General features: G+C 37.4%; 65 protein-coding genes, 1 pseudogene and 1 riboswitch. Of the genes and pseudogenes, 20 read left to right on the forward strand and 46 right to left on the reverse strand.

Annotation, left to right across the window (positions count from 1 at the left end):
• Nucleotides 1-168 precede the first annotated feature (168 nt).
• Nucleotides 169-1,014: a YitT family protein gene (locus ACFFHF_RS18340; RefSeq protein WP_340903900.1), complete on the reverse strand. Its 846-nt coding sequence runs from the start codon at nt 1,012-1,014 to the stop codon at nt 169-171.
• A complete protein-coding gene (locus tag ACFFHF_RS18345; protein WP_160546766.1) occupies nt 1,011-2,015 on the reverse strand; it encodes an asparaginase in 1,005 nt (334 codons plus the stop codon). Before ACFFHF_RS18345 ends, ACFFHF_RS18340 begins: the two co-directional genes overlap by 4 nt.
• A 176-nt stretch (nt 2,016-2,191) precedes the next feature.
• Between ACFFHF_RS18345 and ACFFHF_RS18350 the strand changes: the two genes are divergently transcribed.
• Nucleotides 2,192-2,533 (forward strand): helix-turn-helix domain-containing protein, encoded by a 342-nt coding sequence (locus ACFFHF_RS18350; protein WP_340903901.1) that lies wholly within the window; start codon nt 2,192-2,194, stop codon nt 2,531-2,533.
• A gap of 66 nt (nt 2,534-2,599) precedes the next feature.
• On the opposite strand, the gene ACFFHF_RS18355 is transcribed toward ACFFHF_RS18350, so the two are convergent.
• Nucleotides 2,600-3,514 (reverse strand): proline dehydrogenase family protein, encoded by a 915-nt coding sequence (locus ACFFHF_RS18355; RefSeq protein WP_160546767.1) that lies wholly within the window; start codon nt 3,512-3,514, stop codon nt 2,600-2,602.
• Between the two features lie 63 nt (nt 3,515-3,577).
• Nucleotides 3,578-5,122 (reverse strand): L-glutamate gamma-semialdehyde dehydrogenase, encoded by a 1,545-nt coding sequence (gene pruA, locus ACFFHF_RS18360; RefSeq protein WP_160546769.1) that lies wholly within the window; start codon nt 5,120-5,122, stop codon nt 3,578-3,580.
• A gap of 169 nt (nt 5,123-5,291) precedes the next feature.
• On the opposite strand from pruA (ACFFHF_RS18360), the gene ACFFHF_RS18365 reads away from it, so the two are divergent.
• The gene (locus ACFFHF_RS18365; RefSeq protein ID WP_160546770.1) at nt 5,292-6,839 is read left to right on the forward strand and encodes a sigma 54-interacting transcriptional regulator; all 1,548 of its coding nucleotides are present in this window, start codon (nt 5,292-5,294) and stop codon (nt 6,837-6,839) included.
• 166 nt (nt 6,840-7,005) lie between these two features.
• On the opposite strand, the gene ACFFHF_RS18370 is transcribed toward ACFFHF_RS18365, so the two are convergent.
• Nucleotides 7,006-7,407 (reverse strand): VOC family protein, encoded by a 402-nt coding sequence (locus tag ACFFHF_RS18370; protein ID WP_160546771.1) that lies wholly within the window; start codon nt 7,405-7,407, stop codon nt 7,006-7,008.
• Nucleotides 7,408-7,708: 301 nt separating this feature from the next.
• Between ACFFHF_RS18370 and ACFFHF_RS18375 the strand changes: the two genes are divergently transcribed.
• A complete protein-coding gene (locus tag ACFFHF_RS18375; protein ID WP_160546772.1) occupies nt 7,709-8,107 on the forward strand; it encodes a MarR family transcriptional regulator in 399 nt (132 codons plus the stop codon).
• 102 nt (nt 8,108-8,209) lie between these two features.
• Here the strand turns inward: ACFFHF_RS18375 and ACFFHF_RS18380 are convergent, their stop codons facing one another.
• A complete protein-coding gene (locus ACFFHF_RS18380) occupies nt 8,210-8,755 on the reverse strand; it encodes an aminoglycoside 6-adenylyltransferase (RefSeq protein ID WP_377058784.1) in 546 nt (181 codons plus the stop codon).
• 153 nt (nt 8,756-8,908) lie between these two features.
• On the opposite strand from ACFFHF_RS18380, the gene ACFFHF_RS18385 reads away from it, so the two are divergent.
• A complete protein-coding gene (locus ACFFHF_RS18385) occupies nt 8,909-9,367 on the forward strand; it encodes a DinB family protein (protein ID WP_377058785.1) in 459 nt (152 codons plus the stop codon).
• 73 nt (nt 9,368-9,440) lie between these two features.
• On the opposite strand, the gene ACFFHF_RS18390 is transcribed toward ACFFHF_RS18385, so the two are convergent.
• From ACFFHF_RS18390 to ACFFHF_RS18415, 6 genes are all read right to left on the reverse strand, one after another.
• Entirely contained in the window at nt 9,441-9,704 is a 264-nt protein-coding gene (locus ACFFHF_RS18390; protein ID WP_377058786.1) for a hypothetical protein, read from the reverse strand.
• Nucleotides 9,705-9,761: 57 nt separating this feature from the next.
• Entirely contained in the window at nt 9,762-10,364 is a 603-nt protein-coding gene (locus tag ACFFHF_RS18395) for an alpha/beta hydrolase (RefSeq protein WP_160546781.1), read from the reverse strand.
• Nucleotides 10,361-11,308 (reverse strand): ring-cleaving dioxygenase, encoded by a 948-nt coding sequence (locus ACFFHF_RS18400; protein WP_377058787.1) that lies wholly within the window; start codon nt 11,306-11,308, stop codon nt 10,361-10,363. The genes ACFFHF_RS18395 and ACFFHF_RS18400 overlap by 4 nt, the downstream gene beginning before the upstream one ends.
• 17 nt (nt 11,309-11,325) lie before the next feature.
• The gene (locus ACFFHF_RS18405) at nt 11,326-11,934 is read right to left on the reverse strand and encodes a flavin reductase family protein (RefSeq protein ID WP_377058788.1); all 609 of its coding nucleotides are present in this window, start codon (nt 11,932-11,934) and stop codon (nt 11,326-11,328) included.
• 18 nt (nt 11,935-11,952) lie between these two features.
• The gene (locus ACFFHF_RS18410) at nt 11,953-12,891 is read right to left on the reverse strand and encodes a ring-cleaving dioxygenase (protein WP_377058789.1); all 939 of its coding nucleotides are present in this window, start codon (nt 12,889-12,891) and stop codon (nt 11,953-11,955) included.
• Between the two features lie 186 nt (nt 12,892-13,077).
• Nucleotides 13,078-13,584 carry a CBO0543 family protein gene (locus ACFFHF_RS18415; protein ID WP_160546787.1) on the reverse strand — a complete coding sequence of 169 codons (507 nt, stop codon included), beginning with the start codon at nt 13,582-13,584 and terminating at the stop codon, nt 13,078-13,080.
• 147 nt (nt 13,585-13,731) lie between these two features.
• Between ACFFHF_RS18415 and ACFFHF_RS18420 the strand changes: the two genes are divergently transcribed.
• Nucleotides 13,732-13,878: a hypothetical protein gene (locus ACFFHF_RS18420; RefSeq protein WP_160546788.1), complete on the forward strand. Its 147-nt coding sequence runs from the start codon at nt 13,732-13,734 to the stop codon at nt 13,876-13,878.
• Nucleotides 13,879-13,965: 87 nt separating this feature from the next.
• Here ACFFHF_RS18420 and ACFFHF_RS18425 read toward each other — a convergent pair whose 3' ends face one another.
• Both ACFFHF_RS18425 and ACFFHF_RS18430 read right to left on the reverse strand, forming a co-directional pair.
• Complete coding sequence (locus tag ACFFHF_RS18425; protein ID WP_160546790.1) at nt 13,966-15,255, reverse strand: NCS2 family permease; 1,290 nt, start codon at nt 15,253-15,255, stop codon at nt 13,966-13,968.
• 41 nt (nt 15,256-15,296) lie between these two features.
• Nucleotides 15,297-15,396, reverse strand: a riboswitch (purine riboswitch).
• 114 nt (nt 15,397-15,510) lie between these two features.
• Complete coding sequence (locus ACFFHF_RS18430) at nt 15,511-16,176, reverse strand: serine/threonine protein kinase (RefSeq protein WP_160546791.1); 666 nt, start codon at nt 16,174-16,176, stop codon at nt 15,511-15,513.
• Nucleotides 16,177-16,307: 131 nt separating this feature from the next.
• On the opposite strand from ACFFHF_RS18430, the gene ACFFHF_RS18435 reads away from it, so the two are divergent.
• The 4 genes from ACFFHF_RS18435 (at nt 16,308) to ACFFHF_RS18450 (ending at nt 19,404) form a co-directional block, all read left to right on the forward strand.
• Nucleotides 16,308-16,514, forward strand: a complete 207-nt coding sequence (locus ACFFHF_RS18435) for a hypothetical protein (protein ID WP_160546793.1) — start codon at nt 16,308-16,310, stop codon at nt 16,512-16,514.
• Nucleotides 16,515-16,837: 323 nt separating this feature from the next.
• Nucleotides 16,838-17,269, forward strand: coding sequence for a DUF2383 domain-containing protein (locus ACFFHF_RS18440; protein WP_160546794.1), 432 nt, complete (start codon nt 16,838-16,840; stop codon nt 17,267-17,269).
• A gap of 291 nt (nt 17,270-17,560) precedes the next feature.
• Nucleotides 17,561-18,499: a sporulation protein gene (locus tag ACFFHF_RS18445; protein WP_377058790.1), complete on the forward strand. Its 939-nt coding sequence runs from the start codon at nt 17,561-17,563 to the stop codon at nt 18,497-18,499.
• A 506-nt stretch (nt 18,500-19,005) separates the two neighbouring features.
• Nucleotides 19,006-19,404: a sporulation protein gene (locus tag ACFFHF_RS18450; protein ID WP_160546796.1), complete on the forward strand. Its 399-nt coding sequence runs from the start codon at nt 19,006-19,008 to the stop codon at nt 19,402-19,404.
• Nucleotides 19,405-19,430: 26 nt separating this feature from the next.
• Here the strand turns inward: ACFFHF_RS18450 and yoyE are convergent, their stop codons facing one another.
• Nucleotides 19,431-19,559 (reverse strand): protein YoyE, encoded by a 129-nt coding sequence (gene yoyE / locus ACFFHF_RS18455; protein ID WP_276131208.1) that lies wholly within the window; start codon nt 19,557-19,559, stop codon nt 19,431-19,433.
• Between the two features lie 123 nt (nt 19,560-19,682).
• Complete coding sequence (locus ACFFHF_RS18460) at nt 19,683-20,666, reverse strand: ketoacyl-ACP synthase III (RefSeq protein ID WP_377058791.1); 984 nt, start codon at nt 20,664-20,666, stop codon at nt 19,683-19,685.
• Between the two features lie 182 nt (nt 20,667-20,848).
• On the opposite strand from ACFFHF_RS18460, the gene map reads away from it, so the two are divergent.
• A complete protein-coding gene (gene map / locus ACFFHF_RS18465; RefSeq protein WP_377058792.1) occupies nt 20,849-21,592 on the forward strand; it encodes a type I methionyl aminopeptidase in 744 nt (247 codons plus the stop codon).
• 62 nt (nt 21,593-21,654) lie between these two features.
• On the opposite strand, the gene ACFFHF_RS18470 is transcribed toward map, so the two are convergent.
• From ACFFHF_RS18470 to ACFFHF_RS18495, 6 genes are all read right to left on the reverse strand, one after another.
• Nucleotides 21,655-22,623 (reverse strand): carbohydrate kinase family protein, encoded by a 969-nt coding sequence (locus ACFFHF_RS18470; protein ID WP_160546801.1) that lies wholly within the window; start codon nt 22,621-22,623, stop codon nt 21,655-21,657.
• A gap of 14 nt (nt 22,624-22,637) precedes the next feature.
• Complete coding sequence (locus ACFFHF_RS18475) at nt 22,638-24,116, reverse strand: glycoside hydrolase family 32 protein (protein ID WP_160546802.1); 1,479 nt, start codon at nt 24,114-24,116, stop codon at nt 22,638-22,640.
• Nucleotides 24,117-24,183: 67 nt separating this feature from the next.
• Nucleotides 24,184-25,632, reverse strand: coding sequence for a sucrose-specific PTS transporter subunit IIBC (locus ACFFHF_RS18480; RefSeq protein ID WP_160546804.1), 1,449 nt, complete (start codon nt 25,630-25,632; stop codon nt 24,184-24,186).
• A 144-nt stretch (nt 25,633-25,776) separates the two neighbouring features.
• Entirely contained in the window at nt 25,777-26,772 is a 996-nt protein-coding gene (locus tag ACFFHF_RS18485) for a substrate-binding domain-containing protein (protein WP_160546805.1), read from the reverse strand.
• A 106-nt stretch (nt 26,773-26,878) separates the two neighbouring features.
• Nucleotides 26,879-27,655: a CPBP family intramembrane glutamic endopeptidase gene (locus ACFFHF_RS18490; RefSeq protein ID WP_340903925.1), complete on the reverse strand. Its 777-nt coding sequence runs from the start codon at nt 27,653-27,655 to the stop codon at nt 26,879-26,881.
• Between the two features lie 185 nt (nt 27,656-27,840).
• The gene (locus ACFFHF_RS18495) at nt 27,841-29,295 is read right to left on the reverse strand and encodes a glycoside hydrolase family 1 protein (RefSeq protein ID WP_377058793.1); all 1,455 of its coding nucleotides are present in this window, start codon (nt 29,293-29,295) and stop codon (nt 27,841-27,843) included.
• 203 nt (nt 29,296-29,498) lie between these two features.
• Here ACFFHF_RS18495 and ACFFHF_RS18500 point away from each other — a divergent pair, with 203 nt between their 5' ends.
• The gene (locus ACFFHF_RS18500) at nt 29,499-30,221 is read left to right on the forward strand and encodes a MurR/RpiR family transcriptional regulator (protein WP_160546809.1); all 723 of its coding nucleotides are present in this window, start codon (nt 29,499-29,501) and stop codon (nt 30,219-30,221) included.
• Nucleotides 30,222-30,328: 107 nt separating this feature from the next.
• Complete coding sequence (locus tag ACFFHF_RS18505) at nt 30,329-30,934, forward strand: LysE family translocator (protein ID WP_160546811.1); 606 nt, start codon at nt 30,329-30,331, stop codon at nt 30,932-30,934.
• An 18-nt stretch (nt 30,935-30,952) separates the two neighbouring features.
• On the opposite strand, the gene ACFFHF_RS18510 is transcribed toward ACFFHF_RS18505, so the two are convergent.
• From ACFFHF_RS18510 to ACFFHF_RS18530, 5 genes are all read right to left on the reverse strand, one after another.
• Nucleotides 30,953-31,555, reverse strand: coding sequence for a DUF6944 family repetitive protein (locus ACFFHF_RS18510; protein WP_160546812.1), 603 nt, complete (start codon nt 31,553-31,555; stop codon nt 30,953-30,955).
• 120 nt (nt 31,556-31,675) lie between these two features.
• On the reverse strand, nt 31,676-31,840 hold the full coding sequence (locus tag ACFFHF_RS18515; RefSeq protein ID WP_160546814.1) for a Fur-regulated basic protein FbpA: 165 nt from the start codon (nt 31,838-31,840) through the stop codon (nt 31,676-31,678).
• Nucleotides 31,841-32,023: 183 nt separating this feature from the next.
• Nucleotides 32,024-32,209 carry a DUF2292 domain-containing protein gene (locus ACFFHF_RS18520; protein ID WP_160546815.1) on the reverse strand — a complete coding sequence of 62 codons (186 nt, stop codon included), beginning with the start codon at nt 32,207-32,209 and terminating at the stop codon, nt 32,024-32,026.
• Nucleotides 32,187-32,642, reverse strand: coding sequence for an Rrf2 family transcriptional regulator (locus tag ACFFHF_RS18525; protein ID WP_160546817.1), 456 nt, complete (start codon nt 32,640-32,642; stop codon nt 32,187-32,189). Before ACFFHF_RS18525 ends, ACFFHF_RS18520 begins: the two co-directional genes overlap by 23 nt.
• Nucleotides 32,643-32,791: 149 nt before the next feature.
• The gene (locus ACFFHF_RS18530) at nt 32,792-33,679 is read right to left on the reverse strand and encodes a sulfite exporter TauE/SafE family protein (protein ID WP_377058794.1); all 888 of its coding nucleotides are present in this window, start codon (nt 33,677-33,679) and stop codon (nt 32,792-32,794) included.
• 216 nt (nt 33,680-33,895) lie between these two features.
• Here ACFFHF_RS18530 and ACFFHF_RS18535 point away from each other — a divergent pair, with 216 nt between their 5' ends.
• The 4 genes from ACFFHF_RS18535 to ACFFHF_RS18550 all read left to right on the forward strand — a co-directional run bounded on the left by ACFFHF_RS18535 (nt 33,896) and on the right by ACFFHF_RS18550 (nt 37,537).
• Entirely contained in the window at nt 33,896-34,864 is a 969-nt protein-coding gene (locus ACFFHF_RS18535) for a zinc-binding dehydrogenase (RefSeq protein ID WP_160546820.1), read from the forward strand.
• 171 nt (nt 34,865-35,035) lie between these two features.
• On the forward strand, nt 35,036-35,938 hold the full coding sequence (locus tag ACFFHF_RS18540; protein ID WP_160546822.1) for an EamA family transporter: 903 nt from the start codon (nt 35,036-35,038) through the stop codon (nt 35,936-35,938).
• Nucleotides 35,939-36,036: 98 nt separating this feature from the next.
• A complete protein-coding gene (locus ACFFHF_RS18545; protein ID WP_377058795.1) occupies nt 36,037-36,345 on the forward strand; it encodes a PadR family transcriptional regulator in 309 nt (102 codons plus the stop codon).
• A 13-nt stretch (nt 36,346-36,358) separates the two neighbouring features.
• The gene (locus ACFFHF_RS18550) at nt 36,359-37,537 is read left to right on the forward strand and encodes a chromate transporter (protein WP_377058796.1); all 1,179 of its coding nucleotides are present in this window, start codon (nt 36,359-36,361) and stop codon (nt 37,535-37,537) included.
• 72 nt (nt 37,538-37,609) lie between these two features.
• Here ACFFHF_RS18550 and ACFFHF_RS18555 read toward each other — a convergent pair whose 3' ends face one another.
• On the reverse strand, nt 37,610-38,617 hold the full coding sequence (locus ACFFHF_RS18555) for a DUF3231 family protein (RefSeq protein WP_160546826.1): 1,008 nt from the start codon (nt 38,615-38,617) through the stop codon (nt 37,610-37,612).
• Nucleotides 38,618-38,784: 167 nt separating this feature from the next.
• On the opposite strand from ACFFHF_RS18555, the gene ACFFHF_RS18560 reads away from it, so the two are divergent.
• On the forward strand, nt 38,785-39,090 hold the full coding sequence (locus tag ACFFHF_RS18560; protein ID WP_160546827.1) for a DUF5634 family protein: 306 nt from the start codon (nt 38,785-38,787) through the stop codon (nt 39,088-39,090).
• A gap of 56 nt (nt 39,091-39,146) precedes the next feature.
• On the opposite strand, the gene ACFFHF_RS18565 is transcribed toward ACFFHF_RS18560, so the two are convergent.
• The 9 genes and pseudogenes from ACFFHF_RS18565 to pruA (ACFFHF_RS18605) all read right to left on the reverse strand — a co-directional run bounded on the left by ACFFHF_RS18565 (nt 39,147) and on the right by pruA (ACFFHF_RS18605) (nt 48,343).
• On the reverse strand, nt 39,147-39,887 hold the full coding sequence (locus ACFFHF_RS18565) for a MeeY/MeeF family manganese export membrane protein (RefSeq protein WP_160546829.1): 741 nt from the start codon (nt 39,885-39,887) through the stop codon (nt 39,147-39,149).
• 179 nt (nt 39,888-40,066) lie between these two features.
• Nucleotides 40,067-40,651 carry a CBO0543 family protein gene (locus tag ACFFHF_RS18570; protein WP_160546830.1) on the reverse strand — a complete coding sequence of 195 codons (585 nt, stop codon included), beginning with the start codon at nt 40,649-40,651 and terminating at the stop codon, nt 40,067-40,069.
• Between the two features lie 98 nt (nt 40,652-40,749).
• The gene (locus ACFFHF_RS18575; protein ID WP_160546831.1) at nt 40,750-41,283 is read right to left on the reverse strand and encodes a DinB family protein; all 534 of its coding nucleotides are present in this window, start codon (nt 41,281-41,283) and stop codon (nt 40,750-40,752) included.
• A gap of 30 nt (nt 41,284-41,313) precedes the next feature.
• On the reverse strand, nt 41,314-42,591 hold the full coding sequence (locus ACFFHF_RS18580; protein ID WP_160546832.1) for an ATP-binding protein: 1,278 nt from the start codon (nt 42,589-42,591) through the stop codon (nt 41,314-41,316).
• Between the two features lie 63 nt (nt 42,592-42,654).
• On the reverse strand, nt 42,655-42,978 hold the full coding sequence (locus tag ACFFHF_RS18585; RefSeq protein ID WP_160546833.1) for an MEDS domain-containing protein: 324 nt from the start codon (nt 42,976-42,978) through the stop codon (nt 42,655-42,657).
• Between the two features lie 138 nt (nt 42,979-43,116).
• Nucleotides 43,117-43,908 (reverse strand): annotated as a pseudogene (locus ACFFHF_RS18590) (amino acid permease); the annotation flags it as partial.
• 325 nt (nt 43,909-44,233) lie between these two features.
• Nucleotides 44,234-45,526, reverse strand: a complete 1,293-nt coding sequence (locus ACFFHF_RS18595; RefSeq protein ID WP_377058803.1) for a Glu/Leu/Phe/Val family dehydrogenase — start codon at nt 45,524-45,526, stop codon at nt 44,234-44,236.
• Nucleotides 45,527-45,575: 49 nt separating this feature from the next.
• Nucleotides 45,576-46,781: an ornithine--oxo-acid transaminase gene (locus ACFFHF_RS18600; RefSeq protein WP_377058797.1), complete on the reverse strand. Its 1,206-nt coding sequence runs from the start codon at nt 46,779-46,781 to the stop codon at nt 45,576-45,578.
• 17 nt (nt 46,782-46,798) lie between these two features.
• Nucleotides 46,799-48,343, reverse strand: coding sequence for an L-glutamate gamma-semialdehyde dehydrogenase (pruA, locus tag ACFFHF_RS18605; protein ID WP_377058798.1), 1,545 nt, complete (start codon nt 48,341-48,343; stop codon nt 46,799-46,801).
• A gap of 212 nt (nt 48,344-48,555) precedes the next feature.
• Between pruA (ACFFHF_RS18605) and ACFFHF_RS18610 the strand changes: the two genes are divergently transcribed.
• On the forward strand, nt 48,556-49,977 hold the full coding sequence (locus ACFFHF_RS18610; RefSeq protein WP_377058799.1) for a sigma-54 interaction domain-containing protein: 1,422 nt from the start codon (nt 48,556-48,558) through the stop codon (nt 49,975-49,977).
• Nucleotides 49,978-50,084: 107 nt separating this feature from the next.
• On the forward strand, nt 50,085-50,345 hold the full coding sequence (locus ACFFHF_RS18615; protein ID WP_340903939.1) for a hypothetical protein: 261 nt from the start codon (nt 50,085-50,087) through the stop codon (nt 50,343-50,345).
• A gap of 42 nt (nt 50,346-50,387) precedes the next feature.
• Here ACFFHF_RS18615 and ACFFHF_RS18620 read toward each other — a convergent pair whose 3' ends face one another.
• A complete protein-coding gene (locus ACFFHF_RS18620; protein ID WP_160546842.1) occupies nt 50,388-50,993 on the reverse strand; it encodes a dienelactone hydrolase family protein in 606 nt (201 codons plus the stop codon).
• A 125-nt stretch (nt 50,994-51,118) separates the two neighbouring features.
• Entirely contained in the window at nt 51,119-51,268 is a 150-nt protein-coding gene (locus ACFFHF_RS18625; protein ID WP_340903943.1) for a hypothetical protein, read from the reverse strand.
• A 139-nt stretch (nt 51,269-51,407) separates the two neighbouring features.
• Between ACFFHF_RS18625 and ACFFHF_RS18630 the strand changes: the two genes are divergently transcribed.
• Nucleotides 51,408-51,698, forward strand: coding sequence for a transposase (locus ACFFHF_RS18630; RefSeq protein ID WP_160546844.1), 291 nt, complete (start codon nt 51,408-51,410; stop codon nt 51,696-51,698).
• Nucleotides 51,699-51,732: 34 nt separating this feature from the next.
• Here the strand turns inward: ACFFHF_RS18630 and ACFFHF_RS18635 are convergent, their stop codons facing one another.
• The 7 genes from ACFFHF_RS18635 to ACFFHF_RS18665 all read right to left on the reverse strand — a co-directional run bounded on the left by ACFFHF_RS18635 (nt 51,733) and on the right by ACFFHF_RS18665 (nt 56,893).
• Nucleotides 51,733-52,422: a hypothetical protein gene (locus ACFFHF_RS18635; RefSeq protein WP_160546845.1), complete on the reverse strand. Its 690-nt coding sequence runs from the start codon at nt 52,420-52,422 to the stop codon at nt 51,733-51,735.
• A 182-nt stretch (nt 52,423-52,604) separates the two neighbouring features.
• A complete protein-coding gene (locus ACFFHF_RS18640) occupies nt 52,605-52,985 on the reverse strand; it encodes a VOC family protein (protein ID WP_160546846.1) in 381 nt (126 codons plus the stop codon).
• Nucleotides 52,986-53,009: 24 nt separating this feature from the next.
• Nucleotides 53,010-54,230: an MFS transporter gene (locus tag ACFFHF_RS18645; protein ID WP_160546847.1), complete on the reverse strand. Its 1,221-nt coding sequence runs from the start codon at nt 54,228-54,230 to the stop codon at nt 53,010-53,012.
• Between the two features lie 24 nt (nt 54,231-54,254).
• Nucleotides 54,255-55,274 carry an ROK family transcriptional regulator gene (locus ACFFHF_RS18650; protein WP_160546848.1) on the reverse strand — a complete coding sequence of 340 codons (1,020 nt, stop codon included), beginning with the start codon at nt 55,272-55,274 and terminating at the stop codon, nt 54,255-54,257.
• Between the two features lie 153 nt (nt 55,275-55,427).
• Nucleotides 55,428-55,505: a YjcZ family sporulation protein gene (locus ACFFHF_RS18655; protein WP_160546877.1), complete on the reverse strand. Its 78-nt coding sequence runs from the start codon at nt 55,503-55,505 to the stop codon at nt 55,428-55,430.
• 103 nt (nt 55,506-55,608) lie between these two features.
• Nucleotides 55,609-56,043, reverse strand: a complete 435-nt coding sequence (locus ACFFHF_RS18660) for an SRPBCC family protein (protein ID WP_160546849.1) — start codon at nt 56,041-56,043, stop codon at nt 55,609-55,611.
• Nucleotides 56,044-56,074: 31 nt separating this feature from the next.
• Nucleotides 56,075-56,893: an SRPBCC domain-containing protein gene (locus ACFFHF_RS18665; protein ID WP_377058800.1), complete on the reverse strand. Its 819-nt coding sequence runs from the start codon at nt 56,891-56,893 to the stop codon at nt 56,075-56,077.
• Nucleotides 56,894-57,152: the final 259 nt, after the last annotated feature.

A 57,152-nucleotide genomic window follows, 5' to 3' on the forward strand; every position in this document is an offset into this window, starting at 1 on the left:
ACAGGTCTAATTGTAAATAAAATCCAAATGGATGGAGCCACCTTTAATAGGGTATTTACCTTTTTGGCTCTAATCAAGAAAGATGATTAAACTGAAAATTATGACATTATTTATACAACACTAGTGATATTACATATATTTCAGAAATGTAACACGAGATTTTTCCACCTAAACCATACTCTTAAATCCATTTCCGACGACCTCACTCATATTATGTACACTAATAAAAGCTCGTTTGTCGATTTCATTAATATATTTTTTCAACGAATGAAACTCGCTTCGTTTTAGGACGATTGTTATGACTTCCTTTTGCTCGTTGCTAAAGGCTCCTTTGGCTTCATGCACGGTAGCACTGCGGCCTAGATTTTCAATAATAAAGTTCTTAATTAAATCGCATTTATAGCTAATAATGACAACTTCCTTCGTTAAACTAAACTGTTGAATTAAATAGTCAATAACGACCCCTCTTAACACAATTCCAAATAGTGCATATAACCCATTTTCCACACCAAACGCAACAATCGACAGCAGTACGATAATCATATCGGAAAACAACACAGCTTTACCTATATCAATTGAAAAATACTTATTTAATATCATGCCGATCAGGTCCATTCCTCCGGTTGAAGCTCCCTCTTTCATCACGATGACCAATCCCAGTGCAGCAATTAATACACCGACCATCAGTTGAATCAGTTTATCTTCACTTAGAGGTTCAGCCATCGGAGCAACTTCCCCAAACAACCAAACCATAAACGATAACATAAAGCTAGAGTAAATCGTCTTTAGACCAAAGCTAAAACCGAGAAACATGAAACCTAATCCAAACAAAACTACATTAAAACATAACATTAGTAAACCAATCGAAACGTTAGGAAAAAAGTGATGCATCACAATCGTCAAACCACCTAATCCTCCGGCAGCAAATTGATTAGGTGCTAGAAAAAAGTGAATATTAATCGCTACTAGGGCAATCCCTACATGTAAAAGAAATAAATGATAGGCTTGTCTCACTCTTCTTGACCCCATTCAACGGATAGATCATACGAAATCGGTGTTTCCATCATTTCTTTCACCTGAGACAGATCGTCCGTTTGACCTAAAGCCCACATTAGCTTCGGTACGATTGCTTCTTTATTCATATCTCCGGAGACGATCACATTGTACTGACTTACTTTCCGTCCGACTTCATATAAATACAGATCTCCACCTTCTTCTAGACACTGTGTCGAAATGAGAACTGCAACACCTGCTTCAGTCAATTCTTTAATCTTTGGTAGCAAGCTTCTTTCCTCGAATGGAACCCCACCGTTTCCATAGCTTTCAATTATAATTCCCTTATACAGTCCTTTTAAGTAATCAAAAATTTCAGGCTTCGTACCTGGATGTAAGGTAAGAACAAACACATCTGGGCAAAGACTAACATCTAATTTTAATGACTGAATCGTTTGCTCTGGTCTCCAGTAATACGTAACCTTGTTTTCTCTTACTTGTGCTACATAAGGATGATTAATACTTTCAAACGCATCAAAGCTTTTCGTTCTCATTTTTACCGCTCTTGTCCCAATGATCACTCGTCCATCAAAAACAACATAAACTCCACCAACGTTTTCACAAGCAAAGCAGATGGCGTCGTTTAGATTTTTAATCGCATCTGTTCTTTTAAAACTAATCGGAACTTGAGATCCCGTAACTACAACCGGCTTATTTAAACCCTGCAGCATATAGGATAATGCAGAAGATGTATACCCTAGCGTGTCAGTTCCATGCGTAATAACAAATCCATCATATTGATCGTAGTTATCAGCAATTTTAGACGCCATTTCTATCCAGTGTTCCGGCTGCATATTCGTACTGTCTCTATTCATTAAAATCTCGCAAGTCACATCAGCAGCCAAGGATACATCCGAAGAATAGCTTAACAGGTCCACTGGCGCTAGTCCTGGAACCAATCCGTCCTTTCCCTCTAACGATGCAATGGTCCCTCCAGTTGCAAGCAGTAATATTTTTTTCATGGTTTCTCTTCTCCTCTACGTATATGTACGCGATTTGCAATTTATTATAAGCTTATTATAATAAAATCATTAAATAAAGCAATATTTGTTTTCAATTCGCGCACATTTTTGTATTCTTGTCATTACTAACATGCTATAATGAACAAAACAATCAGTCATTGGAGGAAGAATGAACCGTGTTATCTCGATTAGTAACTTTGAGGAAAAGTAGAAAGTGGTCGATGCAGGAAACGGCAGATCGTCTAGAAATCGCAAAAAGTACATACGCAGGTTATGAGTATGGATATAGAGAGCCTTCTCTGCAGGCATTATCTGATATTGCCGATTTATTTGAAACAAGTGTGGACCATATTCTTGGACGAAGTGAGCAATCGTTAGAGCTAACCAAACTAGTTGAGGAGGAATCAATGGCACTCACATTGGACGGAGAATCATTATCGAAGGAAGAAATGATAGATTTTATCGCTTTTACACGTATAAAAAGGGAGATTTCAACTTTCAGCAAAAAAGAAGCCTGAATCTCCACATTCACGCTTCTCTTCTTATTACACTTTTATTTAGCAACAATGTTTTAGAAAAGAGCCTTATTTAAAAAAGAATCCTTTAAAAGCAAACGCAATGTTTTGCGGTCTTTCCGCCAAACGACGCATAAAGTAGCCGAACCAGTCATCCCCAAACGGAACATACACACGAACTTTGTAGCCTTCTTTTACGAGACTTTGCTGAAGTTCATTACGAAAACCGTATAAAAATTGAAATTCAAATTGAGAGGTAGGAATGTTTTCTTGGTTGGTAAATTCCTTCACCTTCGCAATGATGTTGTGGTCATGGCTGGCAATTGCCGTGTAGCTTCCACTTTTTAAATGCTCTTTAATGATCGTCATATAGTTCTTGTCCACGTCAGTCTTTTCCTGATAAGCGACTTCTGCAGGCTCCTTGTACGCTCCTTTAACTAAGCGAAGCGGAACTCCCACTAATTCTCTCACGTCTGTCTCTGATCGATACAAATACGCTTGAATTACTGTACCAACATTATCATAATCTTTGCGTAATTCCTTTAAAATATCTAGTGTAATTTGAGTGCGTGTGGAATCCTCCATGTCAATCCGAACGAAGTTGTTGTATTGTATTGCCGTGGAGACGATTTTTCTCATATTGTCTAAGCAAAACTGCTTATCGATGTCTAAACCTAATTGCGTCATTTTTACTGAAAGATTGCCATCTACCTTCGCAGATGCCATCGCATGTAATGTACGTACACAATAATCAGTTGCTTCACTAGCTTCTGCTTTGCTCGATACAAACTCACCAAGATGATCGAGTGTGGCAACGATTCCATTTTTATTTAACTTTTTTACCGCTGTAATCGCTGTGTCAATCGTTTCTCCCGCAACGACCTGACTAGCCCCAAAGCGAAGACCCCATTTTCGAGCAGCTTTGTTCATCGACTTGTTTTGCGATACTTTTAAAAAGAAGTTTTTTGAAATCGCCTCTATCATTCTCTTTCTCCCCCATTATATCGGGGCTGCACATTGGTACGTGCAGCCCGAGCCAGAATTCAATTAGAACATTTCAGAAGTTGTTTTCGCTTGCATGTGTAATACCAGGTAGTCTGGTCCGCCTGCTTTTGAGTCAGTACCTGACATATTGAATCCACCAAATGGCTGGTACCCAACGATGGCCCCTGTACACGTACGGTTGAAGTAAAGATTTCCTACGTGGAACTCTTTTCTCGCTCTTTCGATATGGGCACGATTATTAGAAATCAGAGCTCCTGTTAAACCGTAGTCTGTGTTATTGGCAATCGTCATCATATGGTCGAAGTCACGAGCTTTACAGAACGCCACTACAGGTCCAAAAATCTCTTCTTGCATCAGACGGTCCTTTTCCTTCACATCCGCTACAATGGTTGGTTCAATGAAGTATCCTTTTGAATCATCACCATTTCCACCAGCTGCGATACGCCCCTCTTCTTTTCCTACTGCAATATAGCTCATAATTTTATCGTAAGCTGCCTTATCAATTACTGGTCCCATATATGTGTTCACATCTTCTGGATTTCCAAGTGATAAAGTCTTTGTAAGAGCGACTGCTTTTTCTAATACAACGTCGTACACATCCTCATGGATAACTGCACGTGAACCGGCTGAACATTTTTGACCAGAGAAACCAAACGCAGAGTAAACGATGGACGTTGCAGCTAACTCTAGATCCGCATCTTTATCTACAACCACTGTGTCCTTACCGCCCATCTCAGCGATCACGCGCTTTAACCAAATTTGACCTGGTTGTACCTTTGCAGCACGCTCATAAATACGGCAACCAACTTCGCGTGAACCTGTGAAGGAAACGAAACGAGTTTTTGGATGATCCACTAGGTAATCACCAATTTCTGCTCCACTTCCAGGAACGAAGTTAAGAACCCCTTCTGGCAGTCCGGCTTCTTCCATTAATTCAACAAACTTAGCTGCCACTACAGGCGTGTTATTTGCAGGCTTTAGTAATACAGAGTTTCCTGCAACAATTGCCGCTACGGTTGTTCCAGCCATGATGGCTAACGGGAAGTTAAAAGGAGAAATAATGACACCTACCCCAAGTGGAATATAATTGTATTGATTAAATTCTCCATCACGGCTTTGAACCGGTACCCCAGCAGAAAGCTGATTCATTTGTCTTGCGTAAAACTCTAAGAAATCGATTGCTTCAGCTGTATCAGCATCCGCTTCTTTCCACGGCTTTCCTGCTTCTTTTACTAGATAGGCAGAGAATTCATGCTTACGTCGACGCATGATGTTTGCCGCACGGAATAAAACATTGGCACGCGTGGCTGGCTCAACATTTTTCCAAGATTCAAACGCGGTTAACGCCGCTTGCATGGCTTCTTCAGCGATTTCCTTGCTTGCTTTTGAAACTACCCCTACTATTTCTTCTTTGTTTGCTGGGTTATACGAAGTAATTTTTGACTCTGTTGTGATCTTCTTTCCGCCAATGGTTAGCGGATATTCTTTTCCTAACTGTGAATTTACTAATTCTAAAGCTTTTTTAAATGCTTGTTGGTTGTCCTCAAGTGAAAAATTTGTAAATGGTTCATGTTTGTAAGAATACATAAACATCCTCCTCTTTGTTTGTATATCCATTTAATATGCAAGAAGCATGCCAACTTAAAAAAGTACGAAAATGGGAAAATTATCTGTACAGTACATTTACAAGATTGTAAAATATGTGTAAAGTCTTTACAATTTTGTAAACCAAATTAACAGTAGTGAAGGTGATCGGATGATAAATAAAAACATTCTGCTTCAAGCTCTTTCCCAACCAATTGATGGAGCTATTTATATAGAAGAAATGCAAACCTATCCCCTACATGCTCGTTTGTCAGATGTAAAAGCTTTAGAGGATGTCCTTTTAGTAGATGATTCTGGTGATCCAGCCTTTGTTGTTCCGAAGTCTGCACTTTTCGAATGTATTTTTCAAGAATGGAAAAGTTTGTCCAATATGTACGAAACACTATTACAAGCGGTTGATGACGCCATTACGATCGTCGATCAATCGGGGCAGGTGGTCGCCTGGAATCCAAAGGCAGAAGAACTTTACGAGACAGCTGCTGAAACGATCATCGGAAATCCCATTACGAACTTTTTCCAAAAAGAATCGGTCGTATTAATGAAGACATTATCAGACGGATCTACGGTTACTCGACAATACAACCAGCCAAAACAAGATGTACACGTGTTGATTAACTCCCTTCCTTTACTGAGTAACGGAGAGATTGTTGGAGGAATTTCGGTAGAACGTGATATTACCGATATCGTAAAACTAAATGATGAGCTATCCACCACAGCTGCATATATTCAGGATTTAGAAAGTCAAATTGAGCCGAATGAAATCGATGACCCTTTTTATAAAATTAAAGGTCGTAGTCAAGCATTAAATACATCTATTACGCTTGCCAAAAAAGTAGCTCGGACGGATGCTACCGTCATGATTACAGGTGAAAGTGGGGTTGGAAAAGAGTTATTTGCGCAAGCCATTCATAAGGCGAGTACACGCGCGGAGGGACCCTTTGTCGACTTGAACTGTGGAGCAATTCCTGCTGCCCTTTTTGAAAGTGAACTGTTTGGATATGAAAAAGGAGCATTTACAGGCGCTGTAAAGGAAGGAAAACTAGGTAAAATTGGAGCTGCGAAGAATGGAACTTTGTTTTTAGATGAAATCGGCGAGCTTCCACTTGAGTTGCAAGTGAAACTGCTCCGCGTATTACAAGAAAAGCAATACTATCGTGTGGGCGGGAATGAACCCATCCCCATTGATTTACGAATTATCGCTGCAACCAATCGGGACTTAGAGAAGATGGTGGAAGAAGGATTGTTCCGTGAAGATCTGTATTACCGATTAAATGTTGTTGTGGTGCCTCTCCCACCTTTACGCGAGAGGATCGAGGATTTACCAGAACTCGTCCAATTATTTTTAAAAGAGTTCTCTGCTAAATATGATAAGCCTGTTCCCGTTGTTGCCCCAGAGGTAATGGTCACATTCATGCATTACCCATGGAACGGAAACATTCGTCAGCTCAAAAACACGGTGGAACGAATGATGATTTTGGCTGATGACAATATGATCACTGTTGCCGAACTGCCAACCGCCCTTTTTAAAAGCAAGTCCCAGCCTACCGTCAATGTGTTGCGTGAGGAAACGTTTGAGGATGAACGGTCCAAAATCACTCAAGTTCTTCATCAAACGTATGGAAATAAATCCGCTGCAGCCAAAATGCTCGGATGGTCACGTGTGACTTTATATAATAAGATGAAGAAATATGGATTGTAAATTTAGTCTTTTAGGTTTATGACTTTTAACACCCAATAACATCTAAGCTCGGGTTATAAAAGACTTTTTATGACTCAAAAGATCTTTTTCCCTCTATCATCGGGTTATAAAACAGGCTTTATGACCCGAAGGAGCACTTTTTCTAGCTCCTCGGGCCATAAGTTGTTTATCTTTTAAATGTAGGACTCAATTCACTCCACACATCAAACCCATTTCCATCAAGATCATAAAAGACAAAGTTTCTTCCTGCATGACCTCTATTTTCGATGTCGCCAACTCTCACACCTTTTTCTTTAAATTCTTTATGTAAATTCTGTAAGGCATCCATTCCATCCACCTCGAATGTGACTGAAAACCATTTTCCCCCTTTATAATCTAAGAAATTAGAAGATTGATTTTCATTGGCCTTAACTAAGAAAAAACTTTGGTTCGCTAGATTAATAATCGCTTTGTCTGCATCTTGATAACTAAGTTCTGCAGCTAGATTCGTAACGTACCAGTCAGCAGAGTCTTCCACATTAGTTACCGGTATATACGTCGTTCCTACCCTAATTAATGATTCACTCAATTCTTATCTTCCCTTCTATTGATCTTCCACAGACATCCACTTACTATTATTCGAGAACTTTTTACTCCTGAAACTGTTCCTCTGAACAAGGAAAACATTCAATCTCGCCATTAGTGTCCACTACCCCATTGAGAAAACCATCCAAGCAGAAAATCGTCTTCCCACATTTCTTACATTTCCCCACTTCTTCATGCATCCCCATCACCTCAAGTTATTTATATCGTATTAAGATATTATTTGGTATTTTGATTATATCATGTTAAGATATAAATATCAATCAGACGAGAAAGGTTGAAAGTAGTTGAGTTCTCTATTATCAAAGGAAATATATGAATATTTAGGTGAATTTCGTTATCAGCTTCGTAAATTTCTAAAATTCAGTGAAGCAGCTGCAAAAGAACAAGGGATCACCTCTCAGCAGCATCAATTAATATTAGCCATTCAAGGGTTCCCTGGAAAGAGTATTGTTACAACAGGCGAGCTAGCAGAAAGACTTCAAATTACTCATCATGCATGTGTTGGCCTGATCGACCGCTGTGAGGAAGCTGGTCTTGTTGAAAGAGAAAGTAACCCAGAAGATGGCCGTAGCGTGCTCATTCGTGTGACCAATAAAGGACTAAATATATTGGAAAAATTATCAGAAATTCATTTAGAGGAAATCAATAACATACAGCTATTTAAACAATTTACAAAAATGTAGCAGGTGAAAAATGGGTTTCACCTGCCTTTTCACACAAAGAGATCGGCACATAATAGGTCCACCCTAATTGGAATATCTAACAATAATAAATGATCAAAATCATTAATAAATATCCGTTGCATCCTTAGGTAAGTTCCGAACCCCTTCTAAATACATCATCATGTTCTTATCCTCTATATACGGGTACTCCACACCCAATTCTTCCCCCACATCAACTGCCAAAATCCGAAATAATTCACAGGCTGTAAAAAGCGATTCCCACATATGATCATACTCACTATCGCAATAAGTTTTTTTATACATCTCCCAAAACCTCTTGGGCAAATGTTTTTTATAATACTTCCCAAATTTCCCAGGTGATATCTTAAAATTGTGCTGACTTCCAATCCACCAATCAACCATTTGATGTAATTCTGATCGAATAACCAACTCAAACATTTGCTTGCTATAAGGCAATTCGTCACGCCAAATCCCCTTTGCTACATTTTGAAGACACCACAAAAAATTATTACAATTAGACAGATATTGTTCCCCATTTTCTTCAACATCGATATCAATAAACTCCGAGAAATCATAAATATAAAATTGAAGTAAATTTTGTAGTAAATCCATTTCTTTTGAATCCGCTTTCATTATTTTATAGTTCATGACTCGCTCCCTTTGTAATTCAAGATTGGTAAATTATTAATATGAAATTTATTACAATTATAGCATATCCCTACCATTAATTTTCTTCTGTTAGCAGGATAATTGTTCAACTTATCGAATAATTACATATTCAAAAATAAGGGGGAAAGTATAATGAATCCACGTCATGAGGTGTTGTTGACTCAATTGGAAAGCTATCGAAGTGAGTTATTGGGAGTCTTAAAGGGTATATCGGAAGAACAAGCGGAAATCATACCTGACGGATTTAAAAATAATATTCGATGGAATGTTGGACATATTTATCTAGATCAGTATTTATGGATCCAAGCGGTTACGAATGAAAAAGCAGGTGTGCCAGAGCAATTTCAATCATGGTTTGGATATGGATCAAGCCCTTATAGTTTTGAAAAGGACACTCCATCTTTCCAAGAGTTAAAGCAGTTACTAAGTGAACAACCTGTTAAGATTAAAGAAATGTATGGAGAAAGATTAGAGGAAGAATTTCCGCCAACTGAGATGGGAATGCATACGATTGAACAAGTACTCATTCGTACAATTTTCCACGAAGGCTTACATATGCAAGCCATTTTAGATATTAAGAAGTTTCTTTAAAACATGTATAGACCGCAACTTTCCCGAAGAAATGTATGCGGTCTATGTTTACATTTTTCCATTTAAAAACCCATTAGTGGTACATTGCCATCACTTTCTCTATATCCCCAATCAATTGGTTGCTTTCCTCTTTTGAAAGTCGTAGTGGCATTTGATCATAGAGAGTAATGATTTGTCCGTCCTCATTATCCCGATGCAAGTGTAAGTATTGATAAATATTGTTTATTTGCGATTCATTAAGAACCGATTGTGTATCAAAGCTTTTCACTCTCTGTAAAGTGAATTCATTTACAGAGGAATCAAAGATACCGTCGATAATTTCGCCATTCAAAAACATATCTTCACTCCTCAAAGTTAGATATGTTAGTTTACCCTGAACATAACACTTGTATTTTTATAAATTTCGATACCATTTAGCTGCTGCTTCGACTTCATCTGCAGTAAGTTGGTGCCCTCGGTTCTCCCAATGAAGCTCGACTGTTGCATTCGCACCTTCTAATAGCTTTTGTAGCTCTGTTGATTCTTCCGGCGAGCAAATAGGATCATTTGTCCCAGCACCAATAAACACCGATGTTCCTTCCAAATTAGGAAGCTCGATTCCTCTCAGAGGGACCATTGGATGGTGTAAAACGGCAGCTTTCAGGGCATTTTCATAATGGAATAACAGACTTGCCGCAATGTTGGCACCATTTGAATATCCAACCGCTACGATGTTGTTTCGGTCAAATTCGTATTTTGCTGCCGCTTCATCTAGGAACTCATTTAACTCTTTTGTACGGAAAATTAAATCTTCGATATCAAATACCCCTTCAGCTAAACGCCTAAAGAATCGAGGCATGCCGTTCTCTAAAATATTTCCTCTCACACTTAACACACCTGCAGAATCGTCAATCATACCAGCTATAGGTAGTAAATCTAATTCATTTCCACCTGTACCGTGTAGCAATAACAAAGTTGGTTTTTGTAGGTCTTTTCCCTTTTGATAAATATGTTTCATCGTTTTTCTCCTTTCAACACTCGTACCTCAACTGGTGGCAACGTATTTTCTAATTCTTCTCTTTTTGACTCTAACCAAGATGGTAACATTAAATTCTTACCAAGGTCTATTTGGGGTTCATCAACAGTAAAGCCTGGTGGGTCAGTAGCTATTTCAAAAAGAATGCCACCCTCTTCATGAAAGTATAGCGCTTGAAAGTAATTTCTATCAAGAATGTCAGTTGGATAATAATCCTTTTCCACTAATCGTTCTCGCCACTTCTGGTGCTCGTTTTCATCTTTAGCTCTCCATGCAAGATGGTGAACGGTTCCTGCACCCATCAAGCCTCGAACAGACGGAGATAGTTTAATATCAATTGTGTTTCCTAGCTCCCCTTCTGACTGAAACCGTAAAAAGTTTTCTTCTTGCCCGAAGCATGTAAGTCCGAGAACATTTTCTAACACATCTGCCGTCATATGGGGTTTTGCGGACAATAGAGTAGCTCCTGCAAATCCTCTTATCGCAACCTCTGGACCAACACCGTTCACATTCCACTCATTTACGGGACCGTTTGGTCGTTGTACCAATTCAATCTCCAATCCATCAGGATCTTGAAAGCTCAAATACGTTTCGTTAAATCGTTTCGTTTTTACAAAACGAATTCCAAACGATTGTAAACGATCCTCCCAAAAGGAGAATGAGTTCTCTGGAATAATATAACTGGTGACTCCAACCTGCCCGGTTCCGATTCTCCCTTTAAACTGATGAGCCCAAGGGAAAAAAGTAATCACCGTTCCAGGTTGTCCGGAGTCATTTCCAAAATACAGATGATACACTTCCGGACGATCAAAATTAATCGTTTTTTTCACTAGCCTTAAACCTAATACTCCTGCGTAAAAATCGATATTACGCTGAGCATCATTTACCATGGCTGTTATGTGATGGATCCCCACTGTTTTTAACATGTTTTCCCCACCCGCTTTTATTTTGGTCTTTCAATCGAAAAGATGTCACCTATTTTGGCATAATGGATTCCGGCTAGCCGACTTACGGCTCCCAAGCCTTTTGGATCAATCTTTCCCTCGTGATAAATGGCTGGGTCGATGTGAAAGTGAACGATTTTTCCAATGATTAAATCACAGCCAGGTGTATCTCCCCCACCTAACTCTAGAGCCTGCTCTAACGTACACTCGAAACGGATTTTCGCCTCTTTTATTCCTGGTACATCAACATTCGCACTTTTCACCGGAGTTAATTGAGCTAGTTCAATTTCACTTTTATCCGGTGGAAGAGTTGCTGCTGTTTCGTTTATTTTCATTACATTATCTTCATCAACGATATGAATAACAAATTCCTTTGAATGAAGTATGTTTCTAGCTGTATCCTTTTGTTTCCCACCTGATCTCTGTATCGATAAGGAAATCATCGGAGGATTCGAGGATACAATATTAAAGTAGCTGAAAGGAGCACCGTTTAGTACCCTTTCATCCGATAATGAAGTAACAAAGGCAATCGGTCTTGGGATAATACTACCAATTAAGAGCTTGTAATTTTCTCTTTCGGTCAATGTTGACGGATCAATGGAAAGCATGTAATCAATCCCCTCGTCTTAATCTAGCTCTCTAACTTCAAACGGAAGCAGAACTTGTTCTATTTGATTTCGATGTGGTTCATATTGGCTTGGCAACATAAGCTTTTCTCCCATCGTTTCTACAGACTCATCATGAGCAAATCCTGGAGGATCTGTTGCAATTTCAAATAAGATTTCTCCATGCTCTCTAAAGTATATGGCATTAAAGTAATTTCGATCTTGCACAGGAGTTACTCCATATCCATTATCTTCCACGTGTTTTTTCCAGTCCAGTTGATCGGCATCATCCGCAGCTCTCCACGCGATATGGTGAACCGTCCCAACTCCCATTTGTCCACGCCCAATCGGTGTTCGTTTTAACTCAATAATGTTTCCGATGTCTGCCGTAGACTGGAAACGAACCATATCACCTTCCTCACCTACTTTTTCAAGCCCCATTACTTTCTCTAACAGGTCTGCTGTTTTGTTCGGTTGAGTCGATAATAGTGTTGCTCCACCAAATCCTTTAATCGCATACTCTGCTGTAATTCCTCCGAATTCCCACTGGTTCGCTTCCCCTTCTTCTCTTTCAACGATCTCAAGATGTAATCCATGTGGATCATCAAATTCAAGATAATTTTCCCCAAAGCGCTCGAGCTTGGTAAATGGGATATTAAACTTCTCTAACCTTTCTTCCCAAAATGTTATCGCTCCTTTAGGAACTACATACGAAGTAACCCCCACTTGACCGTCACCAATAACCCCCTGACGAGCACCAGCCCACGGAAAAAAGGTAATAATGGTTCCTGGTTTTCCACCTTTATCTCCAAAATAGAGATGATACGTTCCCGGATCATCAAAGTTCACCGTTTGTTTAACTAAACGAAGCCCTAACACACCCGAATAAAAATCCACATTTTCCTGAGGATGACCGACAATAGCTGTAATATGATGAATTCCCATACTTTTTTTGACCATTATAAACCACTCCCATTTTTTAAAAGTTATACCATTTATATCTCGAAACTGAGATATATCTTAATATTACCTTGAAATTAAATATCTTGATTTAGAGATATTATAAAATAGATGATTTTATAAGTCAAGAGCTTGACATAACATAGAAGCCAAAGATGTATCGAACAAAAGTCTAAACAACTTTGGCTATTTTGCAATTTTAAACGGAACTTCAAACTGCACAATTAAGAAAATAATAATAACCAAAGAAATGATATATGCTGGGAGTGGTTTATAGTGATGTAAAGCAATAACCGAAAACATCACAAGGTCAAATAGAAATGAATACATTAAGGACCACCCATTTTGATACGATATTCGGTCAAACATGTGTAAAATCCATTCTACTGAAATATAAATTACTGACCAAATAAATATGTAAAAGACCCGTTGAAGCCATTTCTTAGGAAAGTGGGAGAGAAATAAAAAGATACTTAAGGGCATCGTGTTTATTGCATAAATAATGACAACCAATTCATGACCATAGAGAAAATCAGGATGAAATTTCCACAATGTATTCTCTTGTACAATATATTCATACAGCAAACCACCTGTGGAAATAAAAAGCATACTGGGATGATATTCGCGCCAGTTTTTCCCTTTTCCCCACTTTATCGCTGCACAGATCGTTAGTATCGCAATAGTAACGTGCATACCCACTATCCTCTCAAGTGTTTATTCACAGTTTAACCTAAAGAAACGTCTTTAATGTATAGACTTATAAAAGACTCCTTAACAGAATAGGAAGGAAAAATTCAGGAACAATATAATGAAGAAACATCGCATAAGGGGGCCAAATAAATGAATGAAAATAAAAATCAACAAAACTTATCGGTAACCAATGACAACCAAGAATTACAAAATAAAAAGGATATGAACTCAGATCAAAACGTCTCCGCTCAAAAAGATGGTTTCAGATATGATTACGATGATTCTTCAGATGTGTAAATGTATAATTAATTGTTAATTAGAAAAAGGACGTTAGACCATAAGTCAACGTCCTTTTCTTGATGCTAAGAAACTCATTTTTTAAGATTAATGGGAAGGAAAGAAAATCATTTGCAAAATAAAGATCGCTCCAAAAACATACAAAATAGGATGAACTTCTTTACCTTTGCCACTTACCAATTTCATTAATGGGTACGTAATAAATCCAATGGAGATTCCCGTCGCAATACTTGCTGTTAATGGCATCGTGAGAATGATAGCAAACGCAGGAAAAGCTTCATCAAAAGTCTTCCAGTTGATTTTTGATAACCCCTCCATCATATAACAGCCAACGATAATTAATGTAGGAGCTGTTATCGCAGGTAATGATGAAATAGCTGAGACGATTGGTGAAAAGAATAATGCCAAGAAAAACAGAATAGCTACTACGATTGAAGTCAAACCGGAACGACCACCAGCAGCCACTCCAGTTGATGATTCAATATATGCACTTGATGGACTAGTTCCTAACGTTGACCCTACAGTTGTTGCTACAGCATCTGCCATCAGTGCAGATTTTACTTTTGGTAGATTTCCATTTTTCATCAGTCCAGCTTGTTCTGCTACTCCAATCATCGTTCCAGTTGTATCAAAAATCGTAACGAGTAAAAAGGCAAAAACAACCGTATACAATCCGTTGGTGAAAACACCCAAGATATCAATGTCAAAAAAGACAATTGGTGGTGGAGTGGCAACCACTCCATCAAATTTTAAGTCACCTGTAAAGTAACCAATTACAGCTGTTACAAGCATTCCAATAAACAATGCACCATTTACTTTACGTGCAATCAGAATAAGAGTTACGAACAATCCGACGATAGATAAAATCGTTACCGGTTGATGAAGATCCCCAAAAGCTACTAAATTACCTGGATTCGCAACGACAATTCCCGCCATTTTTAATCCAATAAAAGCGATAAAAAGGCCAATTCCTGATGTAATCCCATATTTTAAAGAATCTGGAATGGAATGTATTAATGTTTCTCGCAACTTCGTAAAAGATAATAATAGAAATAACACACCTGCTAAAAACACAGTTCCAAAAACAACTTGATAACTGATTCCATGAACAGCTACTACACTTGTGAAATAAGCATTCATCCCCATCCCTGGAGCAATAGCGATTGGATATTTAGCAAATAAAGCCATGATCAACGTACCGATAACGGCTGAGGCAATCGTCGCCACAAACACTTGATTAAAAGGTACTCCTGCCGCTGAAAGAATCGCAGGGTTTACAAAAATGATATACACCATCGTTAAAAAAGTAGTGATTCCAGCGAGAATCTCTGTTTTTACATTTGTTCCTAATTCCTTTAACTGAAAAAAGCGTTCCATAAATCCTCCTAAGAAATAAAAATTCCTAACTATAAATGGGTAGACTTGTCCTACCCATTCGTAGTTAGGAATTAACGGTTCCTAGTAGAGACTCTTAGACCATATTTCTAAGAATATACGAATGAAATATCACAACAAAATGTATTATATACGAACTTTTAACATTCGTAAACATTTATTGTTCGTATTTTACTCGTATTTCATAAACTTTTCTTTTAAACTTTCTCAAAAAAAAGAGAAAGTTCACACTTCCTCCTAAAACCACTTCAACTTCAAGACATCCTTAAAGAATTCTTCAATGCTGGTTGTTTGTCTATTGTTATAGCTCTTCCTAACGGTTTCTAACAACCATGTTGGAATGGATTTTCCATCTATTAAACGGTAATACTCCTCGTATCCTCTTTTTAAATGCTCCCAGCGACCGTCATCTCCAGGTAATAAATATTCAGAGACATCGATGATTTTCACATTGTCACCTTGCAATAGTATATTTTTCAGATGAATATCACGAGGATTCAAACCCTTCTTTCTTGCGTAAGCTCTTGCTTTATCCACCTCTTGAATCACTTGTGATGGAATATGAATTCCTTGCTGGAGACAATTATAAAGGGTAATGCCGGACTCATAACTTACGACTAGATACCGGTCTTTGGCTTCATAGAAAGTCGAAAAATAAGGAGAAGTTCCAAGTTTTTCATACACCTTTGCTTCCATCTGGACTTTTTCTAATTTATCATCAGCAAACAGTTTATATGCGTAGGCTGGCCCATGAATATATTGAAAAACAGCTGCATCCGTACCAATACCAATACACTTCAATTCTTTTACATTCCCATGAATCGAAACGGGTTGATTATTTGGATTCGAAGAAATAGTTATATGGGACAGGAGCTTATCAACAATTTCAAATTCTTTTTCCATATACAGCCACCTATCTATCTTGAAATCTACTTAGTTAGGGTATCACAATCATTCAAGTTAATAAAATATTATGACCTGTCATATAATGGACAACCCATTAATAGGTATTTATTATCCTGGAGGTGGTTGGAGTGAACGAAAATAAAAAGTTAGCCATTGAGCTTGCAAAAGCATTAATTCAAAATAGCCATGTGCAGCCAAGGTTCAGTCACACACGAAACAATGACATCGGTGATGAACACTCGATTGAATATTTCATTGGAGATTCTCGTTATTCATTTACTGACATTGTCTCCCATTATTTAGACAATATCGAACGCATTAAAAAGTGGAGCTAGTCTCCGTTCCCTTACTAAAATATATTCTCAAAAAGCACACACATTCGTTGATACGGATAACTTATCCTTTTTAGGAAAGGCTGTTTTTGTAAAGATTGTTGTTAAAATCTAAAAGCCGATTTTAACGTGGAAATAGCTATTTTGTGCTTAAGAATTTAGTTTGCAGGCTCTTTTCTTATTAAATTCATGCTATTTTCTGCTGGAATTTAGCAAAATTTTAAAAATTAGGTTCCAAAAAGCAACAAAGTTTAAGAAAAGAGCCTTAGAAAAAAACGAATATTTCAAGAGGAACTCCTAAAAATAGAATGAAAGGATGTGCTTTTATGAAAAATGAGACCGTAATTGCAGAGCTAAATGCACTTTTAAAGGGTACGTATATGGGGATTCGCTCGATGGAACATTATATTGAAAAGGTCGCTGACGAGGAATTAAGAAGACATTTTCAATCAATGCAACAGGAAACCAAACACAATGCCCAAATACTTGCCGAGCGGATTCAAAATTTAAGTGGTGTACCAGCTGATAGTGAAGGAATAACGGGAGCCATGCAAGGTTATTTGCATCGAATGATGCTCTCAGAGGACCCTAAAGACATCCTTGAGGATGCCATAAAAGGTGTAGATGATTATGGTGTACACTATTCCGAAGAACTTGTAAGAGGAGATTTAGATCCTGAAAGCAAACAAATCGTTGAAGAAGTGATTGATACCAATCGTAGGCATGCTGACTTTTTAAGACAATTACTACCACAATAGACCATCTTAGTTAGGAGATGGTCTTTTAGTTTTAGATGAACTCCAATTTTCTCCGAACTTCCACTTATAGTTCCTGTAATATTTTTTTTGCTGCAATCGCAGTATTTCTATCATCGCTAGGATGAAGATTTATTCCCTTTTTGATTATGCTAATCAATGTATATTTTTTATAAATTAATGAAACTAATTTATTTTTCTAACGTATGTACATTACAAAGAATTAATACATTGATAAATGTTTATATATTGGACAATGTATTACATACATATTTTTAAATAAAAAGGAGAATAATGATGTTCAAAAAAATACTAGCTCGTTTTGGAAAAGGTGCTGCAAACGTTGATTTACGATTTGAAAACCGTCCATATACTCCAGGTGAAACAGTTGATGGAGAAATTAGTATTCAAGGAGGAGAAGTTGAGCAAAATATAAATTCATTAGCTGTTCGACTAATGATGAGCGTAAGAACTTCACAAGGTACAGCGGATCGGGAAGTTAGTAGCATAAGGTTAAATACAGCTAATCGTATACTACCGAAAGAACAACAGATAGTTGCTTTTTCATTCCCACTACCTACTAATTTAGCTATTACAAGAAACATCGTCTCCTATTATTTTGACACAGAATTAGACATTGAAGGTGGAGTGGACCGCTCAGATGTTGATCGTTTAACGGTTGATTTTCCAGCAAATATTCAAAATCTCTTCCGTGTACTCAGTAGTTTAGGGTTTCGAGAAAAGCATGAATCTGGAAAGTTAGATCAATATGGCCAAGAGTTTGCTTTCTTTCCAACTGAATTCTTGAATGGCTCTGTAAATGAGGTAGAATTCCGATTTGCTCAAGAAGAGAATGGGCTATATGTATGGATGGAAGTCGATTGCCGAAATGGCTTCCATGAGATTGAAGCAAAACGTGAGTTCTTTTTGGAAGAAGCACTCTTACTTGATGAACAAAAACTCACAAATATCCTTAAACAGTACTTGGCTGAAGCAAGCGAACGTCCTCATTCTTATTCTCAACCATTCTCCTATTCAACCCCTGGCGGCTACCGCCCACGTTCATCTAATCCAATGGGTGGAATGATCGGAGGTTTAGCTATGGGAGTTTTTGGCGGTCTTCTTTTAAGTGAATTGATGGGAAGTGCAGTTGAGGCGATGGGCTTTGATGATGAGATGGAAGAAGTTGAGGATTTTGATCTTGGAGATATCTTTGGAGGAGACGAAGACTAAAATAAATCCTATTGACGCGAATTAAGTTAATATATTATTATATTTATACAGTCTTCGAGTTACGACTGTACAATAAGTTATATACTCCAAAGGGGAGTAGCTAACAGTTATGTCGACATTACGTGATTACAATCACCGGCTTAACTGGCAACGTCATTGTTGTTTGCGAGACCTTTGCCATTCGGTAAAGGATCATTTCTTACTTCATCCAACCTTTACCATATTTGGTAGAGGTTTTTTATTTTTAAGGAGGAGAAAAACGATCTAAATCCAACCATCACCTACTAATATAAACTTTATAATAGAGGAGAAGAAAGTTTAGTTGGACAGTGATTCACACAGGAGTATTTTTATTTTACTAACGCTATTTATTACAATAAAACTTTATGTACTTTCAATATTGACCTTGGAAACATATTCGCCACCTAGATTTATAGCTTTACAATCTAATACTGAAAATATAAATACTCAAATAATTAGTTTATCCATAAAATGGAGGGTATCAATTGTTTAATATATTTACTACTCTACTAAAAGCCGGTGCACCTACTGTTGACCTTAAAATTAATCAGACATCTGCTCAAATCGGTGAGACAATAACTGGTTGTTTTAATCTTCATGGAGGACGTAAAACTCAAAAGGTTAAGAGGCTTGAATGTAGTTTAGTTAAAACGTACGATGATGGAAGCTTCGATACGGTTGAAGAAGTGACAACGATTTTAATGTCAGAGCAATTAAGTGAAAATGAAACGCTTAAATTCCCTTTCACTTTTGTGATAACTGATAAATTCCAACCAACCACTAGCAATATTACCTATCGATTCCATACAAATCTTGTCTACTCAGATAACCTGACAAGTAAAGATCATGATGAATTGGTTATTCTTACTAAAAGTAGCAGTTGATTAATATTGGGGAGGCAATTGCCTCCCTACGTATTTTTTCTACCTTTTGCAGAATTTTCTTTTGCATGCGCTTCGTGTTCAGCAACGATAGCTTCAGCAGGAATATGATTATTTTTTTTCGGACGATTCGCTTGTGCACGATGTTTTTTTCCCATATTGGTCCCTCCATGCTACTTTAATTTTTATTAAGCATGTGCTCAAATAGGATTGGATATCCTACACCATATCTTCCCTCAATAAAACTAAAGCATTCATTTAAATTTGATAGGAAAATCATGCTAAACTGTCCATTCCAATAACACCCCGGCGTGAGTTAATCCTCCACCGAATCCGTACAACAAAATTTTATCCCCACGTTTTATTTTCCCCTCCGTTACCCCTTTATCCAATGCAAGTGGAATCGTTGCTGCAGAGGTATTCCCGTATTCCACTAAGCTTTTTAGTGTTTTTTCTATCGGAAATTGGCTTCTTTCACAAATGGACTCAATGATTCTAAGATTCGCACTGTGTGGTATAAACCAATCAACTTCTTGTAAGCTTATTTGTGTCTTTTCTAATACCGACAACATCCCTTTTGGAACCGTATTAACAGCCCATTTATATACTTCTCGCCCATTTTGTGTAATGTTTCCTGTTGTCGTTAGGCTTTCTCCGTTTATACTCTCAGATAAATCTGTACAGTATAAGTTCTTCCCTAATTCCCCTTGTGAACCTAAATGAGAGGAGAGGAAACTAGGGTACTGTTCATTATATTCCACAAGAACCGCTCCCCCACCATCACCAAATAAAACGCAAGTGGTTCTATCAGTAAAATCAGTTATCTTTGACATCGTTTCTGCACCAATAACCAAAACCTTTTTATTCAATCCAGCAGTAACTAAACCATTGGCAACGTGTAAACCATAGGTAAACCCTGCGCATGCTGCATTCAGATCAATTGCTCCGGTATGAGGAATTCCTAGTTTAGCTTGGACTAATGCAGCGACACTTGGAGTTTTGAAATCTGGAGTCATGGTACATACAATGATCATATCTACATCATGTACAGACTTGTTATTTTTTTCGATTAAATTTTCTACCGCTTTTACACAAATATCACTTGTAAACTCTTGTTCGCTTGCCATTCTTCTTTCCTTTATACCCGTTCGTTTGATGATCCATTCATCGTTAGTGTCAACCATCCGTTCTAGATCTTCATTCGTTAGTATTTTCTCTGGTACATATGAACCTACGGCAGTGATTTGTGCTCTAGAATTGTTCATTCCTTCACCTCATAAACATATTTATATCCATTATAACTAACTATTAGTATCTGGTGCTAACAATATGTAGTTTTAGAGAACTTTTTTCATCACCTTTTCTCGATTAGTAAAAGTGGATTTTCCCGCAAGAAAAGGGTATTCTAGAACAATCGAACTTTTATTTAATTTGAAGGGGATTTATTATGATTGCAAAAACAGAAGAAGATTTTAATGGATTGAAGGAAATCGGGAGAATCGTTTCCTTGATTCGTGAGGAATTGGTAAAAAAGACGGTTCCAGGGATTACTACTCAAGAGCTTGATGATATGGCTGGTATTCTTTTTGAAGAGCACGGAGCTATTTCTGCACCTAAGGGTGAATATAACTTTCCTGGTTATACTTGCATAAGCGTGAATGAAGAAGTGGCACATGGTATTCCCGGAAAACGTGTGATACAAGAAGGAGATATTGTTAATATTGATGTATCCGGCTCCAAAAATGGTTACTTCGCCGATACAGGTATTTCCTTTGTTGTTGGTGAGGGAGACCCTATTCTTACGAAGATTTGTGAAACAGCAAAAGAAGCATTCGAAATGGGCTTGAAGAAAGCAAAACCTGGCTCAAAGAAAAGTGGACTCGGAAAAGCAGTAATGTCTGTAGCCCGAAAGAATGGATTAACAGTTATTAAAAATCTAACTGGTCATGGTATCGGACGGAGAATTCATGAAGCCCCAGATCATATTTATAATTACAATGAAACCTGGGATGATGAACTATTAAAAGATGGTATGGTTATCGCTTTTGAACCATTCATCTCCACCCAAGAAGAGGAGGTGTTCCAAAACGAAGGTGATGACTGGACATACGTGACAGAAAAAAGTTTTGTTGCTCAATGTGAGCATACCATCATTCTTACTAAAAATGGACCGATCGTCATTACTCGATAAATTGATGTGTTTAATCACAGTTCAAAAAGGAGCTTGCTATATCCACAGCAAGCTCCTATTCGCTATTTATTGATCAATTTATTAATATTCTCTATTGTAGGAAGGGCAGAAATCGCTCCCTTGCCTTCTGTCGTTAACGCCCCACTTGCATTCGCAAATGTAAGAAACTCCTCTGCTTTTGTCTCTAGCAGTTGTTCCAATTCTTCCATACTGGCGTTATTTTCTAAAAGCTTGTATAAAAAGCCCCCAATAAAAGCATCTCCAGCACCTGTTGTATCCTGAACATCTGCCTTAAACCCATGAGATTCATACTTTTTACCATTTACATAAAGTTCTGCACCGCTGGCACCTTTTGTATAAATGATCGCTTTTACCTCTCCTTGAAACAGAGAAGTAAGGGCTTTTTGTTCGTCAGCTATTCCTGTTATGAATTCGAGCTCTTCATCCGAAATTTTGACGATATGTGCCTCTGGAATAAATGCCAGAATAGTATGTTTACAATCTTCTGCATCCTTCCATAGAGGAAGTCTAACATTCGGGTCAAAGCTAACAAGGCCGCCTTTTGCTTTCATCGCTCGAATCGCTTTCGTATGCGCCTGCTTCATTGGGCTTTCAACTAAGTCAACCGAACAAAAGTGGAGAATGTCTCCCTTATTAAACCACTCTTCATCAATTTCTGATTCATCTAAAAGTAAATCAGCTGATGGATTACGGTAAAAAGAAAAATCCCTCTCCCCGTCAAGTCGAAGAGATACAAAGGCAAGACCTGTATTGGCCTCTGTCGTTCGGCTAACTTTATCTGTCTCTACACCGGCTTCTTCCAACTTCTCTACTAAAAAATCGCCAAACGCATCTACTCCGAGCTTAGTAATCATTGAAGAGGATCCACCATATTTGGCTACGGCTGCCGCTACGTTTGCCGGAGCTCCACCTGGTGCACGTTCAAAAGAGACTACATCCTTTAATGCTTTACCTTTTTCCAAAGGGATAAAATCAATTAATACTTCTCCGATAGAAAATAACTTCCCCATTTCCCTACCTCTTTCTACTGATTTGTTTGTAATTCCCATTTTTTCGCCTGAAAAGAAACCTTCCCTCCTGTAGCAAAAAAGCGAATTCCCTGACTCTCTTGACTAGGAAAGATTCTACTTGTAAAAACTTCTTCTCCATCATTTACAAAAATCTCAACTGAAGACACATCAACAAACATCTGAAGCTTAATTTTCTTGCTGTCCAGCGCACATTTTCTCACTGTCCCATAAGACGTAGCAAAAGATATACCAGAATGTGTCCGATCGAGGACTAGCTTCTTTTCTATCGTATCATAAGTAATGATCGTTTTTTCATTTTTTCCTGTTCGAAATTCAATCCCAAAGGTCTTAGCATCATGGTTTTGAAATTCAGTGGTTAGCTCGTAAGTAGTGCCGGTGAACCCAACGTAAGATTCACCTTCATCCTGTAGGATATCTTCTATACCTTTTTCATTTTTTCTTAACTCTTGTAGTTCTTTTACTGGATTTTGAAGTAGTTTCCCGTTTTTTTCGGTTAACTCTCTTGGTAAGGATAGACAATGAGCCCAACCATCCGCATCCGTGGGATAGTCGATTTCTGGAAGACCCACCCATCCAACTAAAATCCGTCTCCCCTTTTGATCTTCCATCGTTTGTGGTGCGTAGAAATCAAAGCCACGATCCAGTTCTTGAAACTTCCCGTGGGAAAATAAACCATTCTCCACATCAAGCGGATTCCCTATCAAGTATCCAGATTGATAGATATTTTGATACAAATCACCGTCTGGAGCAATTCCTTGTGGTGAAAAAACTAGAATGCCTCGATCTCCCAATTCAAAATAATCAGGGCATTCCCACATATAACCGAAGGGGGGAAGCTCTGTTTTCATTTCACCTTTAAAAGACCAACTCAATAAATCATTTGATTGATAAAGGACTATACACCCTGTTTCATTTGATCTTTGAGCCCCGATCACCATAAAAAACTGATCGTCTTTTTTCCATATTTTCGGATCACGAAAATGATCGGTATATCCTTCTGGCACCTCAGATATAACCGGAGGAAGCTTTGATATTTCCCCCTCTCGATTCATCACGGCTAAACATTGATAGGGATTCCTTCCCCAATCATTATCACGCGTGTTTCCCGTATAAAGTAAATACAGCTTCCCCTCATGTTCGATGGCACTCCCTGAGTATGCTCCATGACTATCAAAATAGTCACCTGGCTTGATCCCAATTCCAGCATCTTCCCAGTTCACCAAATCCTTTGATTTCACATGATACCAATATTTCAACCCGTGAACCGGTCCTAGAGGGAACCACTGATAAAATAAATGGTATTCTCCGTTAAAGTAGGAAAAACCGTTTGGATCGTTTAACAATCCTGTTTTCGGTTGTATATGGAAAGTTTGTCTCCATAAAGAATGATTCACTCTTCGTTCCAACTCAAATAATTCTTCCTGACTTACTTCTTCCAACCTTCGATATCTTCGTTCTCTTGTCCATTCCATGTTAGTATTCTCCTTATGCAAACAGAGGGGAATCAAAATTTGATTCTCCCTCCTCATTTTTAAATCTTTAAGCTGCTTTACGACCGTTTTTTTCTTTTTCTTTCATTTCCTCACGCTTTCCTAATACAAATGTCATAGCAAAGGCTACTGCAAAGGCAATTGCCATTCCGATAATATAAGAGATAATGGATCCAGGCTTAATAGAGATAATACCTGGAAGACCCGCCGCACCAAGAGCAACAGCTTTTACTTTAAATAGCGTCACAAACGCTGCTCCAACTGCTGACCCGATAATGGCACCGATAAATGGAAAACGCAGTTTTAAATTCACTCCAAACATAGCTGGCTCCGTAATACCCAGTAATGCTGAGATACCTGCTGCTGAAGCCACACCCTTTGTTTTGGCATTTTTCGTAATTAATAGGACTGCTAGTGTTGACGCACCTTGAGCAATATTTGACATGGCAGCAATAACGAAGATAAAAGAACCGCCTGTTTTAGCCATATCTGCTAGCAATTGCGTTTCTACTGCAATAAAACTGTGGTGCATACCTGTGATTACAATTGGCGCATAAAGTAGTCCAAAGATTGCTCCCCCGATAAAACCAGTCGTGTCATACAACCAAATTAAGCCGTCTGTTAGTAAGTTCCCTGCCGAACGTGTAATCGGTCCAACTGCTGTGAAAGTTAAAAGTCCTGTAACAAATATAGTTAATAATGGTGTTAATAAGTTATCTAATGCAGATGGAATGACTTTTCGTAAACCGTTTTCAATCTTTGCTAAAATAAACGATGCTGCAAGAACTGGTAAAACACTTCCTTGATAACCGACCTTTTCGATTTCTAATCCAAAAATATTCCAAACCGGAATCGTCCCATTTAACAAAGCATCTCCGTAACCATACCCATTCAATAAGTCTGGGTGCACCATCAGCATTCCAAGAGCTGCTCCTAAATACTGATTCCCACCAAAACGTTTGGTGGCTGAAAATCCAATTAAAATCGGTAAGAAAACAAAAGCAGCATTTGCAAAAGTGTTTATTAGTGCGGCTAAATCAGCGAGTTCAGGCTTTGCTTCCACAAGCGACTTTCCCGCAATAAATAAGTCTTGAGCCGTTAATAGATTGTTAATCCCCATTAATAAACCACCGGCTACAATCGCTGGAATAATAGGTACGAATATATCAGAAAGCATCTTTACAAAACGTTGAAGCGGATTCATTTTCTTTGATCCAGCATCCTTTACGTCGCTCGTAGACATTTCTTCTATATTTGTTAACCTAGTAAACTCTTTATATACTTCATTTACCGTTCCGGATCCAAGGATAATCTGATACTGACCTCCCGTTGAGAACGTTCCCTTTACTACATCCATTTCTTCAAGAACATTTGTATTTACTAAGCTTTCATCCTCTAAAACTAGTCGAAGTCTTGTCGCACAATGTGCAGCAGCTGACACATTTTCCTTGCCACCAATAGCTTTAAGGATTTCTTCAGCAATTAATGAATAATTCATTGGTATTTCCTCCTTATTATTCTATCGTGGAACCGATTCCAAACTTTGTTAAAAAATTATCCACCTGTGGAACCGGTTCCTTTTTTAAGTATTATATCACCGGTTCCTAGACTTGTTGGTTTGGAACCGGTTCCGATGAGTTGATTATAATTCATACTTTATGAAACTGTCAACGCTTCCACGAGAAATTAATTCAAAATTTGTGTAGGTAATTTTTTCTATTTGTTCCCCTTCAATTAATTTAAGCATTTTTTTCGCTGCTATTTTCCCCGCATGTTTAAATTCATATTTAACAGTCGTAAGGCTTGGATGAATGTACTCTGTAACCTCATATCCCCCAAACCCAGTAACAGATAAATCCTTTGGTATATTTAACCCCTTTATAAAGGCTGCTTTACAGGCACCAAGAGCAATATTATCTGTCGCACAAACGATAATCGATGGCTGAAAATCTTCAATAATTCGTGTGGCTTGATCAAGAGCCTCACCCATACCAAACCCTGTTTCATAATATTTGACTTCACACTCATCAATACCTGATACTGCATCTTTAAAGCCATCTCTCCGTTGCACACCAACAGAAATATCCTTCGGAGTTACACCTAAATATGCTATTTTTCTATGACCTTTCTCCAAAACATGTTTTCCCATTATTTTTGCTGCTTCGTAATCTTGATGAATAATACTATATACTTCATCATGCTGTTGACCTACTAGAAGAATCGGAATATCAATTTTTTCAAAAGCTTCTAGATGCTGATCAGTTATTTTAGTAGCTAACAAAATAATGCCTGCTACCTTTTGTCTTGCAAAGCTATAAAGACTCTCAATTTCTCTTTCTTCATCTTGACTTGTATTGGAAATGACCATTTGGCATCCAGCTTCTCTGAGTTGTTCGTCAATCCCAATGAGCGTTCTTGCAGAAGCAAAAGAATCTAATCGCGGAACAACCGTTCCAATAATACTCGTTCTCTTTGCTTTTAAGCTTTGAGCAAACGTATTCGGAACATACCCCGTCTCGTTTATCACTCTCTCTATTTTCAGTTTTGTCGCATCTCCAATCGACCCACCGTTCAAGTAACGTGAAACGGTACTTTTCGCCACACCAGCGATACGAGCAATATCTGCAATTGTTGTCATATTGTCACTCCGTTTTGAGTTCTTCTATGTAATCTTACCAAATCCAATAACAACAAAAAACCTAAAATAATCTTTCCTACTTTTTTCAAAATAATTCCCCCATAAATTAAAGAATAAAACCACTAGACACCATGCCTATATTGAACACGATATGAAAAATAATAGATGGGTAAAGGCTATTTGTTTTTAAAACTATCACTCCATAGAAAAATCCTCCTAATGAAAAGAAGAGACAAAGAATAAATGGAATGCCAATAATCAGATGCATTAGTCCAAATCCAATACTTGTAACAATCAGTGCATAAGAAGCCGAAACATATTTAACTAAGGATGATAATAAAATCCCCCTCCATATCCATTCTTCTAGTGTAGCGTTAATAAGAGAAAATAAAATACAAAAAACAATGAATGAATTACTTATAAGCAGATCTTTTTGTAAAACAAATGGGAGAAACGCTGCTCCAGAAGATACAACCACGACAACCAATAAATTGGAGAGCTTTATCGTGTGAAAGGGTAATTTAATCACTTGACTCCACCGAGGATGGTGATGGTAAAAAAAGAACTCCTTTTTACTTAATCGATGAAAAATGTATAAGCCCGTTACAATTATCAAAAGTAGACTACGGTTTAATATAATTCTTGTCTCTTTCTGAAAATCATATTGGCCAATCTCATTATTGATTAACTGGTAAATCATTAAACTAACAAGAAAACATATAAAAATGGAAGCTAAAAACCGGAAATTAGTATTCTTCATAACTATCAATAACAGCAATAATACTGTTCCAGCCCAAAGCCACATTCCATACGAGATAACAATAATTCCTATTAGAAATAAAACTGCCATTACATTGGTTTTTTGATTTAATAGAAATGTCATAATTACTCCTTTGGGTTAATTGATTCACTTTCTATCATACCATTTTATTCCTTTTTAAAAATGAAAAACAGTAATATTATGGGCAAAGTAGAAAGCAATGGCTCGATGCTATAAATGTGTTTGACTCCAAAACTAGAAAAAAGACATCTCAAAATTGAGATGCCTTCCTAAAATATAATATGTTTTTATAGTTCTTCCCCATTGGAAGCAATCACATTTTTATACCAATCAAACGATTTCTTCTTGCTTCTTGCTAATGTACCATTGCCATAATCGTCTTGGTCTACGTAGATGAAACCATAGCGTTTAGACATTTCTGATGTACCTGCACTAATTAAATCAATACAGCCCCAGCTTGTGTAACCAATAAGATTTACGCCCTCTTTAATAGCTTCTTTCATTTGTTCAATATGTGCACGCATATAATCAATACGGTAATCATCGTTGATAGAACCATCTTCTTCTACTTTATCGTAAGCGCCTAGACCATTCTCAACAATAAATAAAGGTACTTGGTAGCGATCGTACATTTTCTTTAATGTGATACGTAAGCCTTTAGGATCGATTTGCCATCCCCAATCCGAAGACTCTAAGTAAGGATTTTTCACTCCGCTAAAGAAGTTTCCTTTTTCCTTTTTCTTACCTGGTGCCCCACTAGCAACCATAGACATGTAGTAGCTGAATGATAGGAAGTCTACAGTATGTTGTAATAAAATTTCTTCGTCTCCAGGAAGCATGTTAATTTTAATATCATTTTCTTCAAAATAGCTCAACATATAGCTTGGATAATATCCACGAACTTGAACATCAGTGAAGAATAAGTTCATTTGATCTTCTTTTTGTGCTTCTAACACATCATCTGGACTACATGTTTCAGGATATACTTCCATACGAGCTAACATACATCCAATCATAGCTTCAGGAATAATTTCATGACATGCTTTAACCGCTCTTGCACTAGCAACAAATTGATGATGTAGAGCTTGATATACCGTTTGTTCTTTATGCTCCACTTCGTCAATTAAGATTCCGCTTCCGATATACGGAGAAAGTGTAGAGATATTGATCTCATTAAAAGTTAACCAGTATTTTACTTTTCCTTTATAACGGTTGAATACCGTTTCAGCATAATTTACAAATAAATCAACTACACGACGATCTGCCCAACCATTGTAATTTTGTACTAAGCTAAGTGGAATTTCGTAATGTGATAAAGTGACAAGTGGCTCAATTCCATACTTTAATAACTCATCAAATACCTTGTCATAGAAAGCTAGTCCTTCTTCATTTGGCTCTCTATCATCACCGTTTGGAAATATACGAGGCCAAGAGATAGACATACGGAATGTTTTAAAGCCCATTTCTGCAAACAAAGCAATATCTTCTTTATAACGATGGTAAAAGTCGATTCCACGACGCTTAGGGAAGTTATCTCCGCCTTTACCTGCTAAAAGATCTTCTAGTTCTTTTTTGCTTTTCACGTCCATTTCGATCTCATTACCACGTTCTTCTTTTGGAACAAATTGAACCATGTCAAAGATGGATAATCCTTTACCACCTTCGTTATATGCTCCTTCTAATTGGTTTGCAGCCGTAGCTCCACCCCATAAAAACCCATCTGGGAATTGATTGTTTTTCATGATTGTTCCTCCTAGTATTTTCTCTAAAATGACTTTAGTTAGTCTATAGGAATATAGTAATTTTAATTCGTCTGATAGTAAATATTTGTGGAGTATCTAGTTTTTAATAACAACGGTTGTTATACGTTACAAAGTTGTAACACTATGTTACATTAATAAAAGTATGATTAAAGAGCAGCGATTTTTAAGGAGTGGTTCCTTTTATGTTTACAAATGAGGTCATTAAATCATTCAATGAATTAGAAACATCTATATATAATTATGTTTGCCAAAATGGTGAGAAAGTTGCCTATATGAGAATACGTGAATTAGCCGATGAAACACATGTATCCACAGCTACCATATTACGTTTTTGCCGTAAACTTAATTGCGAAGGTTTTTCAGAATTTAAAGTTAAGCTTAAAATGCATCTGGGTGAAGAGAAAAAAACAACACTAAAGTATTCAGACCATTCAGTAGTTGAGTTTTTCGAGCGGACATTAAATGGAGATTTAGAAGAAAAAATTATAGAGGCAGCAAAACTAATTGCAGAAGCCGATCATGTTCTTTTTATCGGGAGTGGAAGCTCAGGTATTGTTGCTGAATATGGAGCCAGATACTTCTCTAGTTTGGGTAAATTTTCCCTTTATATAAAGGACCCTTTCTTACAGCTTCATTCCAAACACCATGATAAAAGCGTGACGATCGCGTTATCCGTGTCAGGTGAAAACTATTTTACAATTGAACACTTGAACCAATTAAAACAAGAAGGAAGTACAATTATTAGCATCACTAATAACACACGTTCAACAATTGCCAAAATATCTGATGTAAACATTGCCTATTACGTGACGGAAGAGATTTATGAAAAAGCCAATATTACCACTCAAGTGCCCGTCGTTTATATTCTAGAATCTCTTGCACGTGAGGTACATAGACAAAGCTAGAACATTTCTTTAGTCTGGTAGATTGCTAACACATTAGTAGACTCTCTTGAGAGATTTTCTTTTTCTATGTTTTAATATGTAAAAAAGAAAATTGAAGGAGTAGTACGATGTTTTTCTACATTTGCATGTCTCTATCTATCATTCTTATACCTGGTCCCGATATGATATTTGTCCTTACACAAAGTATTTCATCAGGTATAAAAGCAGGAGTCCGTACGATTTTAGGTTCCTTAACTGGAACCTTTATTCATACCTTGCTTGCTGCGTTTGGCTTGTCCATCATCGTTCAAAAATCACCATTTATCTTTGAAGTAATTAAGTATGTAGGAGCTGTTTATTTACTATTCTTAGCCATTCAATCTTTTCGTGAAAAAAGTCAACCAACTCAATTAGAACCAGAAGGTGCACAACTAAAAGGCTTCTTTAGAAAAGGTTTTATCACCAATATCGCTAACCCCAAAATGCCCATTTTCTTTTTGACCTTTTTACCACAATTTGTGCATATAGGTACAGGTGATGAATCATTTCAAATCTTTTTCTTAGGGATGATCTTCATTATTGAAACCTTTATTGTCTTTTTTGTTGTGTCATTATTCTCTTCCCGATTAAGGGACAAGTTGAGTGGAAACCCTTTGGTATCTAACATTATAAATTACTTTAAGGGAACGATTTTTGCTGGGTTGGGGATAAAATTACTTCTTTTAAGTAGGTAGAGAAGAACTTACGGGGTGTTAAGGAGAAGGAACACCCCGTTTGCTTTCTTCCGGAAGAGTACCCAATACCGAAATTACTGAACCAACTGCTTGAATCCAACTTCCAGTAAAGATAATTATATCACCAGGCGAATCTGAATTAGATTCAGATACTGATTCAGACTCTTCCTTATCTCTTAAGTTAATAGACCCTCCAATTGCTTGAAGCGAATTCCCTGTAGATTGGAGTAGGTTCCCGTATATATTGTAAATTTGCCCAGGAGCGGACGGGTCCTCAAATTCCTCCCCTAATGCTACACCGCCCCCTAATGCTTGTAATAAATTACCCGTGATCACTAATTTTTCTTCCGTTACTTCTTCTACATCCAAAAGAAGGCCAGCAACAACCGTACTGTTTCCTATTGCTTGAATCTCATTACCTAGTTTCTCGAGTGAGGGGGTTATTTGCCCATCTGCTTGAAGTGCATTGCCCGTCCCTTGAAGTGTATTACCAACAATATCTAAGCTTTTGTATAGTTCTGTGATTCTAGTGGACTGTGTAGGTATACTAGCTATCGCTGAAAGTATTGTCCCTATTGCGGTTATTACCGCTCCAAATATTTCTTTAACCTGATCGTCCATAACAAACTCCTTAATATTGTATGTTAAATTATATTCAACTCTTTTAGGCGTGTTACCCATGACCAGTCACTAACGAATGAACTTATAAAAAATAGACCTTCGCTAAACGAAGGTCCACACTTATTCTTTACGATCTCGGTTCCACTTTTTATACTCTAATTCTAAGTCTGTAAGTGTTAACTCAAACAAATGTCGCTCGTTCTTCTTGTAGATTCCTGCTTTGATTAAGTAATTAATTAAATAATTCTTTCTTTTTTCTACTGCTGATCTTAATTGTTTTGACATCCTCTATACCTCCAGTTTAGTTTATTCATTTACCAACAAGTCTTACTACTGTACTTTTGGAAAACCAAACTGAAATTTTTATATTCTGGATAAAATAAAAAGCCCCCTTAGAAACGGTCCATGTTCATGAACTGTTAACTAACAGGAGCCTTCGGTTGTCCGATCGGCATGTATTTATTTTTGTTATCTAGCATGTTTTTGTTGTGTTTTTCCTTTTGCTTGTAAAGGTAAACGGTGTTTTTCTATTTTGTCGATTTGAGTCACTTGAGAGTCATGTACAGTTATTTGAACCGTCCCATATTCTAGGTTCTCGAGTAAAACCTTCACTTTTTCTAGTACTTGCTCATCAATTTGTCCTTTTGAAAGCAAGAAAATCATCCCCTTTGTTCAAAGTTAATCGATTCTCCAATAAATCCTCTAAAGTTGCTTGATCCAACACATACGCGATGGTATCTCTTACAAGCGACCAGAGCGGTTTCAGTTGACATGAAGGCTCTAATTGACAGGGTTCGTATTTCGTAATGGATGCACATCCCATAGGAGAAAGTGGTCCCTCTAACACCCGAATGACTTCACCAATGTTTATGTCCCTTGTCTCGCGTTTTAGGATATATCCGCCATTTGTCCCTCTTTTACTTTCTAAATACCCTAATTTTTTTAGCTTTAATAAAATTTGTTCTAAGTAACTTACAGTAACTAAAGTTTTATCTGAAATTTCTTGAATCGATATTACTCTTCCGTGATGTTCCCCAAGAACAAGTAATGCTCTTAGCGCATATTCTCCCTTACTTGAAACCTTCATTTGTTTTCCCCCTATTTTCCCCTCATTCAGTTATTCGAAAAGTCGAGTATTCTAGTCAACATTTTAACATAAAAAATTAATTGTTGAGTAAATCAGTCGACTTTTGCATATAAAATGAATTACTTTGTGATCTTTAGGGGGGTTCGGACTTAATTTAATACTTCACTTGCATTCGTATTTGTATTTTTGATTTTTATTACGATATATACAATAGAAGCTATCCAAATACCAGCAATACCTGTGTAAACAAACGGATAAACACTTGTTTGGTCAATCCATGTGGTTACAAGAGTTCTAGAATTAACTAGGATAATAAATCCGCCTACAAATACACCCATTAATTGAGCATGGATTTTTTGTACTAACCAGGCAGCAATCGGTGCAGCAATTAATCCACCAATCATTAAAGCTCCTACCCATAACCAATTTACTTGTTCCCAACCAAGCGAGATTAAAAATCCAAGCGTAGCAGATACGGCAATGGCAAATTCACTTGTATCCACTGTACCAACTACTTTACGTGCACTGATTCCTTTTTGAGATAGTAAAACAGGCGTTGCAATGGGACCCCAGCCTCCTCCACCAGTTGCATCAGCAAAACCTGCGATCAATCCTAGTGGAATGGATTTTTTTCTTGATAATCCAATATTATTTTTCTGTTCTCCAACTTTAAACATAAATAAGAATCTAGCTAAAACATATACCCCTAGGGCAAGTAAAAAAATAGAAATATAGGGTTTTGCAAGATCACCAGGAATATTACTCAAAAATGTAGCACCTAAAAATGCTCCAATTGATCCAGGTATGACGAGTCTGACTACGGTTTGCTTATCAACATTCCCAAATTTAATGTGTGAAGCTCCAGATGCAGCTGTTGTTACCACTTCTGCTAAATGAACCGATGCGGATGCAACTGCTGGTGCAATTCCAAAAGCAAGTAACATGGATGAGGATGTCACCCCGTACGCCATTCCTAATGCGCCGTCTATTAGTTGAGCAAATAAACCAATAAACGCAAATACAATAAACTTTTTCATTTCATAGCCTCCAAACTTCTCAAGTAACTTTGTTTCTATACTATAATCCATATTATCCCTACCTGTAAACTAGGAATTTAAAAAATAATTAAAATTTTTTAATAACAATCTTTTGTTTGTTAAAAAGAACCTAATCGGTTTTTAAGTCCTACTTGATGGAATATCTTTACACTAGGTGAATTTTTATTTAGATCGATTGATTTAGGAGGGATTTACATGCAGGCAGTTGTTTGTTCAAAGTATGGGAATTCTGAAGCACTTTCATTAAAAGAGGTGGATAAACCTATTCCTAAAGAAAAGGAAGTGTTAGTGAAAATACATGCCTCTTCCGTTAATTATGGGAATCTCGTCCTTTTAAAAGGCGAACCGTATTTGGCTCGATTGGCTTTTGGTTTATTTAAACCCAAATACTCCATACCTGGAGGCGATATTGCAGGTGAAGTTGAATCAATAGGCACTGGAGTAAAACAATTTCAACTAGGTGAGGAGGTGTTCGGTGATTTATCTGCATACGGCTGGGGTGGATTTGCAGATTATGTTTGTGTTCCTGAAGATGCTCTTGCACTAAAACCGAAAAATATATCATTTGAGGAAGCAGCAGCGGTTCCTATGGCTGCAGTTACTGCTTTGCAAGCACTTCGGAATAAAGGGAACATTCAACCTGGACAAAAAGTTTTGATATATGGAGCATCTGGTGGTGTCGGAACATTTGCTGTGCAAATCGCAAAATCCCTTGGTGCTGAAGTGACAGGGGTGTGCAGCACAAGAAATATAGACATTTTACTCTCAATTGGTGCTGACCATGTCATCGATTATCAGAAAGAGAATTTCTCCCAAACACAGGAAAAGTATGACTTGATTTTAGGTGTAAATGGAAGCCAGCCCTTATCCGTTTATAAGAGATCATTGAATCCAAATGGCATCTTTCTTCACGTCGGAGGATCAGGAGAACAGTTATTTCAAACCATGCTACAAGCACCATGGACATCGATCATAGGAAAGAAGAAAGTTAGAAATATACTTCAGAGAGCTAATCAAAAAGACTTAATCTATGTGAAACAATTACTGGAATCAGGTCAAGTGAAGCCAATTATCGATAGAACATATAAATTAAGTGAGATTACTGATGCTTTCGATTATTTCTCAGAAGGTCATGCTCAAGGTAAAGTCGTGATCACCGTTTGATATGAATGATAAAAACTTATTTCCTCAAACTCTAAAAAATAGAAGTACTCCCTTGTCATATTCCCTATGTAAAAAGTATAATTTTGTTAACTCAAAGAACCCATTTTTATTGTTTTCTGGAAACTAAAACAATAAAGATGGGTTCTTTATATTTTTAGGAGGGGTTAGATTTTGTATCGCTTGGTTTTATATTCATTTTATGTTTTTCTAGGAGCCTGTTCGTTCGGTATTTTGTCAACGATTGTGAAATTGGCTTACAAAGAAGGGTTTAGTTTTCGAGAAGTAACAGCCGGACAATATGGATTTGGATGGGGAATTATGCTTATCCTAATGATTATTTTCTCTAGACAAAAAGTTAGTTTGAAACAGTTTATACGTTTGGCGGCAGTTGGCGCCTGCACGGCACTGACTGGCGTTTTTTACTACTATTCCTTACAAACTATTCCAGCCTCTATAGCGATCATTTTACTTTTTCAATTCACGTGGATGGGAATATTGATTCATTCAATAGCAACCAAAAAATGGCCATCTAAATCCACTCTTCTATCTCTCATTTTCTTAATATCAGGCACTATTTTAGCAGGTGGAATGGTTGGAGGCAATGTCAAGGAAATAGATATATTAGGAATGATTTTTGGTCTACTTGCTGCTTTTATGATGTCCTTATTTATATTATTAAGTGGCAAAGTGGAAACTCAACTCCCTTTAATTACTCGTAGTTTCTACATATCTACTGGGGGTTTATTAGTACTACTAACCATTTTCACACCTAAAGTGTTGTTTTCTTCATTCGGAGACGATATATGGTTTTATAGCTTCCTTTTAGGTGCCTTCGGAACAGTTATTCCCATAGTTCTCTTTTCCCTAGGAGCCCCTAAGATAAGTCCGGCTCTTGCTAGTATCCTTAGTGCTGGAGAACTCCCAGTAGCTGTAATCGCTTCTGTATGGGTACTTCAAGAACAGGTAACCTGGGTGCAATGGTTAGGTGTTTTGATTATTTTGTCAGGCATTGCTTATCCACAAATCGTAACCTATCAAGCAACAAAACACTCCAACCATGTAAAGGTTTTGTAAATAATGTGTGTTATAAGTAGAAATACTAGGGATTAATGGTATAATCGATTTCGAAAGTCAATATCGGTTTCCTATATTGGTAATTTGGAGGTGAATCTTTGGAAGACAAGGTATTGAGGAAACTATTTCTAGGCTTTATTCACATTCATATTTTGCATCATGCCAAGGAAAAACCAATCTTTGGTGTGTGGATGCTAGAGGAACTAAAAGAACATGGCTACAACATAAGTTCTGGTACTCTCTACCCTATTCTTCACTCCATGGAAGAAGATGGATTGTTATCAAAGGAAGAGAAAAACGTTGAAGGGAAAATACGAAAGTATTATTCAACAACCGATAAAGGCATTCACATTTTAAATGAGGCTAGAATTAAGGCATATGAATTATTTAAAGAAATAAAAGATTAGCTTTTGAGGTGATATGGTGAATCAACTGAAATCATTATTGGAAATTCTTATTGTGTCTACCAAATTAGGATTAACATCCTTTGGCGGTCCAATTGCCCATTTAGGTTATTTCCACAATGAGTATATTCGCAAAAGAAAGTGGTTAGATGAAAAAAGTTACGCTGATTTAGTCGCACTATGTCAATTCCTCCCAGGTCCAGCTAGTAGCCAAGTCGGGATTGGAATTGGTGTCATGAGAGCTGGAGTTCTTGGAGGAATTGTCTCATTTATCGGTTTTACTCTCCCCTCGGTTGTTGCCCTTATGGTATTTGCTCTTTTACTTCGTGGATTTGAAGTAGGTGAAGCGGGTTGGATACACGGATTAAAAATTGTTGCTGTTACAGTCGTTGCACATGCAATCTTAGGTATGGCAAGCAATTTAACTCCTGATATGAAAAGAAAAGCAATTGCACTATTTGCACTAATTGTAACACTCCTTTGGCAAACAGCCTTCACTCAGGTTGGAGTGATCGTCATTGCAGGGATTCTCGGATTTTTCCTTTACAGACAGCAAACAGATACACATGAACAAAACATGAATTTTCCAATAAGTCGTCGTTTTGGAGTCATTTCTTTATTAGTATTTTTCAGCCTTTTACTATTGCTACCAATTTTAAGAGAGGCCACATCACTTCATTGGGTAGCTTTATTTGATAGTTTTTATCGATCAGGTTCTTTAGTTTTCGGTGGCGGACACGTAGTATTACCATTACTAGAACGTGAATTTGTTCCGACTGGAATGTTAACGGAAGAAGCATTTTTAGCTGGTTATGGCGCTACTCAAGCCGTACCTGGTCCCCTCTTTACCTTTGCTGCTTATTTAGGAACAGTCATAAGCGGTTGGCAAGGTGGGTTATTAGCGACAGTTGCCATCTTCTTACCTGCATTTCTTCTTGTGTTGGGAGCCCTACCCTTCTGGGATACTATACGCCGTAATCCTAAAATAAAAGGGGCATTAATGGGGGTAAATGCGGCGGTGGTAGGCATTCTAATATCCGCCTTCTATCAACCTATTTGGACCAGTTCCATTTTAGCACCAATTGATTTTGCATTTGCTGCGATTTTATTCAGTATGCTCGTATACTGGAAGCTCCCTCCATGGATTATTGTACTAACTGGTGTGATCGGCGGAGCACTCATGACACTTATATAATGATTGAAAAAAGTAGTAAAGAATACTACCAATTAAAAGACCAAATGTATCATCCTCCTACATTTGGTCTTTTTATTCCCCATTTATTAATTTCTCTCGATTGTCCGATTGAGGTGGTTCCTCTAACCAACCATGTTTGATCATAATATTCGCTCCATCCTCTGCATAGAGGGCGATCTCAGGTATAAGGGATGCATATTTTAACCCTAAATCTCTACGAGGACTCCCAGACATGGATGCACCATAATTTCCTATACCAGCCGCAATCATACCAGAAACGTGAAACATCATTAGTTTCTCTGAAAAAACAGGTATGGTCGAATCCGACAGAGCGGTATCCCATGTCATTGGGGCAGGTAAATCTTCCTTTTTTAGAATGTCACTAAAAATATCGATATGCTTTTGCGCAATTCGTTTTCCTCTTATAAAGTAATCTTTTACCTCTCTTGATTGAGCTGTTTGAGCAAAACCTGTAATTAACGTTTTTCCTATGGCATTTGTTTGGATATTATTAAACAACATCGTAATTTCTTGTGCCAAAAGTGCCCTTTTTTCTCCTAAAAATCCAGTTAAAAAGCTTTGTCTTTCAATAAAATCAACTTTATCTGGAGTAGAAATAAAGGGTGGTCGGACATAAGTCCCTTGCTTTAGCATTAAATCTCGTGTTAAATCTTGTAAGCCAACTGCTTTTTTCAGAACACTTTTAAAAAAGGTTACCACTTCTGGCCTAGTGACCAAACCTAGTGAAACTCCTCCTGCCGTCATCCCAAGGACAGACATATTTCTTAAGTACATTAAGAAATATGTATCCGAGAAAAGTCTCGGTGCGTTTACGTGTACATCTTTTTCAGTAAAACCCATCGGGACGGGAAAGCTTTCTTTTGTAAATAGCTCCTTTAAAAAGGTGATATTTTGTTTTGAAGCGTTTAGAGCATATTCAATTACGGTTTTGACTTCCATATCTTCTACCTTTTCTAAAAAATAACTATTTACACAAATGGAAGCTGTGTCGTTAATATATTGAGTCCATAACATCGCCATTTCAGCGGCCGTCAACCGAATTTTTGTCTTATCATCCATTCCATATAACACCCTTTAAGTTGTGTAGTTATTTTAGCTTTCCAAACATTTATTGGTTTTATAAGGAAACGTTCGTAATTTCACTTTTTTTCTAATAAATTTAACTCTGTAGGATATTACTACTGATAGAGGATTTATTTTACATACACCCTGAAAGGATGATTAAGATGGAATATGGTACACGTGAGGAAATTATGAACACATTACAACAATCTTTTCACACGTTAATGGATACCTATAAGTTAGAAGATATAGGTCTTTTCGAAGAGCAAGGGCAAAATGGAGAATATTATATTGGCTATACCATTAACCAAAATGGTGGAACATATATGCTTCATCAAACATATAAAATGAATCAAGATGGACAATTTTCACTTATTAATAAAGAATGGACTATAGAAGCGGATGAACCAAAATTTGATGACAAAAAAGGATATGGGAGCATAGAGGATGCTTTACAGCACTTGCACTAATACATAAGTAATGAAAAAGGTGCACAAATCCAGTAGGATTCATGCACCTCTTAAAATTAGTGACCAACTGCTTTTTGTTTACCCGACATGAACCAACCACCAAGCGCGATTAATAACATGACAGACCAGAAGATGGTATTCCAAATTGGACCTTCAACAAAATCGTGTGAAATAATGTGAACAGATGGATGGGCAAGAGTGTGCATAAGGAGTTTAATCCCTACCCAACCAACTAATAGCATGGCAGCACGCTCTAGACTTGGACGTTCAGTTAAGATCTTAACAAAGAATGCTGCAGCAAATCGGATAACAATTAACCCTGCAATTGCACCTATTAGGATAACAATGAATTGAGCTGCATCCATTCCACCAATATCTCCTAGCGGTGTGTCTGGTAAAGCAAGAACAAGAGCAACGGCAGCCAAAATAGAATCCACTGCAAAGGCAATATCGGCTAAAGCGATGGAAGCTACAGTTGCACGATAACTTTTCCCTTTCGCGTCCTTTTCACGCTCGTGCTTCGTGAACAAATGCTTTAAAGCAATATAAATTAAGTACGCTGCTCCAATGGCTTGTACTTGCCACACATGGAATAGAAACGAAATGATGAAGATAGCCCCTATTCTAAACACGAATGCTAAAAGCAATCCGATATTTATCGCTTTTTTCTGTTGGTCTTCTGGTAAATGCTTTGCCATAATCGCTAAGACCAGGGCATTATCAGCAGATAATAAACCTTCTAGCACAATTAAAATAAGCAAAACCCAACCATATTGTAACAATAATGATACTTCCATTTATTTATTCCCCCTATTTAACAATTCCAGTACTTTTTCTAGTGGATGATAAACTTCCCTTTCCTCTTCTTTTATTGTTTGCAGAAACACAAGTTTAACTAATTCTACATTTAGGTACTTTATCCCTTCTCTTACACACTTTTCCATAAAAAAAACCTTTACTTTTTGTAAAGGCAAGGTCAATATTGTTTAGTTGAAGGTCCATATCTTTTTTGAGCCCATAAAAATACATTGGTCATGAATTTTGCTGTAAGTAAGATTAAAACGTACCCGACAAACAAATAAATATAATTAGCTTTTCCATACAGTTTAAATAAACCAAGTCCTACAAGTAATGGTTTAAATACAAGCGCAAAACCACCTGCCGTTAATATAGCATATAAATAGTAGTTCTTCTTATGATTTAACGTCCATTGATACATAAGCATACAAACTACCGGGACAATACTGGCATCTACTGATAAACTTGGCAAGGAAGGTAGTAACTGAAAAGGATAGTGCCAATATCCTGCATTCATACCATAAATATCAACATAAGCAAGAATTACGTGTACACTATAGCCATAAAATCCAATTAAAAAAATCTTACTTTTATCAATTTTAAAAAATAATATTAACAATGGAACAACAAGTATCGATACCATTATCCAGAACTCCAATGTAGAGTACAAATGATATTCTTTCCAAATCTGAATTAATAAATCGGTTGAGTCTTCTCTCAATTGTACGGCTTTGTCGAATTGTTCAAGACGGGTATTTGACAATTTAATCATCCTTTAAAAATACAATAATAACTGTATCCTTACCCATTTCGACCAATCATATCCAAAGAAACACGAATTATAAATTTTTTACGCACTCATTATTCAGGAAATTCCTTCGAACCAATATAGTACTCCTCAATAAGTTTACGGTGATGTAATTCATGACCTGCAATAATGCATACTATTGCACGAACAGAAACCTCTGATCCATTAGCTTTTCCTCTACGTATGTATGCTTCTTTTGGAAGGCTTTTTATTAACTGTAACGTAGATTCCCGAGTGATTTCAAAGTTTTCAAGTAAATCTTGTAGGAATAGAGAATTGAAGTAAGCATTTCTTACGTATTCATTATCATCATAGCCTGGTAGTTCAGCTTTTTCGCCACGTGCAAAAGATAATAGCCTATATCCCATGATTCGTTCAGTATCCGTAATATGTCCGATCACTTCTTTGATACTCCACTTTCCTACTCCATAAGAAAAATGGGCCTGTTGCTCAGTTAAACCCTTAAGAATATCCACTGTTTCGTTCATTTGTTGCAATAAGATACTAGTCAAATCTCCCTCAGGAACCAAGTCTACATACCTGGAATAATAAGATGCATATTCAGTTGACTTTAGCATTTGTTTCATTCTTGTTCTCCTTTCAATGTTACAAGTATTTTAGTTCGGCAATTTCACTTCAATGGTAGTACCTTTCCCTACCTCACTACAAATGTTGACTGTCCCTTGATGATTCTCTACAATCCTTTTACTCACCATGAACCCAAGACCCGTCCCTTTCTCCTTCGTCGTATAAAATGGTTGACCAAGCTTTGAAATTAGTTCATCTGGAATTCCGTTTCCTTCGTCTATAAAACGAATGATTAACTCCTGTGTTTTACTAGAAATCAGTTGTATGGTTAAGTTTCCTCCATCAGGCATTGCATCTATCGCATTTTTAATAAAATTGATGCAAACCTGTTTGATTTGATTTTCTTCACACATAATCTGTGTTAATTCTGTTTTTAGATCCGTGATGATTTGAACATTATTGAGCGTTGCTTGAGGTCCTAGTAACGTAACTACATCTCGAATAAGTACCATTACATCTTTACGTGCAAAATGAACGGCTTGTGGTTTTGCTAACATAAGAAGTTCACTAAGAATTTGCTCTATTCGTGTAATTTCAGAAGACATAATGTCATAATAAATCTGCTTTTCAAAGTTACTTGATTGCATCAATTGAAGGAATCCTTTCACCGAAGTAATTGGATTTCGAATCTCATGAGCAATGCCGGCAGCTAGCTCACCAGCAATAGACAATTTTTCTGACTTAATTAACAACTCCTGAGCTTGCTTTCTTTCGGTAATATCCCGTATGATTACAGCCCAGCCATCTAACTCATTTTTTTCATCAAGCAATGGGAAACAAGACAAGTGTACCTGAAGCACTTTGCCATCCTTTGTTTTTCTTATCGTTTCATACCCTTTCACCTTTTCACCAAGAACAGTAAAACTTCTATTAAGTATCACTTCGAATTTTCTATCATCTGGTAGGATAGGAAGTTCGCTAGCATCTAGACCCAACACTTCAATTGCGGTGAATCCAAAGGTTGAGTGAAATGCTGCGTTTACTGTAATGACTTTGTCCCACTTATCAATGATGACAACAGGATCTAAATTTTGAAAGATAAAAGACTGTAACTGATGCTTTGTTGCAATTAATTTTTCTTCTAGTTGGGTTTCTTTTGCGATAGTTAACAAAGGTAAATGAACGGAATTATTTTTATAAAAATAAGATTTCACTAATTCATGATCGGTCATAATATACTCGTGGGATTTTAGCATGCTATTTTGGAGAGTGGCGGTTATTTTGTTCCCGTTATAAGCACAAACCGATATGAGATTGGAATGTCGAACACATTGATCAGCGGTTTTTTCGAAACTCTCAAGTTTCAACTCAATTTCCCTTTCATCATTCCAACAAACATTGGCCCACGTTCTAACGGTAATATGATTTTCTTAAAAATGACTAATAACATCTGAAAAATGACTGACAATTAAGTCACAATGAAAATCATCATAAAGTCGATAAAACTCATAGTTATCAAGAAAATGGATACAGTCAAGAGCATCCTGCGTCAACATCCCTCTTAATATGCCTTTCATTTTTTCATAGGTATCATTACTTTCGATAAAAATGATGTGATGACCTTGTTCAATCCCCGATACGATATATGAGATGGCATTTTCAATATAATTATCAAGCTTATTGTATGTATACAATATATGACCATGATTTTTTAAGTCTATCAAATTCGTTAAAGGTACAATTTTATTTTCCATAAATACCTCACCTATACGTAGTAAGTTAAGTATAATGCAATGAGTGGATTTTTTCATTTCTAATATTATGAATAGTACAAACTAACTAAAAAAAGCTTTATATCCATAGAGGTCATAAAGCTTTCTTGTTTTGTATGTTTATTGTACTTTTCGTATTTGGTAATTTGCTTCTTCTTTGTGTTCATGTTGTGCTTTTATTTTGAAGTGATAAATCAAGTAGCAAGCAACAACAAACGGAACGCCAAAATAAAGAGCTAATCGTTGCTCAGAGTCAAATGCTAAACTAGCAAGGACAATAACATTTAATGTAAGCGCAATCAGTGGAAGCACTGGAAAAAACGGTGTTTTGAATTTCAAATCCTCCAACTTACCACCATCCCGAATAAATTTTCTACGGAAAGCAATCTGAGATGCCGTAATTGAAATCCAACCAACTTGTGCACCGAGTCCAGCAATTGAAAGCAGCCATACAAACACGGTTTCCGCTGCAAAAAATCCTGAAAGTAGTGACAAAAGAGAAATTCCCATGGTTAAAATCAAGGCATTCATTGGTACACCATTTTTGTTTACTTTTGTCAAAACAGGACTGGCCATTTTTTCTTTTGACATCGCATACAGCATACGAGTAGCTGCATATAATCCTGAATTCCCAACCGATAACAAGGCTGTAAGAATAACAAAATTCATAATATCAGCAGCAAATGGAATTCCAATACTATCAAATACAACAACAAACGGACTCTCAATCACTCCGGCTTTTTCCATCGGAATTAATCCAGCAACCACAAAGATCGCTAGTACAAAGAATACAAGAGTTCTCCAAACCGTTTGCTTGATAGATTTTGGAATTGTTTTCTCTGGGTTTTCACTTTCTCCTGCAGCTATCCCAATCAATTCTGTACCCTGAAAGGAAAAGTTCACGGCAGCCAGATCCTAAAAACAAACCTGATCCTATTACCCCTCCTAATGAGATCATAAATAAGTGACGAGTCTTCATTGTTCTTTTTAACTCATGTGAAGTGTTGTTTTCCGGAATATTCATTTTATCCCCCTTTTCCCCATGTAAGTATGCGATTACATTCTTAGTGATGCAAATTTCATGCCAAATTGAAAAGTATATTTATGAACTTTTTTCAAACAGATTTGGCATATGAGCGTTAATTTTGCATATGAGATGCAAAAAACTCTTTCCCTTTTCTCGGAAAGAGTTTTTTAATTCTAATCGGATTCGGTAATGTTGGTTCAACAGCTCACTTTATACCCATCCTCGGAATCTAGCAGCTTCTGCCACCTTTTTAATCCCTACCATATAGGCTGCTAATCGCATATCTACACGGTGAAGCGCAGCTGTTTGATATATATTTTCAAAGGAATGAATCATTACTCTAGATAGTTTGTCATCGACCTCTTCCTCTGACCAATAATAGCCTTGATTATTTTGCACCCATTCAAAGTAAGAAACCGTAACTCCTCCGGCACTTGCCAAAATATCTGGCACTAATAATACTCCTCGTTCTGTTAAAATGGTTGTTGCTTCAAGGGTGGTTGGACCATTAGCAGCTTCGACCACAATTTTCGCTTTAATATTGGCTGCATTTAGTGCGGTAATTTGATTTGAAATGGCAGCAGGGACTAAAATGTCACAGTCAAGCTCTAATAGCTCTGAATTACTTATCGTGTGTTCAAAAATTTTAGAAAAGGTTCCGAAACTATCGCGTCGGTCTAAAAGATAATCGATATCGAGCCCATTTGGATCGTGAACTCCGCCATATACATCTGAAACAGCGATCACCTTCGCCCCGGCATCGTGCATAAATTTTGCTAAATAGCTTCCCGCATTTCCAAACCCTTGAATAACCACTCTTGCTCCTTGTAATTCAAAGCCTTTTTTCTTTACCGCTTCTTCGACGCAAATCGTTACTCCTCGGGCAGTTGCAGTTTCTCTGCCCTTAGATCCGCCTAATACAATTGGTTTTCCTGTGATAAAACCGGGAGAATCAAACTCTCGCAAACGGCTATACTCATCCATCATCCACGCCATAATTTGTGAATTCGTGTACACATCTGGTGCTGGTATATCCTTTGTTGGTCCCACAATTTGGCTGATTGCCCTCACATATCCTCTACTTAATCGCTCAAGTTCTCTGAAAGACATCTTTCGCGGATCACAAATAATTCCACCTTTTCCGCCTCCATAAGGAAGGTCCGTGATTCCACATTTCAAGCTCATCCAGATCGATAAGGCTTTTACTTCTTCTTCATCTACTTCCGGATGGAAACGGACGCCACCCTTTGTCGGTCCCACGGCATCGTTGTGCTGTGAACGGTATCCTGTAAATATTTGAACCGTCCCATCATCCATACGGACAGGAATACGAACCGTTAGCATTCTGATAGGATCTTTTAACAATTCATACATTTCTTGAGTATACCCTAGCTTATTTAAGGCTTTCTGAATAACCGTTTGTGTTGAGTAAAACAAGTTAAGTGATTCTTGTTCTTTTTGTTGATCCTTTTCGATCGCATTAACCACAGTATTATTAGGCATCATTCTACCCCTCGTCGAATTAGTAATATTGGTTGGCTACCGTTAACAATTAAGAACCTAACACGTGTTTAATTTTTTCAAACGCCCAATCAATTTCTTCCTTTGTTATGATTAGTGGCGGTGCAAAACGAATCACCGTTTCATGCGTTTCTTTACACAATAAACCAGCTTCCTTTAGTTGCTCACAATATGGTCTAGCAGCCTCAGTAAGCTCAACACCGATAAACAACCCTTTTCCTCTAATTTCTTTTATCTTCGAATTGTTGATTGTTTTTAGTTGATTCAGGAAATACTCTCCTAATTCTAGGGAACGCTCAGCTAGTTTTTCTTCCTCAATCACTTCAAGAGAAGCAAGCGACACAGCACAAGCTAGAGGATTACCTCCAAATGTAGATCCGTGTGAACCTGGGTTGAATACTCCTAGTACATCAGAGTTTGCGACCACACAAGAGATTGGGAATACTCCGCCGCCAAGTGCTTTTCCTAAAATAAGAATATCTGGATCAACTTCCTCCCAATCACATGCAAACATTTTCCCTGTACGCGCTAAGCCTACCTGAATTTCGTCTGCAATAAACAATACATTATGTTCTTTACATAAGTCAGAAGCAGCCTTTAAAAATCCCTCTGGTGGTAAAAGAATTCCAGCTTCTCCTTGGATTGGTTCCATTAAGAAAGCGGCCGTATTTGGCGCGATCGCTCCTCTTAGAGCTTCTAAATCACCGTAAGGAATTAACGTAATCCCTGGTAAAAGTGGACCGAAGCCACGCTTGTATTCAGGATCTGATGATAAGGATACTGCCCCAAGAGTTCTCCCATGAAAGTTGCCTGTACAAGCGATGATTTCTGCTTGATTCTCTACAATCCCTTTTACATCGTACCCCCAGCGACGTGCTGCTTTTAGAGCTGTTTCCACCGCTTCTGCCCCTGTGTTCATTGGAAGTGCCATGTCTTTTTTGGTTATCTTACAAATTTTTTCGTACCAAGGACCTAACTGATCATTATGGAAGGCACGTGACGTTAGTGTGACTTTATCTGCTTGAGTCTTTAGAGCTTGAATGATTTTCGGATGACGATGCCCTTGATTCACTGCTGAGTAAGCACTCAGCATATCCATATAACGATCGCCTTCCGGATTTTCCACCCATACACCTTCTGCCTTTTCAATCACGATTGGTAGCGGATGATAGTTGTTTGCTCCAAATTTTTGAGTTTGTGCAATAATATTAGTAGTTTTTGAAGTTGTTTGATTCATTGTGTTGCCTCCTTGTTTTATAGAGTTTCTGAAGTTGTTTTTGCTTGCATATGCAATAGTAAATAATCAGGGCCACCAGCTTTAGAGTCGGTTCCTGACATATTAAAGCCTCCAAACGGTTGATAGCCAACGATAGCACCTGTACACGTACGGTTGAAGTAAAGATTTCCAACATGAAATTCTTCTCTAGCTTTTTCAATATGCTCTCTGTTGTTGGAAATGAGGGCACCCGTTAGTCCATAATCCGTGTTATTCGCTATCTCCAACATATGGTCAAAATCTCGAGCTTTACAGAATGCTAGAACGGGCCCAAAGATTTCTTCTTGCATTAAGCGTGCTTTTTCATCTACATCGGCAAATATGGTTGGCTTAATGAAGAATCCTTTAGAATCGTCTCCTTCACCACCAGCCATTAACATGCCCTCTTGTTTGCCAATTTCAATATACTCCATGATTTTTTTATATGCTTTTTCATCAATAACAGGTCCCATGTAAGTTTCTAGTAATTCTGGATTCCCTACAGTCAGCTGATTTGTTAAGGAAACAGCTTTTTCAAGCACTTCTTCATACACATCTTGGTGGACGACTGCTCGTGATCCTGCAGAGCATTTTTGTCCTGAAAATCCAAATGCGGAGTAAACAATTGAAGCTGCTGCTAGATCTAGATCCGCATCGTTATCTACGACCACCGTGTCTTTTCCACCCATTTCAGCAATTACACGTTTGATCCAAATTTGTCCAGGATGAACTTTGGCTGCACGCTCGTTGATCCGGCAACCCACTTCACGAGAACCCGTGAACGAAACAAAGCGAGTTTTTGGATGATCAACAAGATAATCACCGATTTGCGCACCACTACCAGGTACGTAATTCAATACTCCCTTAGGCAATCCCGCCTCATACATTAACTCTACAAATTTTGCCGCAATGACTGGTGTTGAATTAGCTGGTTTTAATAACACCGTATTTCCTGTGACAATGGCTGCAACCGTCGTTCCTGCCATAATGGCAAGCGGAAAATTAAACGGTGAAATAATGACTCCTACTCCAAGTGGAATATAGTGAAATTGATTGTACTCACCGTCACGACTTTGCACATCCATTCCGTTCTTCAGCTTCAGCATTTGACGAGCGTAATACTCAAGAAAATCAATGGCTTCTGCTGTGTCCGCATCTGCTTCGTTCCATGGTTTACCTGCTTCTTTTACTAGATAACTAGAAAATTCATGTTTACGTCGGCGCATGATGGCAGCAGCACGGAATAATATGTTTGCACGATGCTCAGGTTTCCACTTTTTCCAGCTTTCAAATGCTGTCAGAGCAACTTGCATTGCTTTCTCCGCTAGCTCTTGATTGGCCATCGATACGGTCCCGATCATCTCTTCCTTATTCGCTGGATTCATTGAAACGATTTTCTCTTCTGTTGTAATTTCTTCTTCTCCAATAATCACAGGATAGTCTTTTCCAATTTGTGTTTGAACATAAGCTAGTGCTTCTTGAAAGTCTTGTTTATTCTTTTCAATCGAAAAATTGGTAAATGGTTCATGTGTATAAGGTTTCATTCTTTTTCCCCCTTTTGATTCTTCAACATGTTTAATGCAAGTTTCGTGCCAACTCTTATTTTTGCGTCATATAAAGGTTTCTCTTAAAGAAGACGCAATGATTTTTTGCACTATTTTCGATTTTTTGTCACAAATAGCAAAAAATATTTTGCGTTATGAAGTTTGTTTTGATTAAATAGTTGGTAATGAGACTAAATCAAGGGAGAACGCTCATGGAGAATTCAAAGAAATCATTATCGTATCTTCAATATGTTAATAAGTTATATGAGAGAATTTTGGACGAGGTAGAGGTTGGCGTTCATGCCGTGGATGAAACCGGAAAGACCATTATCTATAACAAAAAAATGATGCAGATGGAATCAATGGATTTACATGATGTCATTGATAAAAATCTACTAGATGTGTTTATGTTTAAAGACGATCAATCTAGTACTCTTGTACAAGCACTTCAAGAAGGCAAAGAGACCACGAATGTCAAACAAACGTACTTCAACAATAAAGGTCGAGAAATTACAACGATCAATAATACATTTCCTATTTTTAAAGATGGTGAAATTCAAGGAGCCGTTGAAATTGCCAATGATGTTACGAAACTAGAACGCCTTATGAAAGGAAATATGAATACTAAAGGGACGACTCGTTTTACGTTTGATCATATTATCGGCAATAGTCCTGCGATTAAGGAAGTCATTGAATTTGCCAAACGGGCTGCACGAACCTCTTCTTATGTGTTAATTGTTGGTGAAACCGGAACGGGAAAGGAGCTGTTTGCACAAAGCATTCATAATGCTAGCAACCGGTTTTCGGCTCCATTTATTTCACAAAACTGCGCAGCCCTACCCGACAATTTAATTGAAAGTCTATTATTTGGAACCAAGCGCGGAGCATTTACAGGTGCTGTTGACTCACCAGGGTTATTTGAACAAGCAAATGGTGGTACCTTATTACTGGATGAAATCAACTCCTTAAATCTAAATCTTCAAGCTAAATTATTACGTGTTTTACAGGAAAAAATGATACGTCGTGTAGGTGATACAAAAGATACTTCGGTAGATGTGAGAGTCATTGCCAATATTAATGAAGACCCCATTGATGCGATTGCCAATGATCATTTACGAAAAGACTTGTATTATCGACTGGGAGTTGTCACGCTCTTTGTTCCACCGTTAAGGGATCGAAAGGAAGATATTCCCCTCTTAGTTAAGCATTTTATTGAAAAATACAATAATCGTTTCCAAATGAACGTGAAGGGTTTATCTGAAGAAGTTACGAGGTCGTTCATGGAATATGATTGGCTCGGAAATGTTCGAGAACTTGAACATATCATTGAGGCTGCCATGAACATTATTATGGATGAAGAAGAGATTCAATACGCTCATTTACCTTTCCAATATCGAAGCAAAATGCAAATGAAAGAAATGATGATCCCTTTATCAACAGTGGACCATTTTATTAAAGAGAGCAATGATGTTACCGTCCCACTAAAAGACCAAATGGAATTATTTGAACGATCATATATCGAACATGTTCTAAAGAAAAACGACTTTAACATTTCTAAGTCAGCCAACCTACTTGGACTCAGTCGACAAAGTCTACAGTACCGAATGAAAAAGTTAAATATTGAATCAAATTGAATACAGAAATTGGAATCGTTGTATTAAGAAATTCTGTTATCTAAAATAATTTTTTCACATATGGAGATACTTAAGTTGGCAAACAAATATCGATGGGAGGAATAATAATGGTCGAGGAAAATGCACTACAAATGAAAATGGAGAAGATTTTTCAAACCACCTGTGGCTCTTTCGAAAATTGTACGGAATCCAGTATCCAATCATTTTTACAACAATGTGAAGAAAACGGCATTGACTCACAATTCTGCATGAGTTGGGTCGAGCAACACAAATCAGAAATACCTGATTGGCACACGGTCTCAAAAGTCTCTCTAGAATGGATGAATCAACACACGTCAACGGGGTCACCGATTACATTTTCAGAATAAAACACAGTGGAGATTATCCCTCTCCACTGTGTTTTTGACCGTTCAATTGATTGGTATATGGCGCACGTCTAGACTTTCTAAAAAATCTACCACAATTTGAAATGCTGCTTCGGCAGAATGTTTATTATATTTCATAGAGAAGCGATCACTAAATCCATGCTTTCCTTCGAATTTGTGTACTTCTACGTTCTTTTCTATTAATTTAGGGTTTATATCATCTACATCAAAAGCTTCTTCTTTTTCAGGAAAAAATAGTAATACAGGACATTTTGGATAGACATTCATGTAATTTCTAATTCTCGACCCATAATAACCAATTACCCCATCAACATCATTAACATTACTGCAAAGCCAAGAAATGGTTGCTCCTACACTAAATCCGACAAGGTAAATTTTTTTATACTTTTCCCTATTTTCTTTTATTATTATATTAATCTTGTCTCTTGCCTTTAAAAAACCGATTTCATTTGTAAAATACTGATATGCTGTTTCTTCTTGGTCATAGGGAAAGGGTTGTTCTTTATTTAAAAGATTAGGGCAAAAAACCTCATAACCCAACTTGGCAAAATGATTACAGTATGTCTTAATATGTTGGTTAACTCCATATATCTCATGGATTACAATGATGAGTTTGTCAGACTTATTCAATTTACCACTCCTACTTGTTTCACCACAATTATTGGGATCCACATAGTTTTCCCATCATCCTTATTAATCCATTTTAGCAAATTAGAGCACATCTTTACACAAAAAAAGGATTGCCTTCGCAACCCTTACATCGGATCTACTTCCACTCTTGTTACGTGTGTTACTTCTCCTCTTTCCAAATCCTTATTTGTAGCGTCTCGATCAAGTTCCTCTTGCGTGTTCATTCCAGGTGCAATGGTAGGTTCATTATTAGAGGATTCGTTTGTTTTTTTCATTATATGAATTCTCCTTCCATTAAGTTTCATACTAAAATTAGTATGTTTTATTAGAGTGATTTTATTATTAAAAGTGGGTAAATTTCTTGTAAGGGAAAGAGTAATATTAATTAGAATTAGGTAATTTGGAGGGATATTAATGAAACTTTTTTTACTTTTAACCAGTGCGGTATTGCCTTTATTGATGGTAATCCTACAAATGAAATGGAAAAACACCCAAAACTTTTTTCATCTAGCCGCTCTCATTAGCTCCCTTATATTTGGCAATATTTCTGCCTTTGCAATTTATGACATTATCAAAGATGAGTCCGTATTTATGACCAATATTCATGGAATTTTCCTTAACCCTCTCTTCTTACTGACCGGTGGTTATTTAGGGATCTATTTGCTCTACATCCTTATCCTACAGTTAAAGGGAAGAGACAACTAAAAGGACTACTAATCAGTAGCCCTTCTCCATTTCATTATCCAGTGATTGTAGCACTCCAATTTCCTCCACCTTGGTCACATGTGAAGTTTCCAGATGCTCTTCGTCCTTCTATTCTACCTGTGTAGGTACAGTTGTTTCCATCGCTGCTATTTCTACGTTCAATTCGAACCTGGTTTCCTTGTTGTTGCATTCTTAACACGGCTGTAACTGGAGTTGCCCCTTGTCTAGTCCATCTACCATCAAATACATTGCTATTTCCTCGTCGTGTCCAAACTCCTCTCCAGCCACCTTCTTCTACTTCCCATCTTCTGCCTAAATCTGGTTCTGCACCTCCTCTTAAAATCGTACCGCTCCAAGACCCGCCGCCTCTGTTACATACATTGCTACCTACAACTCTGTTCCCTTCAATTCTGCCTACATACTGACAATTGTTTCCGTCGCTACTATTTCTTCTTGAAATACAGACGAAATTGCCGTCCACAGTCATTCTCAATACAGCAGTAATTGGCGTTTGTCCGGCTCTCGTCCATCTACCATCAAACACATTGCTGTTTCCACGTCTTGTCCAAACAGCTCTCCAACCACCTTCTTCAACTTCCCATCTTCTCCCTAAATCGACTGGTTGTCTTAAAGCAGAAACAGATGGATCTTCGAAATAATAATAATAAGGTTGGACTGGTTGATAATTATAGGCATAGTAATACGGGTTTCCGTAGTTGTACATAGATACAACCTCCTACTCATGTTATCTATTTATTAATTGACCATTTCATCATATGCCTAAATGAAAAAAATGCCCCCATTAATTTATGGATTCAAAATAGGGTTAGACCCTGTTCTGATAAAAGATAGCTAGATCAGTAAAAATAAAAAAAGCCACCCTGAAAGGTAGCCTTTACTTATGGTTTATACGGTTAGTTCAATAAGATTCCCTTCAGGGTCTTTTATAACACTTTCATAATAACCATCACCCGTTAAACGAGGCCCATCTACATGAATAAACCCATCTTTTTGCAATGTTTCCGTAAATTCATTAACTTTCTCTCTACTGCCAAGTGAAAAGGCGACATGTGCCCAACCAATTCTGTCAGCTTGATCTTCTTTATCCACACCTATTTTGCGCATTATCTCTAAACGCGCTCCACTTTCGTATTGGATAAAATAAGATTCAAAGCCTTTTTTCACATTATGATACTTTTCATTTGATTTTCCGTTAAAGTATCTTTCATAAAAAGCTTTCATCTTTTCTAAATCTTTTACCCAAATGGCTATATGCTCAATTTTCATATCTCTCTACTCCTCCCTCTTGGGTCATATGGCAGGTGATTCAGTATTTCTTTTCAATAAGGTCTTCCTTTCGACCATGATTCTATTCAACCTTTCAGAAGCCAAAAACATTCCAAAAGCAAAGAGTACGATCACATAGGGGAATATTCCAATCGTTGTTTGAGCAGCCAGCAATCCTAGTAATGGTGGTAAAAAGGTACTTCCCGTATAGGCAAGCGCCATTTGATAACCCATGATCGTCTGTGAATGTTCTTTTCCAAAGCGTGTTGGAGTTTCATGTAACATACAAGGGAAAATGGGTGCCAAACCTAAACCAATTAATATTAAACCTACCAGAGAAAAGATTGAAGGTAGAGGTAATAGCAAAAGGATCGTACCAGCAAGCGCTGTAAGCTGGCCTGAGCGAATTAACGTTTTGTTATCCACCTTTAGCGTAATAAAGCCGGTCAAGAACCTGCCTATCGTAATGCCTCCATAATACAAAGAAACCCACTGAGCAGCAACTCCAACTGACAAATCCTTTACGTTTACCAAATAACTACTTCCCCAAAGACCTATTCCCGCTTCAGCACCACAATAAAATAAAAAAGTAGCCATGGCTAACTTTACTCCCTTAATTTGAAGAGGTTTTTCATTTTTTGTAGTCTGACTGTTAGAAACATCTATTTCTGTGTTTAGTTTGTTGTTCGATTTACTAGCTACCTTTTCCCATAACGGCAAGGTTAAGAAAAGAATAACGACTAATCCAAACTGAAGACCAGCAATGGTAAAATATCCACTTCTCCACGATTGATCTCCTGTCAGAAATGAAGACATAATAATGGGTCCAAGCGTAGCCCCTACTCCCCAAAAGCAATGGAGCCAACTCATATGGTGTGCCTTATAGTGAGCAGCCACATAATTGTTTAAAGCAGCATCCACGCAACCTGCTCCTAATCCAAGTGGGATGGCACAAATAAACAACCATATAATTGATGGTGCAAAATTAAATCCAAGTATGGCTACAGCCGTCAAGAGACAGCTAATAAAAGTCACCTTACCAGTACCGAACCTATTAAGAACTTTCCCTGTAAATAGACTCGAAACAATCGTGGCACCTGCAATCGTCATAAATAACCAGCCAGCCATTTCCATTGGTGCTCCATATTCTGATCGCATTAATGGCCACGTAACCCCTAATAAAGAATCTGGTAAACCTAAGCTAATAAAAGCCAAATAAATGATCACTAAGAAAAATGTTGCCATTAGAAGTTCTCCTCTCATGTCTGTTTATATATTTGTTTTTGTGATCATGACCTCCAGCCCTAAATTCTGTAATCCTAACAAATAGTCTTGCTTCCAGTTACTTTCGGTTAGTTCAGGAAGATGCTCACTCGGAACATAGATCGAACTTTGTTTTTTTATCTCTTCAAGAACCTTTTCATTCACTTCACCATGACAAAAAATAACCATATGAGGGTTTATTATTGCAACAAATGTAGCTACTAACCTACATACCGCATCCAATGAATGATCATCAAGAAATGCCGATCGATTTTCTAAGGCTTGAAAGAAGTTTTCTTTATCGTACTGGGGAACAAAGGATACCTCTCCTGAAAAAAAAGAACGTCCACGCACCACATCTCCATTAATTAGAACCCCTGCACCTGGACCATTCTTGCCAAAATACAAGTATACGAGAGACGGTTTGTCCGTATTCCCGAGCGATTTAAAGTAGCCAAGTACAGCTGCATTCATATCGTTTTCCACTACAACAGGGATAGAAAAAAGATTTTCATAATATCCTTTTAAATCAAAATTCTGCAAATGGTCATAATCAGGTATGTAAAATATACGACCATTATCGACCGACCCAGGTACGCCAATCGCAATGGAAGATATTCCTGGATACTCCGCAATGATGTCCTGTATACGCTTTGTTAACAGACTTAAATCGTTATTCTTTAATACGCTTGACGTGTTCCCTTGCTTCTTTACCTCACCCAAACAATTAAAAACGGTATAGTGAGTTTCATTACTTTCTAAAAATATTGCCAAGCCCAACATATACTCTGGATTGTATGAATAGCGTTTAGCCCTTCTTCCTCCACTCGAATCATCAAGGCCAACCACCAACAGTTCTCCATCCTTTTCCATTTGCGTGAGAAACTTGCTAATCGTAGGAAAACTAATTCCTAATTTATTACTTAATTCAACTTTTGTTGCACTCCCTAGTTCAAGTAATCCAGTTCGAATTCCCTTTAAGATGACATTTTTCATTGATTTCGGAGTTGCAATTAAATCACTCATCACTTCACCACCGTTTCAAGACACTTATTAAACATCTTTAATAAGTTACAAAAATACAATAGCACACTAAAATCTTGCACACAATAACAAAATTTTATTAAAGTCAAAAAGAGTCAACCAGTTAAGGCTGACTCTTTTACATATTTATGGCATTTAGGCAACAAATGCAGAACCAACAATAATTAACAAGATGAATAGTACAACGATTAACGCAAAACTATTGTTATACATTCATAAACACCTCCCTAAAGCGTTACCATACTATCCTATGATGACAGAAAGAAATCGGAAGGGCGAATGCCTACTCATCAATACTGGAAAATATTCCTCATCCTTAATCCTCCAGAATGGCTTTTATCTTTTTCAAATCCTTTATATTTGCTTTCTTCATCATCGTGGACATAAAAGGAGAGAAAAGTTTAGAGAAGCCAGTGGGAATTCCCCTATTTCGAAGAGTCATACGAGTAACATCCCTTTCAATTTCCTCCCATGTATAGATAGTCTCCATTGGAAACGGACCAGAAGAAGTCTTCATGACTAACTTCTTCCCTGGTTGGAATTCAGTAATCTCGTATACATAAGCAAGTTCTCGTCCAAGAAAATTTGCTTTAAATGCAATTTGAGATCCTTTCTGTACCGTTTTTTCAGTTTTCCATTCCGCCGACTGTATATTCACATACATTTCTGGAGCATTTTCCGGATTGGATGCATACGTTGTTACTTTTTCTAACGGACGATTTATGATGATTTCAGTAAACACGTCTACCATGATTATGTTCCTCCAGTTGAGATTGGATCAGCTATTGTTCTTCAACATATTTTTTTAATAACGTGCCAAGAAGATGCTTCCATCCATGAGTATGTGATTCCTCCCATTCTTCTTCAAGAACGCCTGAAGCTGTATGAGATAATTGAAGGGTTGTAACGCCTTCTTTTTCAATCAATCGATAGGTATATGCACTATTAACAGCCCCACGCATGCCTAAATGACCATGTAGTCGAATTTCCTCTGGAGCATTTACATAATACACATTTCCCCATACTGCTCCATCATTTTCGCCCCATTTTTCAATAAATTGTCCTCCTGGTACAGGGTCAAAAGAAAAGGTTGACGGCACACCTTTTGGAGCTAACCGAAATTCCCACCAGTCTTCTGCCTTCTCGGTTAACGCTTTAAAAACCTTTTCCCGTGGTGCGTTTATGACTACTTCTTGCTCAATACGGAACACTCGTGCTTGTTTTGATTGATCCATTTCTAGTTCTCCTCCTGTTTGTTCAGCTACTGATTTTAAATTCAGTAGTGATTGGGCATCCTTCTTCATATATTTCCCAACCCATCTTTTGTTCATTTCCTCTAATGGAATGACATTTAGATAATTAAACCTGTACTTCCCTTCTCGTCGAACAATTACTAAGTTGCCTTCTTGCAAGGCTGATAAATGCTTCATTATTGCATATCTTGATACTTCGGGGAAAAAATCATTTAGTTCTCCCGTCGTTTGGGGCGATTGTTTCAATATATCAAGAATGCGTCTTCGGATCGGGTGGCCCAGTGCTTTAAAAAGAGCCGAAAGTTCATCCTCCATCATAATGATCCTTTCCAGATTCGTTTTAAACATATCATGTTACCTTATGGTCACTTATTATATGTGACTAAATGGTAACATATTAATTATTAAAAAGGAAGAGCTTAATATCAAATCAGCTAATCCTTTATTATTCCTATAAAGTCGTACCCATTTTGATCTTCCATGTCTTATTAAAGATATTTCCATAAATAACTCTCCTACTGAAGAAGCAATGTAAATAAAATTCAAACTGCCCACCCCGCTCTAAAACCAATAAAGGCACAAAAACGTAAATCACTTTCCAATCATA

This window comes from Robertmurraya beringensis, assembly GCF_042433785.1.
GTDB lineage: Bacteria > Bacillota > Bacilli > Bacillales > Cytobacillaceae > Robertmurraya_A > Robertmurraya_A beringensis.

Coding starts and splice junctions, on each gene's coding strand:
- ACFFHF_RS18405 (WP_377058788.1), bottom strand. CDS start 11,934: ATGCTTTCCATTGATCCGTCAACATTGACCGAAAGAGAAAATTACAAG.
- ACFFHF_RS18485 (WP_160546805.1), bottom strand. CDS start 26,772: ATGACAACAATTGCAGATATTGCTCGTATCGCTGGTGTGGCGAAAAGT.
- ACFFHF_RS18625 (WP_340903943.1), bottom strand. CDS start 51,268: ATGAAAAAAACAAACGAATCCTCTAATAATGAACCTACCATTGCACCT.
- ACFFHF_RS18600 (WP_377058797.1), bottom strand. CDS start 46,781: ATGAATCAAACAACTTCAAAAACTACTAATATTATTGCACAAACTCAA.
- ACFFHF_RS18530 (WP_377058794.1), bottom strand. CDS start 33,679: ATGAAAAAGTTTATTGTATTTGCGTTTATTGGTTTATTTGCTCAACTA.
- ACFFHF_RS18560 (WP_160546827.1), top strand. CDS start 38,785: ATGGAATATGGTACACGTGAGGAAATTATGAACACATTACAACAATCT.
- ACFFHF_RS18430 (WP_160546791.1), bottom strand. CDS start 16,176: ATGGAAAAAGAATTTGAAATTGTTGATAAGCTCCTGTCCCATATAACT.
- ACFFHF_RS18665 (WP_377058800.1), bottom strand. CDS start 56,893: ATGTTTAAAACGAATCTGGAAAGGATCATTATGATGGAGGATGAACTT.
- pruA (WP_377058798.1), bottom strand. CDS start 48,343: ATGAAACCTTATACACATGAACCATTTACCAATTTTTCGATTGAAAAG.
- ACFFHF_RS18655 (WP_160546877.1), bottom strand. CDS start 55,505: ATGTATAACAATAGTTTTGCGTTAATCGTTGTACTATTCATCTTGTTA.
- ACFFHF_RS18380 (WP_377058784.1), bottom strand. CDS start 8,755: ATGAACTATAAAATAATGAAAGCGGATTCAAAAGAAATGGATTTACTA.
- ACFFHF_RS18490 (WP_340903925.1), bottom strand. CDS start 27,655: ATGACATTTCTATTAAATCAAAAAACCAATGTAATGGCAGTTTTATTT.
- ACFFHF_RS18585 (WP_160546833.1), bottom strand. CDS start 42,978: ATGGAAAATAAAATTGTACCTTTAACGAATTTGATAGACTTAAAAAAT.
- ACFFHF_RS18395 (WP_160546781.1), bottom strand. CDS start 10,364: ATGAAACATATTTATCAAAAGGGAAAAGACCTACAAAAACCAACTTTG.
- ACFFHF_RS18400 (WP_377058787.1), bottom strand. CDS start 11,308: ATGTTAAAAACAGTGGGGATCCATCACATAACAGCCATGGTAAATGAT.
- yoyE (WP_276131208.1), bottom strand. CDS start 19,559: ATGGGAAAAAAACATCGTGCACAAGCGAATCGTCCGAAAAAAAATAAT.
- ACFFHF_RS18385 (WP_377058785.1), top strand. CDS start 8,909: ATGAATCCACGTCATGAGGTGTTGTTGACTCAATTGGAAAGCTATCGA.
- ACFFHF_RS18550 (WP_377058796.1), top strand. CDS start 36,359: ATGGTGAATCAACTGAAATCATTATTGGAAATTCTTATTGTGTCTACC.
- ACFFHF_RS18480 (WP_160546804.1), bottom strand. CDS start 25,632: ATGAATTATTCATTAATTGCTGAAGAAATCCTTAAAGCTATTGGTGGC.
- ACFFHF_RS18640 (WP_160546846.1), bottom strand. CDS start 52,985: ATGAAAATTGAGCATATAGCCATTTGGGTAAAAGATTTAGAAAAGATG.
- ACFFHF_RS18415 (WP_160546787.1), bottom strand. CDS start 13,584: ATGCACGTTACTATTGCGATACTAACGATCTGTGCAGCGATAAAGTGG.
- map (WP_377058792.1), top strand. CDS start 20,849: ATGATTGCAAAAACAGAAGAAGATTTTAATGGATTGAAGGAAATCGGG.
- ACFFHF_RS18495 (WP_377058793.1), bottom strand. CDS start 29,295: ATGAAAAACAATCAATTCCCAGATGGGTTTTTATGGGGTGGAGCTACG.
- ACFFHF_RS18650 (WP_160546848.1), bottom strand. CDS start 55,274: ATGAGTGATTTAATTGCAACTCCGAAATCAATGAAAAATGTCATCTTA.
- ACFFHF_RS18565 (WP_160546829.1), bottom strand. CDS start 39,887: ATGGAAGTATCATTATTGTTACAATATGGTTGGGTTTTGCTTATTTTA.
- ACFFHF_RS18660 (WP_160546849.1), bottom strand. CDS start 56,043: ATGGTAGACGTGTTTACTGAAATCATCATAAATCGTCCGTTAGAAAAA.
- ACFFHF_RS18615 (WP_340903939.1), top strand. CDS start 50,085: ATGGTCGAGGAAAATGCACTACAAATGAAAATGGAGAAGATTTTTCAA.
- ACFFHF_RS18460 (WP_377058791.1), bottom strand. CDS start 20,666: ATGAACAATTCTAGAGCACAAATCACTGCCGTAGGTTCATATGTACCA.
- ACFFHF_RS18610 (WP_377058799.1), top strand. CDS start 48,556: ATGGAGAATTCAAAGAAATCATTATCGTATCTTCAATATGTTAATAAG.
- ACFFHF_RS18525 (WP_160546817.1), bottom strand. CDS start 32,642: ATGAAGGTTTCAAGTAAGGGAGAATATGCGCTAAGAGCATTACTTGTT.
- ACFFHF_RS18475 (WP_160546802.1), bottom strand. CDS start 24,116: ATGGAATGGACAAGAGAACGAAGATATCGAAGGTTGGAAGAAGTAAGT.
- ACFFHF_RS18645 (WP_160546847.1), bottom strand. CDS start 54,230: ATGGCAACATTTTTCTTAGTGATCATTTATTTGGCTTTTATTAGCTTA.
- ACFFHF_RS18345 (WP_160546766.1), bottom strand. CDS start 2,015: ATGAAAAAAATATTACTGCTTGCAACTGGAGGGACCATTGCATCGTTA.
- ACFFHF_RS18635 (WP_160546845.1), bottom strand. CDS start 52,422: ATGTACAACTACGGAAACCCGTATTACTATGCCTATAATTATCAACCA.
- ACFFHF_RS18555 (WP_160546826.1), bottom strand. CDS start 38,617: ATGGATGATAAGACAAAAATTCGGTTGACGGCCGCTGAAATGGCGATG.
- ACFFHF_RS18445 (WP_377058790.1), top strand. CDS start 17,561: ATGATGTTCAAAAAAATACTAGCTCGTTTTGGAAAAGGTGCTGCAAAC.
- ACFFHF_RS18420 (WP_160546788.1), top strand. CDS start 13,732: ATGAATGAAAATAAAAATCAACAAAACTTATCGGTAACCAATGACAAC.
- pruA (WP_160546769.1), bottom strand. CDS start 5,122: ATGTATTCTTACAAACATGAACCATTTACAAATTTTTCACTTGAGGAC.
- ACFFHF_RS18505 (WP_160546811.1), top strand. CDS start 30,329: ATGTTTTTCTACATTTGCATGTCTCTATCTATCATTCTTATACCTGGT.
- ACFFHF_RS18425 (WP_160546790.1), bottom strand. CDS start 15,255: ATGGAACGCTTTTTTCAGTTAAAGGAATTAGGAACAAATGTAAAAACA.
- ACFFHF_RS18535 (WP_160546820.1), top strand. CDS start 33,896: ATGCAGGCAGTTGTTTGTTCAAAGTATGGGAATTCTGAAGCACTTTCA.
- ACFFHF_RS18355 (WP_160546767.1), bottom strand. CDS start 3,514: ATGATAGAGGCGATTTCAAAAAACTTCTTTTTAAAAGTATCGCAAAAC.
- ACFFHF_RS18510 (WP_160546812.1), bottom strand. CDS start 31,555: ATGGACGATCAGGTTAAAGAAATATTTGGAGCGGTAATAACCGCAATA.
- ACFFHF_RS18440 (WP_160546794.1), top strand. CDS start 16,838: ATGAAAAATGAGACCGTAATTGCAGAGCTAAATGCACTTTTAAAGGGT.
- ACFFHF_RS18575 (WP_160546831.1), bottom strand. CDS start 41,283: ATGAAACAAATGCTAAAGTCAACTGAATATGCATCTTATTATTCCAGG.
- ACFFHF_RS18595 (WP_377058803.1), bottom strand. CDS start 45,526: ATGCCTAATAATACTGTGGTTAATGCGATCGAAAAGGATCAACAAAAA.
- ACFFHF_RS18630 (WP_160546844.1), top strand. CDS start 51,408: ATGAAACTTTTTTTACTTTTAACCAGTGCGGTATTGCCTTTATTGATG.
- ACFFHF_RS18515 (WP_160546814.1), bottom strand. CDS start 31,840: ATGTCAAAACAATTAAGATCAGCAGTAGAAAAAAGAAAGAATTATTTA.
- ACFFHF_RS18410 (WP_377058789.1), bottom strand. CDS start 12,891: ATGGTCAAAAAAAGTATGGGAATTCATCATATTACAGCTATTGTCGGT.
- ACFFHF_RS18390 (WP_377058786.1), bottom strand. CDS start 9,704: ATGTTTTTGAATGGCGAAATTATCGACGGTATCTTTGATTCCTCTGTA.
- ACFFHF_RS18365 (WP_160546770.1), top strand. CDS start 5,292: ATGATAAATAAAAACATTCTGCTTCAAGCTCTTTCCCAACCAATTGAT.
- ACFFHF_RS18500 (WP_160546809.1), top strand. CDS start 29,499: ATGTTTACAAATGAGGTCATTAAATCATTCAATGAATTAGAAACATCT.
- ACFFHF_RS18470 (WP_160546801.1), bottom strand. CDS start 22,623: ATGGGGAAGTTATTTTCTATCGGAGAAGTATTAATTGATTTTATCCCT.